The sequence below is a fragment of the Kitasatospora sp. NPDC087315 genome, from assembly GCF_044744345.1.
GTDB lineage: Bacteria > Actinomycetota > Actinomycetes > Streptomycetales > Streptomycetaceae > Kitasatospora.
The window spans coordinates 324,230-378,257 of record NZ_JBIUYD010000003.1 but is presented as its reverse complement, the minus strand read 5'-3'; the positions used below and the strand labels follow the sequence as shown (position 1 = coordinate 378,257).

57 protein-coding genes and 1 pseudogene (1 of these 58 only partly in view) are annotated in these 54,028 nt (G+C 72.4%); 27 read left to right on the top strand and 31 right to left on the bottom strand.

Annotation, left to right across the window (positions count from 1 at the left end; translation table 11 throughout):
- On the top strand, positions 1-229 hold the end of the coding sequence (locus ACIO5D_RS06765; RefSeq protein WP_400794119.1) for a TetR/AcrR family transcriptional regulator. 410 nt of this gene lie to the left of the window's left edge; 229 of the gene's 639 nt are visible here — the last part of the coding sequence; its start codon lies beyond the left edge, outside the window; it ends in the stop codon at positions 227-229.
- Positions 230-338: 109 nt separating this feature from the next.
- Here the strand turns inward: ACIO5D_RS06765 and ACIO5D_RS06760 are convergent, their stop codons facing one another.
- Positions 339-917 (bottom strand): TetR/AcrR family transcriptional regulator, encoded by a 579-nt coding sequence (locus ACIO5D_RS06760; protein WP_400653262.1) that lies wholly within the window; start codon positions 915-917, stop codon positions 339-341.
- Positions 918-1,008: 91 nt separating this feature from the next.
- Here ACIO5D_RS06760 and ACIO5D_RS06755 point away from each other — a divergent pair, with 91 nt between their 5' ends.
- Complete coding sequence (locus ACIO5D_RS06755) at positions 1,009-1,455, top strand: DUF1772 domain-containing protein (protein ID WP_363605777.1); 447 nt, start codon at positions 1,009-1,011, stop codon at positions 1,453-1,455.
- A gap of 388 nt (positions 1,456-1,843) precedes the next feature.
- On the opposite strand, the gene ACIO5D_RS06750 is transcribed toward ACIO5D_RS06755, so the two are convergent.
- From ACIO5D_RS06750 to ACIO5D_RS06730, 5 genes are all read right to left on the bottom strand, one after another.
- A complete protein-coding gene (locus ACIO5D_RS06750; protein ID WP_400794116.1) occupies positions 1,844-2,569 on the bottom strand; it encodes a dienelactone hydrolase family protein in 726 nt (241 codons plus the stop codon).
- A gap of 341 nt (positions 2,570-2,910) precedes the next feature.
- Complete coding sequence (locus ACIO5D_RS06745) at positions 2,911-3,090, bottom strand: hypothetical protein (RefSeq protein WP_400794114.1); 180 nt, start codon at positions 3,088-3,090, stop codon at positions 2,911-2,913.
- Positions 3,087-3,335, bottom strand: a complete 249-nt coding sequence (locus ACIO5D_RS06740) for a hypothetical protein (RefSeq protein WP_400794112.1) — start codon at positions 3,333-3,335, stop codon at positions 3,087-3,089. Before ACIO5D_RS06740 ends, ACIO5D_RS06745 begins: the two co-directional genes overlap by 4 nt.
- Positions 3,323-3,586 (bottom strand): hypothetical protein, encoded by a 264-nt coding sequence (locus ACIO5D_RS06735; protein ID WP_400794110.1) that lies wholly within the window; start codon positions 3,584-3,586, stop codon positions 3,323-3,325. The genes ACIO5D_RS06740 and ACIO5D_RS06735 overlap by 13 nt, the downstream gene beginning before the upstream one ends.
- The gene (locus ACIO5D_RS06730) at positions 3,583-3,960 is read right to left on the bottom strand and encodes an ATP-binding protein (protein WP_363605769.1); all 378 of its coding nucleotides are present in this window, start codon (positions 3,958-3,960) and stop codon (positions 3,583-3,585) included. Before ACIO5D_RS06730 ends, ACIO5D_RS06735 begins: the two co-directional genes overlap by 4 nt.
- 311 nt (positions 3,961-4,271) lie before the next feature.
- Here ACIO5D_RS06730 and ACIO5D_RS06725 point away from each other — a divergent pair, with 311 nt between their 5' ends.
- From ACIO5D_RS06725 to ACIO5D_RS06705, 5 genes are all read left to right on the top strand, one after another.
- Complete coding sequence (locus tag ACIO5D_RS06725) at positions 4,272-5,132, top strand: helix-turn-helix domain-containing protein (RefSeq protein WP_400794107.1); 861 nt, start codon at positions 4,272-4,274, stop codon at positions 5,130-5,132.
- Position 5,133: 1 nt separating this feature from the next.
- Positions 5,134-5,337, top strand: a complete 204-nt coding sequence (locus ACIO5D_RS06720; RefSeq protein WP_400794105.1) for a DUF397 domain-containing protein — start codon at positions 5,134-5,136, stop codon at positions 5,335-5,337.
- 175 nt (positions 5,338-5,512) lie between these two features.
- Positions 5,513-5,716, top strand: coding sequence for a DUF397 domain-containing protein (locus tag ACIO5D_RS06715; RefSeq protein ID WP_400794103.1), 204 nt, complete (start codon positions 5,513-5,515; stop codon positions 5,714-5,716).
- Between the two features lie 174 nt (positions 5,717-5,890).
- The gene (locus ACIO5D_RS06710) at positions 5,891-6,094 is read left to right on the top strand and encodes a DUF397 domain-containing protein (protein ID WP_400794102.1); all 204 of its coding nucleotides are present in this window, start codon (positions 5,891-5,893) and stop codon (positions 6,092-6,094) included.
- A gap of 85 nt (positions 6,095-6,179) precedes the next feature.
- Positions 6,180-6,491, top strand: a complete 312-nt coding sequence (locus tag ACIO5D_RS06705; RefSeq protein WP_363605763.1) for a hypothetical protein — start codon at positions 6,180-6,182, stop codon at positions 6,489-6,491.
- 56 nt (positions 6,492-6,547) lie between these two features.
- On the opposite strand, the gene ACIO5D_RS06700 is transcribed toward ACIO5D_RS06705, so the two are convergent.
- Complete coding sequence (locus ACIO5D_RS06700; protein WP_400794099.1) at positions 6,548-7,669, bottom strand: catalase family protein; 1,122 nt, start codon at positions 7,667-7,669, stop codon at positions 6,548-6,550.
- Between the two features lie 350 nt (positions 7,670-8,019).
- On the opposite strand from ACIO5D_RS06700, the gene ACIO5D_RS06695 reads away from it, so the two are divergent.
- The 4 genes from ACIO5D_RS06695 (at position 8,020) to ACIO5D_RS06680 (ending at position 11,831) form a co-directional block, all read left to right on the top strand.
- Complete coding sequence (locus tag ACIO5D_RS06695) at positions 8,020-8,700, top strand: GAP family protein (RefSeq protein WP_400794097.1); 681 nt, start codon at positions 8,020-8,022, stop codon at positions 8,698-8,700.
- Positions 8,701-8,847: 147 nt separating this feature from the next.
- Positions 8,848-9,420: a hypothetical protein gene (locus tag ACIO5D_RS06690; RefSeq protein WP_400794095.1), complete on the top strand. Its 573-nt coding sequence runs from the start codon at positions 8,848-8,850 to the stop codon at positions 9,418-9,420.
- 83 nt (positions 9,421-9,503) lie between these two features.
- A complete protein-coding gene (locus ACIO5D_RS06685; RefSeq protein ID WP_400794093.1) occupies positions 9,504-10,886 on the top strand; it encodes a Dyp-type peroxidase in 1,383 nt (460 codons plus the stop codon).
- A gap of 222 nt (positions 10,887-11,108) precedes the next feature.
- On the top strand, positions 11,109-11,831 hold the full coding sequence (locus ACIO5D_RS06680; RefSeq protein ID WP_400756079.1) for a DUF4232 domain-containing protein: 723 nt from the start codon (positions 11,109-11,111) through the stop codon (positions 11,829-11,831).
- A 3-nt stretch (positions 11,832-11,834) separates the two neighbouring features.
- On the opposite strand, the gene ACIO5D_RS06675 is transcribed toward ACIO5D_RS06680, so the two are convergent.
- Positions 11,835-13,292, bottom strand: a complete 1,458-nt coding sequence (locus ACIO5D_RS06675) for a sulfatase-like hydrolase/transferase (protein ID WP_400794091.1) — start codon at positions 13,290-13,292, stop codon at positions 11,835-11,837.
- A gap of 189 nt (positions 13,293-13,481) precedes the next feature.
- On the opposite strand from ACIO5D_RS06675, the gene ACIO5D_RS06670 reads away from it, so the two are divergent.
- The gene (locus ACIO5D_RS06670; protein WP_400794089.1) at positions 13,482-14,513 is read left to right on the top strand and encodes a LacI family DNA-binding transcriptional regulator; all 1,032 of its coding nucleotides are present in this window, start codon (positions 13,482-13,484) and stop codon (positions 14,511-14,513) included.
- Between the two features lie 45 nt (positions 14,514-14,558).
- Here the strand turns inward: ACIO5D_RS06670 and ACIO5D_RS06665 are convergent, their stop codons facing one another.
- Positions 14,559-15,038, bottom strand: a complete 480-nt coding sequence (locus tag ACIO5D_RS06665) for a hypothetical protein (protein ID WP_400794087.1) — start codon at positions 15,036-15,038, stop codon at positions 14,559-14,561.
- 403 nt (positions 15,039-15,441) lie between these two features.
- Here ACIO5D_RS06665 and ACIO5D_RS06660 point away from each other — a divergent pair, with 403 nt between their 5' ends.
- Together ACIO5D_RS06660 and ACIO5D_RS06655 are read left to right on the top strand one after the other, a co-directional pair.
- Positions 15,442-15,786: a hypothetical protein gene (locus ACIO5D_RS06660; protein ID WP_400794085.1), complete on the top strand. Its 345-nt coding sequence runs from the start codon at positions 15,442-15,444 to the stop codon at positions 15,784-15,786.
- A 12-nt stretch (positions 15,787-15,798) separates the two neighbouring features.
- A complete protein-coding gene (locus ACIO5D_RS06655) occupies positions 15,799-16,176 on the top strand; it encodes a hypothetical protein (RefSeq protein WP_363605739.1) in 378 nt (125 codons plus the stop codon).
- A 36-nt stretch (positions 16,177-16,212) separates the two neighbouring features.
- On the opposite strand, the gene ACIO5D_RS06650 is transcribed toward ACIO5D_RS06655, so the two are convergent.
- Positions 16,213-16,929 carry a TNT domain-containing protein gene (locus ACIO5D_RS06650; RefSeq protein ID WP_400794083.1) on the bottom strand — a complete coding sequence of 239 codons (717 nt, stop codon included), beginning with the start codon at positions 16,927-16,929 and terminating at the stop codon, positions 16,213-16,215.
- 307 nt (positions 16,930-17,236) lie between these two features.
- Between ACIO5D_RS06650 and ACIO5D_RS06645 the strand changes: the two genes are divergently transcribed.
- On the top strand, positions 17,237-18,277 hold the full coding sequence (locus ACIO5D_RS06645; protein WP_400794081.1) for an SGNH/GDSL hydrolase family protein: 1,041 nt from the start codon (positions 17,237-17,239) through the stop codon (positions 18,275-18,277).
- Between the two features lie 24 nt (positions 18,278-18,301).
- Here ACIO5D_RS06645 and ACIO5D_RS06640 read toward each other — a convergent pair whose 3' ends face one another.
- The 4 genes from ACIO5D_RS06640 to ACIO5D_RS06625 form a co-directional block, all read right to left on the bottom strand.
- The gene (locus ACIO5D_RS06640) at positions 18,302-18,955 is read right to left on the bottom strand and encodes a class I SAM-dependent methyltransferase (RefSeq protein ID WP_363605733.1); all 654 of its coding nucleotides are present in this window, start codon (positions 18,953-18,955) and stop codon (positions 18,302-18,304) included.
- A 161-nt stretch (positions 18,956-19,116) separates the two neighbouring features.
- Positions 19,117-19,611 (bottom strand): peptidylprolyl isomerase, encoded by a 495-nt coding sequence (locus tag ACIO5D_RS06635; RefSeq protein ID WP_400756083.1) that lies wholly within the window; start codon positions 19,609-19,611, stop codon positions 19,117-19,119.
- A gap of 7 nt (positions 19,612-19,618) precedes the next feature.
- Positions 19,619-20,071 carry a hypothetical protein gene (locus ACIO5D_RS06630; RefSeq protein ID WP_400794079.1) on the bottom strand — a complete coding sequence of 151 codons (453 nt, stop codon included), beginning with the start codon at positions 20,069-20,071 and terminating at the stop codon, positions 19,619-19,621.
- A 52-nt stretch (positions 20,072-20,123) separates the two neighbouring features.
- Entirely contained in the window at positions 20,124-20,771 is a 648-nt protein-coding gene (locus tag ACIO5D_RS06625) for a class I SAM-dependent DNA methyltransferase (protein ID WP_400794077.1), read from the bottom strand.
- Between the two features lie 80 nt (positions 20,772-20,851).
- On the opposite strand from ACIO5D_RS06625, the gene ACIO5D_RS06620 reads away from it, so the two are divergent.
- Positions 20,852-21,460: an NAD(P)H-dependent oxidoreductase gene (locus ACIO5D_RS06620; protein WP_363605725.1), complete on the top strand. Its 609-nt coding sequence runs from the start codon at positions 20,852-20,854 to the stop codon at positions 21,458-21,460.
- A 20-nt stretch (positions 21,461-21,480) separates the two neighbouring features.
- Here the strand turns inward: ACIO5D_RS06620 and ACIO5D_RS06615 are convergent, their stop codons facing one another.
- Positions 21,481-22,704, bottom strand: a complete 1,224-nt coding sequence (locus ACIO5D_RS06615) for a beta-ketoacyl-[acyl-carrier-protein] synthase family protein (RefSeq protein WP_400794075.1) — start codon at positions 22,702-22,704, stop codon at positions 21,481-21,483.
- A gap of 608 nt (positions 22,705-23,312) precedes the next feature.
- On the opposite strand from ACIO5D_RS06615, the gene ACIO5D_RS06610 reads away from it, so the two are divergent.
- Positions 23,313-24,650 carry a UDP-glucose dehydrogenase family protein gene (locus ACIO5D_RS06610; protein WP_400794073.1) on the top strand — a complete coding sequence of 446 codons (1,338 nt, stop codon included), beginning with the start codon at positions 23,313-23,315 and terminating at the stop codon, positions 24,648-24,650.
- 52 nt (positions 24,651-24,702) lie between these two features.
- A complete protein-coding gene (locus ACIO5D_RS06605) occupies positions 24,703-25,116 on the top strand; it encodes a CoA-binding protein (RefSeq protein ID WP_363605719.1) in 414 nt (137 codons plus the stop codon).
- Here the strand turns inward: ACIO5D_RS06605 and ACIO5D_RS06600 are convergent.
- Genes ACIO5D_RS06600 through ACIO5D_RS06585 form a run of 4 tightly spaced genes read right to left on the bottom strand, consistent with a single transcriptional unit; the run spans position 25,073 to position 28,933 of the window.
- The gene (locus ACIO5D_RS06600; protein WP_400794071.1) at positions 25,073-25,966 is read right to left on the bottom strand and encodes a MerR family transcriptional regulator; all 894 of its coding nucleotides are present in this window, start codon (positions 25,964-25,966) and stop codon (positions 25,073-25,075) included. The genes ACIO5D_RS06605 and ACIO5D_RS06600 overlap by 44 nt on opposite strands.
- Positions 25,967-26,022: 56 nt before the next feature.
- On the bottom strand, positions 26,023-27,231 hold the full coding sequence (locus tag ACIO5D_RS06595) for a dipeptidase (RefSeq protein ID WP_363605715.1): 1,209 nt from the start codon (positions 27,229-27,231) through the stop codon (positions 26,023-26,025).
- 23 nt (positions 27,232-27,254) lie between these two features.
- Complete coding sequence (purE, locus tag ACIO5D_RS06590; protein WP_400653216.1) at positions 27,255-27,779, bottom strand: 5-(carboxyamino)imidazole ribonucleotide mutase; 525 nt, start codon at positions 27,777-27,779, stop codon at positions 27,255-27,257.
- On the bottom strand, positions 27,776-28,933 hold the full coding sequence (locus ACIO5D_RS06585; protein WP_363605711.1) for a 5-(carboxyamino)imidazole ribonucleotide synthase: 1,158 nt from the start codon (positions 28,931-28,933) through the stop codon (positions 27,776-27,778). Before ACIO5D_RS06585 ends, purE begins: the two co-directional genes overlap by 4 nt.
- 240 nt (positions 28,934-29,173) lie before the next feature.
- On the opposite strand from ACIO5D_RS06585, the gene ACIO5D_RS06580 reads away from it, so the two are divergent.
- Positions 29,174-29,785, top strand: a complete 612-nt coding sequence (locus ACIO5D_RS06580) for a GtrA family protein (protein ID WP_400794069.1) — start codon at positions 29,174-29,176, stop codon at positions 29,783-29,785.
- Between the two features lie 44 nt (positions 29,786-29,829).
- On the opposite strand, the gene ACIO5D_RS06575 is transcribed toward ACIO5D_RS06580, so the two are convergent.
- On the bottom strand, positions 29,830-31,077 hold the full coding sequence (locus tag ACIO5D_RS06575; protein WP_363605707.1) for an ATP-binding protein: 1,248 nt from the start codon (positions 31,075-31,077) through the stop codon (positions 29,830-29,832).
- 63 nt (positions 31,078-31,140) lie between these two features.
- The gene (locus tag ACIO5D_RS06570; protein WP_030290974.1) at positions 31,141-31,815 is read right to left on the bottom strand and encodes a response regulator transcription factor; all 675 of its coding nucleotides are present in this window, start codon (positions 31,813-31,815) and stop codon (positions 31,141-31,143) included.
- A 335-nt stretch (positions 31,816-32,150) separates the two neighbouring features.
- Here ACIO5D_RS06570 and ACIO5D_RS06565 point away from each other — a divergent pair, with 335 nt between their 5' ends.
- Positions 32,151-33,659, top strand: a complete 1,509-nt coding sequence (locus ACIO5D_RS06565; protein WP_400794067.1) for a peptide MFS transporter — start codon at positions 32,151-32,153, stop codon at positions 33,657-33,659.
- 141 nt (positions 33,660-33,800) lie between these two features.
- The gene (locus ACIO5D_RS06560) at positions 33,801-35,885 is read left to right on the top strand and encodes a prolyl oligopeptidase family serine peptidase (protein WP_400794065.1); all 2,085 of its coding nucleotides are present in this window, start codon (positions 33,801-33,803) and stop codon (positions 35,883-35,885) included.
- A 32-nt stretch (positions 35,886-35,917) separates the two neighbouring features.
- Here ACIO5D_RS06560 and hutI read toward each other — a convergent pair whose 3' ends face one another.
- The 4 genes from hutI to hutU all read right to left on the bottom strand — a co-directional run bounded on the left by hutI (position 35,918) and on the right by hutU (position 41,487).
- Complete coding sequence (gene hutI, locus ACIO5D_RS06555) at positions 35,918-37,087, bottom strand: imidazolonepropionase (RefSeq protein ID WP_363605804.1); 1,170 nt, start codon at positions 37,085-37,087, stop codon at positions 35,918-35,920.
- Positions 37,088-37,235: 148 nt separating this feature from the next.
- Positions 37,236-38,585 carry a formimidoylglutamate deiminase gene (locus tag ACIO5D_RS06550; RefSeq protein WP_400653208.1) on the bottom strand — a complete coding sequence of 450 codons (1,350 nt, stop codon included), beginning with the start codon at positions 38,583-38,585 and terminating at the stop codon, positions 37,236-37,238.
- Positions 38,576-39,772, bottom strand: coding sequence for an allantoate amidohydrolase (locus ACIO5D_RS06545; RefSeq protein ID WP_400794161.1), 1,197 nt, complete (start codon positions 39,770-39,772; stop codon positions 38,576-38,578). Before ACIO5D_RS06545 ends, ACIO5D_RS06550 begins: the two co-directional genes overlap by 10 nt.
- Before the next feature lie 26 nt (positions 39,773-39,798).
- Positions 39,799-41,487, bottom strand: a complete 1,689-nt coding sequence (gene hutU, locus ACIO5D_RS06540) for a urocanate hydratase (RefSeq protein ID WP_400794063.1) — start codon at positions 41,485-41,487, stop codon at positions 39,799-39,801.
- A 181-nt stretch (positions 41,488-41,668) separates the two neighbouring features.
- Here hutU and ACIO5D_RS06535 point away from each other — a divergent pair, with 181 nt between their 5' ends.
- Entirely contained in the window at positions 41,669-42,070 is a 402-nt protein-coding gene (locus tag ACIO5D_RS06535; protein ID WP_400653206.1) for a hypothetical protein, read from the top strand.
- Positions 42,071-42,281: 211 nt separating this feature from the next.
- Positions 42,282-42,857: a hypothetical protein gene (locus ACIO5D_RS06530; RefSeq protein WP_400794061.1), complete on the top strand. Its 576-nt coding sequence runs from the start codon at positions 42,282-42,284 to the stop codon at positions 42,855-42,857.
- 40 nt (positions 42,858-42,897) lie between these two features.
- Here the strand turns inward: ACIO5D_RS06530 and ACIO5D_RS06525 are convergent, their stop codons facing one another.
- Both ACIO5D_RS06525 and ACIO5D_RS06520 read right to left on the bottom strand, forming a co-directional pair.
- Entirely contained in the window at positions 42,898-43,230 is a 333-nt protein-coding gene (locus ACIO5D_RS06525; RefSeq protein WP_400653202.1) for a hypothetical protein, read from the bottom strand.
- Between the two features lie 69 nt (positions 43,231-43,299).
- Positions 43,300-44,169: a MurR/RpiR family transcriptional regulator gene (locus ACIO5D_RS06520; protein ID WP_400794059.1), complete on the bottom strand. Its 870-nt coding sequence runs from the start codon at positions 44,167-44,169 to the stop codon at positions 43,300-43,302.
- A 210-nt stretch (positions 44,170-44,379) separates the two neighbouring features.
- On the opposite strand from ACIO5D_RS06520, the gene ACIO5D_RS06515 reads away from it, so the two are divergent.
- On the top strand, positions 44,380-44,796 hold the full coding sequence (locus ACIO5D_RS06515) for a hypothetical protein (RefSeq protein WP_400794057.1): 417 nt from the start codon (positions 44,380-44,382) through the stop codon (positions 44,794-44,796).
- Between the two features lie 53 nt (positions 44,797-44,849).
- Here the strand turns inward: ACIO5D_RS06515 and hutH are convergent, their stop codons facing one another.
- The gene (hutH, locus tag ACIO5D_RS06510; protein ID WP_363605802.1) at positions 44,850-46,433 is read right to left on the bottom strand and encodes a histidine ammonia-lyase; all 1,584 of its coding nucleotides are present in this window, start codon (positions 46,431-46,433) and stop codon (positions 44,850-44,852) included.
- 159 nt (positions 46,434-46,592) lie between these two features.
- On the opposite strand from hutH, the gene fdhD reads away from it, so the two are divergent.
- A complete protein-coding gene (fdhD, locus tag ACIO5D_RS06505) occupies positions 46,593-47,414 on the top strand; it encodes a formate dehydrogenase accessory sulfurtransferase FdhD (RefSeq protein ID WP_400794055.1) in 822 nt (273 codons plus the stop codon).
- A gap of 652 nt (positions 47,415-48,066) precedes the next feature.
- On the opposite strand, the pseudogene ACIO5D_RS06500 reads toward fdhD, so the two are convergent.
- The 3 genes and pseudogenes from ACIO5D_RS06500 to ACIO5D_RS06490 all read right to left on the bottom strand — a co-directional run.
- A pseudogene (locus ACIO5D_RS06500) lies at positions 48,067-49,203 on the bottom strand (diguanylate cyclase domain-containing protein); the annotation flags it as partial.
- Between the two features lie 441 nt (positions 49,204-49,644).
- Entirely contained in the window at positions 49,645-50,910 is a 1,266-nt protein-coding gene (locus ACIO5D_RS06495; RefSeq protein WP_400756097.1) for an adenylate/guanylate cyclase domain-containing protein, read from the bottom strand.
- A gap of 33 nt (positions 50,911-50,943) precedes the next feature.
- Entirely contained in the window at positions 50,944-51,858 is a 915-nt protein-coding gene (locus tag ACIO5D_RS06490; protein ID WP_363605686.1) for a biotin--[acetyl-CoA-carboxylase] ligase, read from the bottom strand.
- Positions 51,859-52,076: 218 nt separating this feature from the next.
- Between ACIO5D_RS06490 and ACIO5D_RS06485 the strand changes: the two genes are divergently transcribed.
- The gene (locus ACIO5D_RS06485) at positions 52,077-53,666 is read left to right on the top strand and encodes an acyl-CoA carboxylase subunit beta (protein ID WP_400794053.1); all 1,590 of its coding nucleotides are present in this window, start codon (positions 52,077-52,079) and stop codon (positions 53,664-53,666) included.
- Positions 53,667-53,690: 24 nt separating this feature from the next.
- The gene (locus tag ACIO5D_RS06480; RefSeq protein ID WP_363605682.1) at positions 53,691-53,912 is read left to right on the top strand and encodes an acyl-CoA carboxylase epsilon subunit; all 222 of its coding nucleotides are present in this window, start codon (positions 53,691-53,693) and stop codon (positions 53,910-53,912) included.
- Positions 53,913-54,028 lie beyond the last annotated feature (116 nt).

Here is a 54,028-nt window from a genome sequence, read left to right as displayed (position 1 = left end):
CTTCCTGGCCGGCCTCCTGACCGACGCCCGACAGGCCGGCGACACCGATCCGCGGCTGGACGCCCGCCAGGAGGCCGTCGTCCTCATGGCGGCCTCGGCCGGCCTCGGCCTCAGCGTCCTGCTCGGGCAGCGGACGGCGGACGACGCGACCGCCGTCCTGCACTACCACCTCGGTCGGCTCTTCCCCGGTTCGCAGGCCTCCGACGACCGTGGCACAACAGCCATGTGAATCGAAGCGATCTGCGGCTGCGCCGCGTGGGCGCGAGTGACCAGAAGCGATGCCGTAGGCCGGCAGCCGGGCCGGAAGACCCCGGCTGCCCGCCCGTTCGGACGGTGGGTCAGACCATGGCGAGCCGGTCCACCAGCAGCTCCACCCTCCGCTCGGCGTCCGCCGGCGGCAGCCGTCCCGCCCGGGTCAGGGTGGCCAGCCCGTGCAGGGCCGCCCAGAACACCTCGGTGAACAGTGCCGGGTGGACGCCGTCCCCGGCAACCTCGCCGAGGCTTTCCAGCAGGGCGGCGAAGGCGTCCTTCAGCGGCTCCGGGGTGTCCTCGTGTGCGAACGCCAGGCCGCCGTCGAGCTGGAACATGGCGTCGTAGACCGCCGGGTTGCGCTCGGCGAAGTCGAGGTAAGTGCGGGCGAGGGCGGTGACCCGGGTGCGAGGGCCGTCCGCGGCGGAGGTCGCGGCCCGCAGCGCCGCGGCCATCTCGGCGGCACCCTCGAGGGCGACGGCGCCGATGATCTCGCGCTTGCCGCGGAAATGGCTGTAGAGGACGGGCTGGCTGTATTCGATGCGCTCGGCGAGCCGGCGGGTGGTGACCGCGTCCCAGCCCTGCTGCTCGGCGAGTTCGCGGGCCGTTGCCACGATGAGGCGTTCGCGCTCCGCCCGTTCGCGCTGCTTGCGTTCCTGTACCGACATGGCTCGATCCTAGCATCGCTAGACAAGCAAGCGGCAGCAGTACTAGCGTTGCCTCATCAGCTAGCAACACTAGATTCCAGGAGGGGTCATCATGCTCAACGCACTCGGGGTGTTCACCATCGTGGTCGTCGGCCTGATGGTGGGGGTGGAGTTCTCCGTCGCCTTCGTCATCAACCCGATCCTCAACGCACTCCCCGGTGACAGTGGCCAACTCGGCCGCGCCCACGGGGCCCGGATGCTCGGCGCCGTGATGCCGGTCTGGTACATCGGCTCGCTCGTCCTCGTCGCGGTCTGGGCCATCGCCGGATGGCACCACCACGGCACCGGCCTCGTCGTCACCGCCGCCGCGCTGCTGATCCTCAGCGTGATCATGTCGCTCCTGCTGCTCGTCCCGATCAACAACCGGGGCAAGACGTGGACCCCCGAGAACCGGCCCGAGGACTGGAAGGAGCAGACGAACCGCTGGAACCGCTTCCACTACGTCCGCGTTGCCGTCATCATCGCCGCCTTCGCCCTGCTGGCCGCCGCCCTCGTCTGAGCCCGCGGGCCAAGACCGCGCAGGTGGTGGCACTCCTCTACTCCGCGGGCGGTGGCCGACGATTCGCACGGATCCACACCGCCCGCGGAACCCAGGACCCCCTCTGCCGGAGGTTCTGCCCCTATCGAGATCGCGACTTCCGCGAAAAGCCAGGTCGTTCGAGAACCCCGGGCGACGCCTACGGAGTTGTCGAGGACGCCGACAGCGCCGACACCTTCATCCCGCCCGGCGATGAACTGGAACCACAGACGCAAGCGTGACCGAGCGCTGTCGCCTTTCGCCTTCACGGCCCGTCACGTGGGTGCCGACTACCGTGATGCAGGGCCTCGGGCTCCATGTCGCTTTCTCCGCTGTCGCGTCATGACGATGGCAGTCCTGACGCCCTGGCTCACTCCGTCACGGGCAGGCACTCGGCGAGCAGGTCGACGACGTCGCGCCAGGCCCGTTGCGCGTGCCGCGGGTGGTGGCCGACGCCGGGGAGCACGGTCTGGTCGACCGGGGGGTGGTGGAAGGCGTGCTGGGCTCCGCCGTAGACCACGAGGCGCCAGTCGACGCCCGCGGCCTGCATCTCGGCGGCGAAGGCGTCCCGTTGCCCGGCGGGCATGATCGGGTCCTCCGATCCGACCCCGGCCCACACGGGGCAACGGATGCGCGCCGCCTCGCCCGGTCGGCCCGTGGTCAGTGCGTTGACCGTCCCGATCGCCCGCAGGTCGACGCCGTCGCGCCCGAGTTCCAGCGCGATGGCGCCCCCGGTGCCGTAGCCGATGGCGGCGATCCGGTCGGGGTCGGTCCGCGGTTCGGCACGCAGCACGTCGAGTGCCGCGTGGCCGATGCCCCGCATCCGGTCGGGGTCGGCGAGCAGCGGGGTCACGTGCGCCAGCATCTCCTGCGGGTCGGTGAACCAGCGCCCGCCGTTGATGTCGAAGGCCAGTGCCACGTAGCCCAGTTCGGCGAGGGCGTCGGCCCGGCGGCGCTGGAAGTCGTTCAGGCCCGGCCCCTCGGGCCCGATCAGGACTGCGGGCCGGCGATCAGCACCGGCGGGGAGCGCGAGGTGCCCGATCATCGTCAGGCCGTCGGCCGGGTATTCGACCGTGCGTGTGGTGACTGTCGTCATGAGACCGGACTGTAGTGATGGTCGGGCCCGGTCGGGCCGGTCTTCGCCGTCGGCGGAACAGCGCGGGTGTGGGCCCGTGGGTGGGCGCGGTGGAAGGCTCTGGTTCCGGCGGAGAGCACACGGGCGAGGTCATCGTCCGCACCTCCCCGGCGAAGCGCGCCAAGTTCCTCCAGGGCGTCGAGGCCGGTGAGTTCGGCCACCACGCCGACCCGGACGCCTGGCCCGCACCACCACGAGCACCGCGTCATGAGCCGATCCACCCGGCTCCACCACGGCCGTCGGGGCCGGGCGGACGACCGGCGGGCCCCTCGTGGGGCGAGGGGCCCGCTCGACCGGGTGGATCAGACGGGTATGCCGCGGGTGGTGGCTCGGGTCGCGGGCTTGGGGTCGTCGGTGGCCGCCTCCTCGACGTCGTGGACCTTGAGGGCGGTGATGACGCCGAGGACGACGGTGAGGATGGCGAGGGCGAGGAGGACCGCGAAGGCGGTGGCGACGAGGAAGCCGGCGGTGCCGGGCCTCATCGGCGGATTCCGAGGACGCGGGTGCCGAGGTGGGCGGCGAGGCCGTGAAGGAGCTCTTCGGCCTGGTCGCGGGTGAGCGGGAAGGCGAGCTGTTCGCCGGGGCCCGCGTGGACGTCGAGGTCAACGGCCAGGCGGAGCTGGACGGTGGCGTCGGGGACGTGTTCGACGGTGAGGTAGGGGACGGTGGTGCGCTCGACGTGCACGGACTGGGTCGAGGAGGTGGCGAGGGGGATCACGACTCCCACGGGTCACCGCCCCGCCCGGCGTCGAGGAGGAGGTTCAGGAGGTTGAGGAGAGTGGTGGACGGCGCGGTGCCGAAGTTGACGAGGACCCGGCCGTCCATGGTCCGGTCCGTACTGGCGGACGGGAAGATGATGCCGAACTTGCGGCCGCGCTCGTGGACTTCGGCGATCAGGCTGGCGATCTGGGCCTCGGTGTAGACGCGGGTGCGCGGGTCGGTGGGCTTGATCGGGTGGCGGCCGCGGTTGTCGTTCACGCGGCGGCGTCCAGCTCGAACCAGACGATTTTGCCGTTCTTGCGGGGCGTGGTGCCGAAGCGGTGGGTGAGCTCGCGGACCAGGTGCAGGCCTCGGCCGGACTGCGCGTACGGGTCGGTCGGCTCGCGCGGCTCGGGCAGCACGGGGTTGTCGTCGCTGACGCAGACACGCAGGCTGCGGCCTTCGAGAAGGAGGATGACGACGGTCGGCGCGGGGCTCCCGCCGTGCTTCCACGCGTTGAAGTACAGCTCGTGGAGGGCGAGTTCGGCGTCGTAGATGGCGTCGTCCGGCCATCCGGCGAGGGACATCGCGTCACTCAGCTCCGCGCGGGCAGCGGACCAGTCGGGCGGTTCGGGCAGGTTGAAGGCACGCATGGGAGACCTCCGTGGGGGTTTGGGATGAGTGCGCGTCGGCGGGCTCGTCGCCGTGAGCCAGGCCAGGGCGTGACTGGTTGAGGCCACGTGTGGCTGCTCTGCGGTGCCTGGGCAGCAGGTACCTACTGCCCTTGAAGCAGGCATTACTGACGGCTCATCGGGTGCCGACGGAGACTGACGCTATAGCAAGAGTCCCGCATGTGAGACCTAGACGGCCAAACATCACTCTCAAGTGGGGATCAGGAGACTCTCAGTGGACCAAGACACATACCGCGCGGCACACTTGCCCCACATCACGTAAGGACGAACCAATGCCGCCACGCCGACACCCAACGCTGAGGCAACGCCGACTCGGCGCCGAGCTGCGCAAGATCCGCGAGGCTGCGGCACTCAGCGGTCCCCAGCTCGCCAGAATCCTTGACATCGATGTGAGTCAGATCAGCCAGATGGAGAACGGCAAGGCTGGCGTCAGCCGCCAACGGATCCGGGCAATCGCCGGAGCCTGCAAGTGCCTCAACGATCCACTCATTAGCACGCTGGGCAACATGACACAGGATCGAACGAAGGGCTGGTGGGAGGATTATCGCGGCCTACTCCCAAGCACCTTCCTGGAATCCGCAGAGCACGAAGACTTCGCCGTCGGGTCGATCAAGGTGTGGGTCACAACATTCCTGCCAGGGCTTCTGCAAACCAGCGATTACTCGAAGGGGATTTTCAGCCGAAGGATCCCAGACCTCACAGTTCACGAGATCGGCCTATACACCGCGTTTCGAACCCAGCGCAGGAACATCCTCATGCGGAACCCCCAGAAGAGACTGGAGGCCTACCTTCACGAGTCGTGCCTCCTTACGCGCTTCGGCGGCACCCCAGTGCTCCAACAGCAGCTGGAGTGCTTGATCGAGGACTCCCATCGGGAGAACATCAGCATTCGCGTGGTTCCGTTCAGGGCTCACACCTACCCGGGAACCATCGAGAGCCTCATCTACAGCTTCGGTGAGGTACCCGAACTGGACACGGCGGAAATGGAGTCCTCGCGAGGCCCTATCTTCTTCGATGCCCCGAACGAGCTCGAAAGTTATCGCGCCGTCTTCAAACGCATCGAGAAGGCAGCCCTCAACGAGGAGGAGTCACGCGAGCTGATCAATGAGACCGCAAAGAACCTGAAGGATTGAAATGTTTCCCAACGAATGGCAGAAGTCTTCCTTTAGTAGCTCAAGCGACAACTGCGTCGAAGTCCGGACCGTGGATGGGATCGTCGAGATCCGCGAGTCCGACACGGGCGAGATCGTCGTTCAGACCACCGCGGTGAAGTTCGCCAAGTTCCTCCAGGGCATCAAGGCCGGCGAGTTCGACCACCACGCCAACCTCAACGCCTAACCCGCGCCCGCCCTGCGGCCCCTCACTCGTCCGAGCGAGGGGCCGCTCCGCTTTGTGTATCACCCTTGATTCACTACGCACGGTGGCTCTAACGTTGCAGCGTGCTCGAGTCATCTGACTCTCCGTGCACTATGGGCGAGTCCTGCCCTACCCCACGAGACGTGAAGGGTAAAAGATGATCAATACCGGCTGGCAGAAGTCCTCGTTCAGCAGCTCGGGTGGCGAATGCATGGAGGTGCGCACCGCCGACGGCGTGGTCGAGATCCGCGAGTCCGACACGGCCGAGGTCATCGTCCGCACCTCCCCGACGAAGTTCGCCAAGTTCCTCCAGGGCGCCAAGGCCGGCGAGTTCGACCACTACGCCGACTTCAACAGCTGACCCGCGCCCGCCCTGCGGCTCCTCACTCGTCCGAGTGAGGAGCCGCTCCATTTGTGTATCACCCTTGATTCACTACGCACGGTGGCTCTAACGTTGCAGCCCGCACAGGGCGCTGGGCTCGTGTGCTCCCTTGGGTGCTTCATGCCCCGCCCCAACAACCTTGAAGGGTTAGGGATGTCCGGCATCGACTGGCAGAAATCCTCGTTCAGCGGCTCGGGCAACGACTGCGTGGAGGTCCGAACCGTCGACGGCATAGTCGAGATCCGCGAGTCCGACACGGCCGAGGTCATCGTCCGCACCTCCCCGACGAAGTTCGCCAAGTTCCTCCAGGGCATCAAGGCCGGCGAGTTCAACCACCACGCCGACCCCAACGCCTGACCCGCACAACGCCCGTGGGCTCCTCACCAGCCGGTGAGGAGCCCACGATCGACCCCATCCCTCCTCGGAAAGGCGCAGCCCCGTCATGTCCGACGCCCCACCCCTCGACATGCTGCTCGCCAACGCCCTGAGCGCCACCCACTACGCCGTCTCCACCGCCTTCACCGCCCACGCCGAACGCCACCACCTCTCCACCCAACTCCCCCCGGCCCCCGACGACTTCGACTGGCCCCAGCTCGAACACTTCATCCACCATCTCGGCTTCGAGGCGGACGAGTCCGACGCCGTCCTCTCCCTCTACCGCCTCCTCACCGCCGTCCAGCGCATCGCCTACCGCGAAGCCGCCGGCCGCAACAGCACCTGGCACCCCACCCGCCTCCACCCCCGCCCCCACTGACACAGGAAGTCGGCCCCTCCGACTTCCCACTTCGTTCAGCTCCGGTAAGGGCCGCTCTACGGCAGCACCTCGTCGGCGCTGCGCGGTTCCGTGCGCTCCTGACGATTGAGCCGGTGACGCACGATGGAGGAGCGGCGGTAGACCTCCTTGCGCGCCCGCATGATGCTGCCGAGGGGCGCGTGTGCGGCTGTCACCCGCCACGGGGTGAAGGAGAGCGCGTCCATCCTCCTGAGGTTGTCCTCGTCCGAGATGTCCTGCTGCGGGAGGCGCAGCCTGGCCACGGTGACGAACGGGGACAGCTGCTCGGGCCACTCGACGGTGACGTCCTCGACCGGCATCCGGTCCAGGCCGGTGCAGAGCTGCACCTGGATGTCGAACGCGTACGGCCGGTCCCGCAGTTCGGAGACGAGAGCCGGCCGGAAGACCTCTGCCGCCGAGGTCAGGTCGAGGGTGCGCTGGACCACGGCGGCGGCGAAGCGGGGGTCGGGGGCGATCCGCACCTTGGCGATGTGGTCACCGTGCCGGACCGCGCCCATCGTCCAGTAGGTCGACAGCAGAATGTTCACCAGGGGCCGCTGTGCCACGGTGAGGAAGGCCAGGAACTCGTCCCACGCCCAATCGTCCTGGTCCAGCGTGCCCATGCCGGTCACGAAGTCGCGGTAGAAGCGATGCCGGCCGGGCGGCCCCGCGGCGAAATAGGTGGGCGCTTCGAGGAAGAGCTCCTGGATGAACAGGTAGTGCTCCACGGTGTTGCAGAAGAAGACCGGCGCGTTGATGAGCGCGTAGTCGAAGGTGCGGGTGTCGGGCTCGTCGTCCAGGAGGGTCGGGCCGTCGACGTCGAAGATCTTGAGCGCCAGTCCGGTCGCGCGGCCGAGTCGCGCGTCGGCTCCGGTATGCGGTGAGCCGTTGGAGAAGCGCAGGAGCGCGTCGTGCCGCCCTGGTGTCGCGTAGATGCCCTGTGCGTACTCGGCGGGGACCCCGTCGAGGATCTCGACTTCTCCCCTGACGAGTCCGTACCCCTTGGCGTGGGCGTCACGCACCGCAAGGCCGGTGCCCTCGGCTGTGACCGACTCGGTGATGTACCGCTCCGTCTTCCCGATCACTGTCCGGAGCTTGTCGTCGAAGTCGGGTTCGGCGACCTCGACGTCCGGGGTGTAGGGGATGAACCGTGATGACATGAGTCGACCACTTCTCATCGGCGGCTCCGCCCGTGAGAGCGGCGCCTGACGTTCGGAGCCGGAGCCGTACGACGCACACGGCCGCCGTCGGCCCGCGGGCTCGGCGATTGCCGGCAACCTCTGGTCACCACCAGCGTAGGCACGGCCGACAGGCTGCCGCGCGGTGAACACGGCCGCCCGGCTCGCCTGTTGTTGATGTCGCGCGGCCTGCCGAGGCGGTCGATGATGTCTGTGGAGGGGTTCTCCGCCCGCCCGGCGCGCGGCCGGGTAGCTCACGGAGGAGTTTGGCGGGGGCGGCTCGGCCGAGCCCGGCCGGTCGGTTCATCCCTGATCGCCGCCCGGAGGACGCCATGGGCAAAGTTCTCGGTGATGTGCTGGGCCTGGCGGCCGGTGTCGCGATCAGCCCGCTCCCGATCATCGCCGTCATCCTGGTGCTGGTCACGCCACGGGGACGGCTCAACGGACCGCTGTTCACCATCGGCTGGATCGTGGGGCTCTCCGCGGTGGGCGCGGTGATGCTGGCGATCGGCGGGTCGGGCGGTGCCTCCACCGGGCACCAGCAGCCGGCGGCCTGGGTGGGCGGCCTCAAGACCGGGCTGGGACTGCTGCTCGTGCTGTTCGGTGTGCGGCAGTGGCGTCGGCGCCCCACCGCCGCCACGGAGGCGCAGCTTCCGAAGTGGATGGCGGCGATCGACCGCTTCACACCGATCAAGATCACCGGTCTCGGGCTGGCCCTGTCGGCGGCCAATGTCAAAAACGCCTCGCTGACCATCGCCGCAGCATCCTCGATCAGCGCGGCCGGGCTGCCCGTCGGGCAGCAGGTCGCATCGCTGGCGGTCTTCGTGGTCATCGGGTCCCTCGGACTTCTGGCCCCACTCGCGGTCCTGCTGTTCGCGGGCGAGCGGGCGGCGAGCGTGCTCAGCAGCTGGAAGGACTGGACCGCCCGGCACAACGCCGCCGTGATGGCGGCCCTGTTCTTCGTCCTCGGGGCGAAACTGCTCGGCGACGGCATCAGCATCCTCGTCTCCTGACCGCGCGGACGGCCGGTGACGGGAATTCCCACTTCCGGCGAATAGACCCCTCACTGGTTGCGGTTGCACGGTCGTTGGGACGGTCATACGTTGGCGAGGCACGAGGATTCGGACTCCAGGAACAGGCGCGAATAAGGAGGGACACCGATGGCTGCGACAGAGACAAGCCAGCCGGAGCGGCCGGGCCTGAAGGATGGGGTGTGCAGCGAATTCACCGTCTATACCAAGATCAAGCCGGGCCACGCGGATGCGCTGCGCGAGACGCTCGCCGGTATCAGGAACGCGTCCAAGGCGAATCGAGCGGCGCTGCAACAGATCGGCACATTGCACGACGCGCGGCATGTGATCTTCGACAACGACACACGGTTCATGTTCGCCAGCGTCTTCGACGGGTCCTGGGACACCTACATCGACGACTTCGCCACGACGGTCGTCGGGAAGAACTTCGACAAGATCTTTTCGCACTCGGAAGGATTCCCCGGCGTTGCCGACCCCAAGGCGAAGGAGTGGTTTGTCGCCCACCAGGCTCCTGCGCTCGCCTTCATCAGTTCCTACCCCGAACTCACCGTCAAGCAGATCTGGAAGAACCAACGCGTGAGCGAGGCGTTCCAGGAAGTGCTCGACACCCCCGAGTTCCGGGCGGCACTCGACAATCCGGCCAACGCGGCACTGCTGGCCACGCCGGCCTTCCAGAAGCTGCTCGACGAAGCCGCGGGCTGAGGCCTGCGAACAGCTCACGCCCTCCGCGGCCCGGCGCCCCGAAACAAATGCCGTGCTGGTGTCTCCCAGCCAGGCTATTACCCATGAAGACCTACCAGGGAGACACCGCAATCATGGACTCGGCGACAAGCAACAGCGTGCCCGGTGTGAGTCTCGATATCGACGACATCCAGAGTGGAGCGCTCCATCCCCGGCCGGCGCCGTACGTGGGCAGGTTCTTCTTCCTGCGCGTCGACGACCGCCATGCCGGGCGTGCCCTGCTGCGGTGGCTGCTCCCGGCGATCGGTCGTGGACTCCCCGGTGCCGGCCCGAATCAAGACGCCTGGGTCGCCGTGGCCTTCACCTACCAGGGACTACGAGCCCTCGGGGTGCCCCAGGACTCCCTCGACAGCTTTCCCCTCGCGTTCCAGCAGGGCATGGCGGCGCGCGCGGACGTGATCGGCGACACCGGCGAAAGTGATCCGGCCCATTGGGAGCCACCGTTCGGAAGCCCCGATGTTCATATCGTGCTGAGTGCGCTCTCACCCGATGGGGCACGTCTGGAGAACGCGCTGAAGCGAGCCCTCGCCGCCCAGAAGGAGCTGCCCGGTGTCGAGGTGATCTGGCAGCACGAGGTCCACCAGCTCCCCACCGGGCGCACCAACTTCGGCTTTCGCGACGGAATCAGCTATCCCAGCATCGAGGGAAGCGGTATCCCCGGCTCCAATCCCCGGGAAACCCCCGTCAAGGCCGGCGAGTTCATCCTCGGCTATCCCGATGAGACCGGAAATCTGCCGCCCATGCCGCGGCCGGAGGTCCTGGGGCGCAACGGAACCTACCTCGCCCTCCGCAAGCTCCACACCAAAGTGGCGGCCTGGCGCCAGTACTTGCGCGCGAACACCTCCAGCCCCGAGGAGGAGACGCTCCTGGGGGCGAAGATGATCGGGCGCTGGCCGAGCGGGGCGCCGCTGACCCTCTCCCCGGAGCACGATGACGCGGCCCTGGGCGCGGATCCGCGCCGCAACAATGATTTCCTCTACCGGAAAGACGACGACCGCGGCTTCAAGTGCCCTGCCAGTGCGCATATCCGGCGGGTGAACCCGCGCGATTCCACCATTGTCGGGGAGGCCCGGCTGCACCGCATCATCCGCCGCGGCACCAGCTACGGCCCGCCGCTGCCGGAGGGCGTGCTCGAAGACGACGGCGCCGACCGGGGCCTCATCGGGGTCTTCATCTGCGCCCACCTGGACCGGCAGTTCGAGTTCATCAAGTCCGAGTGGGTCAACGACGGCAACTTCATCGGGTACCCGGGCGAAAAGGACCCGGTGGCCGGCCATCACGACGGGACGGGCAGCGTCACCATCCCGGAGCGGCCCATCCGGCGCCGCCTGCGGAACCTGCCGAGCTTCGTCGTCACCCGGGGCGGCGAGTACTGCTTCCTGCCGGGTCTGCGCGCCCTGCGCTGGCTCGCCGAGCTCGAGAACTGAGACCGGGAAGAAGGGGTCGGCTACTTCTCCTGGCCGGTGAACATCACGTTCATGGGGCCCCTGCCCCGGCCTGATCGGGAGGTGACCACGGTCGCACGCCGGGCAGGGACGCCCCGCGGACGGGCACACCCCCTTGTGGCACATCGGACGGAGCTCCGGAACAGAGCCGTGACAAATGGCTGACAGCCTTTCAATCGCCACCGTCCGGCCAGACTTCAGGGGATGACCAGCATGTCCTTCCGCCTCCGCGGCGCCCGCTCCGCAGCCCTCACGCTCACCGCCGCCTGCGTCCTGACCCTGGCCGCCTGCGGGCCCGACAACTCCCCCTCGGACACCGGCGTGACAACGGCCGCGGCGGCCGGCGCCGGCAGCGCCCCCGCCGGGGCGGCGCCGGACACCGGCACCCCCGCCCCGAGTGCCGGCGCCGGCAAGCCCGCCACGCCGAGCGGGACGAAGAAGCCGTCCGCCGCCCCCACCACGGCGGCCTCCGGCAAGGCCGGCAACGGGACCGCACCGGCGTGCACCACCGCCATGGTCAAGCTCACCGCGAAGACCATGGCCCGGCCGATCAACCACTTCATGCTCGAAGTCACCAACACCTCAAGCACCAGCTGCGACCTGTACGGCTACCCCGTGATCCGCTTCAGCGAGGACCAGCAGGCCGTCTCCCCGGTGAACGAGGAGAGCAAGCCGCAGTCCCTCGTCCGCCTCCAGCCCGGCGCCACCGGCTACGCGAGCATCCAGACCTCCAGCGCCGCCTCCGCCAACAAGGGGGAGGCCGTCACCTCCTTCGGCGTCCACCTCCAGGGCGCCGACCCCGACGCCGGCACCTCCGGCGCCCCCGCCAAGGTCGCCGCCCCCGGCGGGAAGCTCACCGTCGACTTCGAGAACGTCCGCCTCGGGTACTGGCAGAACGACGCCGCCACGGCCGTCGCGACCAGCTGACCTCTACGGCTGCGCCCGGGTCGCCCCCGGGGCGGGGAGCGCGACGTCGGCCCGGCGCGGGTCGGACTCGTAGGGGATCACGTCGGCCGTTTCGACCGACCAGCGCAGGACGGCCTCGCGCAGGCGGGCCTCGGTACCGGCGTGCTGCGGGCGGCCGGCGAGGTTGGTGCGCTCGTGCGGATCGGTGGCGCGGTGGTAGAGCTCGGGCTGCTCGTACAGGCGCCAGACGTAGGTCCACTCCTGGTCCCGTACCGCGATCGCCTTGCCGACCAGCGCCGGGTCCTCGTGCTGCAGTGCGGCCTTCCGGTCGTAGGGGAACGGCGCCTGCTCCAGCTGCGGTTCCTCCTCGACGGTGAAACCGCCCTCGGTGAAGGCGTACTGGCGGTGCGGCGCCGCCGAATCGTGCAGCAGCGGTACCAGGCTGCGCCCGAAGTGACGGTGCGGGGCCTGCACTCCGGCCAGTTCGAGGACGGTGGGCAGGATGTCCACCAACTCCACCATCCCGTCGCAGACCTGGCCCTCGCCGAGGCCGAGGCCGGGGCCGCTGATGACCAGCGGGTCCCGGGTGATGCAGTCGTGCATCGCGGACGGGAACTTCTCGATCAGGCCGTAGTCGCCCAAGTACTCGCCATGGTCGGCGAAGAAGAGCGTGACGGTGCGGTCGGCGGCGCCGGCCCGCTCGACGGCGGACATCACCCGGCCGAGGTGGTGGTCGAGGCGCGAGACCATGCCGTAGTACGTGGCGGTCACCTCCCGCCACTGCTCCGGTTCGACCCGGTCGAGCCCGTAGCTCTCACGGATCGCCCGCATGTAACGGGGCTCGCCGGCCGGGTCGCCCGGCGGCACCGGGTCGGGGACGGCGTCGCGGTCGTACTGGGAGAACCAGGGATCCTGCGCCTGGAACGGGCAGTGCGGCGCGACCAGCGGGAGGAAGAGCACCCAGGGCCGGGCGGGCGGCTCCCGCAGCCACTCCTCGGCGGTGCACACCGCCGCCTCGTCGAAGTCGGTGCCGTCGTCGTCGGGCAGCCGGCCCTTGTAGAACAGCCGGGACCAGATGCCGTCGGGGTAGGGGCGGCCGTAGTCGGAGGTCGGCGGGGCGGCGAAGCCGTACTCGTGGACGCTCTCCTCGGCCACCCCGGGCGCGAAGGTGTCGCCGCGCGCGCCGGCGAAGGCGAGGTGGTAGCCGGCGTCCTTGAGGATGCGCAGCAGGTTGGGCTCGTGCGGCTTGAGCAGGTGGGTGAGGGTGCGGTGGCCGGCCGTGTGCGGGTACCAGCCGGTGAGCAGGGAGGCCCGGCTCGGGGAGCAGACCGGGTGCTGGACGTAGGCGTTGTCGAAGCGGGTGCCGCGGGCGGCGAGCGCGTCCAGGTGCGGGGTGCGGACGAGGGGGTTGCCGAAGGTGCCGAGGGCGTCGGCGCGCAGCTGGTCCGGCATGAAGATCACGAAGTTCGGGCGCTGGTCCATGGGCCGTTCCTTGGTACTGGGGTGGGCGGCGTTGACACGTGTCACCGCCGGAGTGCACCGCCAAGGTGACACGTGTCAACGACACCGGCAAAGCCCCTCAGCCAGCTTTCACCTGGTGTTTTCCGGCACCCATGCCCGTTCACCAACTGTTCGGGTGACACGTGCCGCAGCGTCGGTTAGGGTGCGCGCATGACCGCGTACGACACCGCCGACCACGAAACCCCCCGGGGCGGACGGCGGCCCACCAGCGCGGACGTGGCCCGGCTCGCCGGCGTCTCCCGGGCCACGGTCTCGTACGTCCTCAACGGCCGCTCCGAGCGCCCGATCGGGGAGCAGGCCCGCCTGCGCGTCCTGGCGGCCGTACGGGAACTCGGCTACACCCCCCACAGCACCGCGCGCACGCTCCGCTCCGGCCGCAGCGATCTGGTGCTGGCCCCGATGCCCCGGCTGCCCATGGGGCCGACCCGGCACCGGTACTTCGAGGCGCTCAGCCAGGAACTCTCCCGGCGCGGCCTGAACCTCCTGCTCCACGGCGACCGGAGGGCCGAAGGCGTGGACGGCGCCAGGGCCTGGGCCCAGCTGCGCCCGGCCGCCGTCGTCGCGGACGCGGACCGCTGCCCGCCCGAGGCCGCCGCGTTCCTGCGCCGCGCCGGAGTGGACGCCGTCCTGCTGACCGGCCCGCGCGCACTGCCGTACGCGCCGACGCTGGTGGTGGCCGGCGCCGCCGTCGCCGAGCTGGCCACCCGTCACCTGATCGACAGCGGCCGCCGCCGCCTCGCCTGCCTCGTGCCCGGGGGCGACATCGCCGCCGTCGGCCGCGCCCGCTTCGAGGCCGTCACCGCGGCCGCCGGAGCCGCGGGCGTGCCGGTCCAGCGGGTCGACTGCGAGCTGGACGACGGAGCCCTCGCCGCCGCGGCGGCCGCCTGGCGCGATCCGGCCCTGCGCCCGGACGCCGTCTACGCGTACAACGACGAGTTCGCCCTGGTGCTGATCCAGGAACTCAGGGACGCCGGGCTCGACGTCCCCGGCGACGTCGCCGTGGTCGGCTCGGGCAACCTGCCGCTCGGCGCGGCGCTCCGGCCCGCACTGACCACGACGTACTACGACCCCGCCGACACCGCCGCCGCCGTCGCCACCGCGATCGAGCACCTGCTGCAGGGCTCGGGCGGCCCGTCGGTCACCGGCCCCCGCCCCCGCCTCCTGGTCCGCGCGTCCGGCTGACCGCCCGACCGGCCGACCGCGCGGCCGGGCCGCGTCGGGCCGGGGTCACAGCGCGGCGGCCCGCCCGCGCACCAGGAGGTTCTGCACCCCCAGGCCGATCGCCAGGTACGCGTACAGCGAGACCGTCCCCAGCACCCCGGCCCCAGCCGCGTGGTCGATCCACAGGCCCAGAGCCGCGTGCACGGTCACCGAGGCCACCCACAGCCCGGTCGTGACCACCGTCCCCCTGCGCAGCACCTCGTCCCCGGAATCGCGCCAGACCCGGACCGTCCGCGCCCTGGCCACGCCGAAGCCCGCCGCGACGGCCAGGCTCGCCACCAGAAGGACGACGGGCGTCGCGGTCAGCGAGCGCTCCTTGGCGACCGAGGCGACACCGGCGGCGATCCCCACGGCGCCCAGGACGCCGAGGAGCGCCGGAGTGATCAACGAGCCGATGCGCCGCACCGGCCGGGTGCGCAGCTGCCGTAACACCACCAGGCCGACGGCCGGCACGGCCAGAACGAGGCCGGCATTCGTACTCTGCATCTCAACTCCCCCTTGTGGCACCGTGCTTCGACGGCAGCCCCGTGCCACCCATTGTGCCCGGAAGCCGATGGGTGGCACGCGACCGGGGCGGCTCCCGCCGCGTTGCCGATCACGGGGGCGCACGGGCGTCACCGCCCACCGGTGCGCCGCACAAGAAACCCGGAATCGCCGTGTCCGCCGCACGCCAACGGGTATGGATCGGCCACCAGAACGGTTCGGACCCGAACCTGCCGATCCGACCCCTCGGGGTGAACGCATCAACACACCGGCACACCCACGGCCAGCGGATTCGCCCACCAGCCCGGTTCCACCACCTACCCTGCACACCACCCGCGGGGGCCGCACCGAACCGGTGAGGGCCCCACGGGAGACCCCGCCCCTCCTCGGAAAGGCGCAGCCCGTCGTGTCAGACACCCCAGCCCCGCCCCTCGACCTGCTGCTCACCAACGCGCTAGCCGCCACCCGCTACGCCGTGGCCACCGCCTTCACCGCGCACACCGACCGCTATCTCCTCCCCGCCCTGCTCCCCCCGGCCCCCGACGACTTCGACTGGCCCCAGCTCGAAGCCTTCATCCACGAACTCGGCTACGAGGCCGACGAGTCCGATGCCGTCCTCTCCCTCTACCGCCTCCTCACCGCCGTCCAGCGCATCGCCTACCGCGAAGCCGCCGGCCGCAACAGCACCTGGCACGCCACCCGCCTCCACCCTGCCCGGCCGTCCGGCCCGGACCCGGCTTCCGTCTCCTGAGAGGCTTGGGCCATGTCCGAGAAGCGTTCACAGACCACGACACTGGCAGAGATGATGGCCGCCCTGCCGCCGGCCCGGGACTCGTACGGCAGGGGCATCCCGTCCCCCGCCGGTCGTGAGGAGTTCGTCGACGACACCGGTCAGCGGTGGCGGAAGGTCCGCGGCCCGCTCCAGCGGAATCTCGCCAAGCGTCTGGCACTTCAGGCCGACGAGATGATCATCGGAGAGGGCGGTGGAGGGCACTTCCGCCATGTGCCTTCCACCGGCCGGGCCACGACCTGGCACGCGATCAAGAACCTGCTCGGTGCCACCTGTACGCCGAGCTACCGCCCGTACGAGTTCGCCTCCGGGGACGGCCGGACGCTCCTCTACGTCGAGGAGAGCTGCTGAGCCCGCCCGCCCCGGCCGGCCGCCCGCGATCCGGCCTCAGCCGGTGGCCGCGCACGTCTCGGGCTTCTCCTCCTGCAGGTAGTGATGCTTGATGAGGTTCTCGGGGCTGAACTTCTCGCCCGCGTCCTTCAGCTCCTTCGGCGTCAAGGCCGGGTCCAGCCACTGCTGGACGCCGTTGCCCGGCTGGGCGTACGCCGCCGCGATGTGCCCCTCCTGGACGCTGAACGGATTCAGCACCGAGAAGCAGTGGTACCCGCTCGTCGGCTTCTGGTCGACCTCGTAGTCGAGGCTCTGCGGTGTCAGCGACCGCTGCGCGAAGGAGGTCCCCGCGTCGGCCAGGAACCCGCCGGAGTTCTCACCGAAGCGATCGAGCAGCTTGCCCATGGGGAGCGAGACCACGGTCTCGTCGAACTTGTCTCCGTCGTCCCTGAAGCCGTTGTTGGCCGGGTACTTCCAGTTCAGGCCCTCCCGGTACCACTTCAGGAAGTCGTCGGGCGTCAACCCCCCGAAACGCCGGTAGTCCTTGAGCAGCGCCGCGACCGGCTGCCCGGCGGGCAGGGTCGCGGGGCCCAACTCCTTGAAACCGCAGTAGTACTTCTTGAGATCGTCCGGCGTCGGCCGGTCGGCCTCCCTCGGGCAGTCCTGGGGTGCCGGGTCGACCACGGCCGTCGCGGCCGCGCTCTCGGTGGCGGCCGCCCCGGTGACCAGCAGGGCGGCCGCCAGGGAACAGGCGGCCAGGGCGTTGCGTCGCATCTACTGCGTCCTCTCGACGGGGAGTTGACGACGCGACAGGACGGTTGTGCGGCAGCCGCGTCGGCACGGAAGCTACACGCCGCCGACGCGGTGATTCGCAGACGAAACGCTGAAAGGGTGAACCCCTTCACCCCTTTGGTCCTGAGCAGAACGGCGAGGCCTCGCCGGGGCCGCCTTCCGGCGCGCGGCGGAGGCACCTGCCGTCACGTACCGTGCACCCGTGGTGACGGTTCCGCGTCGCCACGCGACCGCCGGGCACAACGGCGTGACCGCACTCCCGTGCGCCGCCTCGGCAGGAAGGGACAGCATGCGAGGCAAGAGGTTCTGGCCGGCCGCCGCGGCGCTGGCGCTGGCCGCGCCCACGGCCGTACCCGCCACCGCGGCGGTGCGTGGCGGGGACCACTACACCTGGGTGGCGCTGGGCGACTCCTACACCGCCGGCCTCTTCACCGGGCGGCGCGACGACCACCCCGACGGATGCGAGCGGACCCCGGGCTCCTACCCGGACGTGGTCAACCGGCGGCTCCACGCGTACCCCCCTGAAGGGCTGTTCGTGGAGCTCCGCGACGTCAGCTGCGGCAACGCGGCGATCCCGCACCTCACCAGGGAACCGCAGACCCCGATCGGCCGGGGCGCCGGCGTGGACGACCCGGCGGAGCCGGCCGGCGGCTGGCCGCAGGTGCCACCGCAGATCGAGCGGGCCGGGATCGACGACCGGACCGACGTCGTCACCGTCGGGGTCGGCGGGAACAGCCTGCCGTTCGGCGAGCTGATCACCCGATGTCTCGCGCTCGGCGCCGCCGACGGCCGGGGGCAGCCCTGCCGGGACTACTACGAGAACCCGCCCGCGGGCGTGAAGAGCATCGCGGACCGCCTCGACCGGATCGAGGACGACTACGTCACCATGCTCGGCGACGTCCACCGCAAGGCCCCGAACGCCAAGGTGATCACGATCGGCTACCCGTCCCTGCTGCCCGCCGACCCCGGTGAGTGCGGCTACGGGGACCCCACCGGGACGTCCACCCTCGCGCGGGCGGACATCCCCTGGCTGCGGGAGCTGGAGCAGCGCCTCAACAGCACCATCCGGGCCGTCTCCGGCTACTTCGGCGACCGCTTCGTCGACACCGACACCGCGAGCCGGGGCCACGACGCCTGCCGGCCCGCCGAGGTGAAGTGGCTGGAGGGGTTCTGCGGCACCGCGGCCCCCGGGAGCGACTGGCCGGCCGCGTCCTGCGCCGGCCTCGCCCCGGGCCGGCGGCAGACCTTCTTCCACCCCAACGAGCAGGGCCAGCGCGCGATCGCCGAACTCGTCGAGCCCGCCGTCCGCCAGGCGCTCCTCGAAGGCTGACCTTCGACGCCGCTCAGTCGCCGCTCAACCGTGGCGCGCCGCAGCGGACTTCTGCCCCAGCAGCACCGCCTGCGGCCACTTCCGCCCCTCGCACACCAGCCGCGCGGTGACGGCGATCCCGGCCTCGCCCAGCAGTTCGGCAAGGCGATCGGGCTGCGACAGGTAGACGTCGTAGGACACCGCCCGGCCGAACGAGCGCTCCGGGCGCAGGTGCTCGTCACCGACGTGGAACCCCACCAGCAGGTGGCCGCCCACCGCCAGGACCCGGCGGAACTCCGCGAACACCACCGGCAGGACCTCCGGCGGCGTGTGGACGATCGACCACCAGGCCACGATCCCGCCGAGTCCGCCGTCGGGGAGGTCCAGGGCCGTCATCGAGCCCACCTCGAACCGCAGGTCCGGATACGTCCGGCGGGCTATCTCCACCATCCTCGGCGAGAGGTCCACCCCGAACACGGCCGCACCGAGCGCGGCCAGGTGCGCGGTGACATGGCCGGGACCGCACCCGAGGTCGGCCACCGGCTGCCCGCCGTAGGCCTCCACCAGCTCGGCGAACCCCGCCAGCATCGGGCGGCCCACCCGGTCCTCCGCGAACAGCGTCGTCACGCGCGCGGCATAGTCATCGGCGATGCCGTCGTAGGACGAGCGGGTGGCAGCCAGTTGCTGTAAGTCCGTCACGCTGGAGGAGCATAGTGTCCGCACGCGGGTCGGGCCCGGCCGGTCCGGCGACCCCGGAAGCGGGCCGACCGCCGTGGAAACACCGCCGCCCCGGAGGGGAAGGTCGGCCCAGCCGACTTCCTACTCCGGGGCGGTGCGGAAAGCAGCGCGCGAGGCGGTACTCAGGCGACGATGCCGGACTCGGCGATGGTGATCTTCGCCTTGGTCCTGCCGCTCTGCGAGCCCAGCGACTCGATCTTCGTGACCAGGTCCAGGCCCTCGACGACCTCGCCGAAGACGACGTGCTTGCCGTCCAGCCAGTCGGTCACGATGGTGGTGATGAAGAACTGCGAGCCGTTGGTGTTGCGGCCGGCGTTGGCCATGGACAGCAGGCCCGGCTTGGTGTGCTTCAGCTTGAAGTTCTCGTCCGCGAACTTCTCGCCGTAGATGCTCTTGCCGCCGGTGCCGTCACCGCGGGTGAAGTCGCCGCCCTGGAGCATGAAGCCCGGGATGACGCGGTGGAACGAGGAACCCGCGTAGCCGAAGCCGTGCGCGCCGGTGGCCAGCTCGCGGAAGTTCTTGGCGGTGGTGGGCACGACGTCGTCGTACAGCTTGAAGACGATGCGGCCCGCGGGCTCGTCGTTGATGGTGATGTCGAAGAAAACGTTGGAAGCCATGCAGGGATCATGGCACGGCCGGATCCCCGACGCGCGACAGCCCCGGGGAACACCCCCACGGCGTCGTGGCGTGTACGCCACCGGCGAACACCGGGTGCAGACGGGCCGCGCGCACGGCCGGCGCGACCGCGGCAGGACCGGGCGGCCGGGAGTCGGCCGCCAGCCACGCCAGGCAACCGTACGCCAGCGCGGCCAGCGCCACCGCCGCCAGCAGCACCGGGGTGACGGCCCGCCCCCGGAGCGCGGCCGACGCCAGAGCCCACACCGCGAGCGCGACGGCCGGTACGCCGAGCACCATCGCCGGGAGCTCCACGGACAGCAGGCTCAGGTCCCGCTCGCCCTCGAAGCCGCCCCGCAACCCCGGCCGGGCGCCGTACAACCACACCCCGAACCCGGTCACCGCCCCGGCCGCCGCCACCAGGCAGCCGGCCCCGGCCGACCGCTCCGCACGCTTCCCCATGCCCTGGTGGACGCACACCCCTGCGGGCGGGTTCCGGGCCGGGGCTTCCGGGTCAGGGCTTCCGGGCCAGCAGGTACGCCTGCGGGGTCTTCTCCACCCCCGCGACCGGCTCGCGGACCAGGCGGGCGGTGATCTCCAGGCCGGCCGTCCGGGCCAACGCGGTGATGTGGTCGGGCTGCTGGCGGCGGAAGTCCAGCGCGACCGGGTGGCCGAAGGGCCGCTCGACCCGGAGGGGCTCGTCGCCGACCTGGAAGGCGAGCAGCAGATGGCCGCCGGGGGCGAGCGCCCGGTGGAACTCGGCGAACACCTCCGGCAGGCGGTCCTGCGGGGTGTGGATGATCGAGAACCAGGCGACGGCCCCGGCCAGGGCGCCGTCCGCGAGGTCCAGGCCGAGCAGCGACCCCACCTCGAACCGCAGCCCCGGGTGGGTGCGGCGGGCCAGCGCGACCATCCCCGGCGAGAGGTCGATGCCGGAGATCTCCAGGCCGAGCCCGTCCAGGTGCGCCGTCACCCGGCCAGGTCCGCAGCCCAGTTCGGCCACCGGGCCGCCGCCGGACGCCTGCACCAGCTCGGCGAAGGACGCCAGCATCGCGCGGTCCAGCGGCTTGACGGCCAGCTCGTCGCGGTAGCGGTCCGCGTAGTCGGCGGCGATGGCGTCGTAGAACGCCCGGGCGGTGGTCAGGAACTCCGGCTCGGTCACGATCCGGCACCCTACCCCCGCCGGACAAGCCTTAACATCACCTCGCATCGATCATCCATCTCGCCCAGGGGGAACGGGACATGAGCGCAACGATCGGCCGGGTCGGGGTCTACCTGGCCCACCCGCGGCCGGGCAGCTTCAACCACGCACTGTACGAGGCCGTGGTGGACGAGCTGCGCGGGCGCGGGTGCGAGGTGCTGGCGCACGACCTGTGCGCGGAGGGGTTCGAGCCCGTGCTGACCGCCGAGGAGACCGGGACGGTCGCCGACGCCGCCGACCCCCGTGATCCCCAACTCGCCCTGCACCGGGCCGAGGTGGCCACGCTCGACGCGCTGGTGCTCGTCCACCCCAACTGGTGGGGCATGCCGCCCGCCGTCCTCACCGGCTGGGTCCAGCGGGTGCTCGCCCCCGGCGTCGCGTACAAGCTGGGCACGGCGGACGGCGAACCGGCCGGTCTGCTCAAGGCCGGGCGGGCGCTGGTGCTGAACACCTCCGACACCCCGGAGGCGCGCGAGCTGGGCGAGTTCGGCGACCCGCTGCACCGCATCTGGGCCGCCTGCGTGCTCCCCTACGTCGGCGTCGACGACATCCGCCGCGTCGTCTTCCGCACGGTGACGGACTCGACCGGGACCGCCCGCGCGGCCTGGCTCCGCCAGGCCCGGCAGGAGGCGGCCGCCCTGATCGGCTGAGGCGGTCCCGGCCCCCGGTCTCAGGGCGCCGGTGTGAAGACCAGCGAGGCGTTGTGCCCGCCGAAACCGAAGGAGTTGGTCAGGGCCGCGGTCAGGGCACCCTTCCGCGGTGCGCCCGCGACCACGTCCAACTTGACGGCCGGGTCGAGGGTTTCGAGGTTGAGCGTGGCCGGGACGACGCCGTCGCGCAGGGCCAGTACGGCGGCCAGCGCGCCGATCGCACCGGCCGCGCCGAAGAGGTGGCCGGTCATCGACTTGGTGGCGGTGACGGCCGGGTGGAGGCCGATCGCCTCGGTCACCGACTCCGCCTCGACCAGGTCGCCCAGCTGGGTGGAGGTGGCATGGGCGTGGACGAGGGCGATGTCCTGCGGGGCGAGACCGGCCCCGGCCACCGCCCGCCGCATCGCGCGGACCTGGCCCTCGGCCGCGGCCGCCGTGATGTGGTACGCGTCCGAGGTGACCGCCGCACCCGCGAGGGCGGCATGGGCCCGGGCCCGGCGGGCGGCGGCGAACCCGGCCCGCTCCAGCACGACGACCGCCGCGCCCTCGCCGATCACGAAGCCGTCCCGGTCCACGTCGAACGGCCGGGACGCCCGCGCGGGCTCGTCGTTGCGCGTGGAGTGCGCCTTGGCCTGGGCGAACCCGGCGAGCGGCAGCGGACAGATACACGCCTCGGCGCCCCCCGCGACCACCACGTCCGCCCGTCCGAGGCGGATCAGGTCCAGGCCCATCGCGATCGCCTCCGCGCCGGACGCGCAGGCGCTCACCGGGGTGTGCGCGCCGGCCCGGGCGCCCAGTTCGATGCTGACCCAGGCCGCCGGACCGTTCGCCATCAGCATCGGCACGGTGTGCGGCGACACCTTCCGCACCCCGGACGCCTCCAGTACGTCGTCCTGCGCGAGCATGGTGGTCGCCCCGCCCGTCCCGGTGCCGATCACCACGGCCAGCCGTTCCGGGTCCACCTCGGGCGCGCCCGCGTCGGCCCACGCCTGCCGGGCGGCGACCAGCGCCACCTGTTCGCAGCGGTCCATCCGCCGGGCCCGCACCCGGTCCAGCACCTCGGACGGCTCCACCTTCAGCCGCCCGGCGATCCGCACCGGCAGCCCGGCCGCCCACTCCTCCTCGATCGCGCGGATGCCCGACTCCCCGGCCAGCATCGCGGCCCAGGTCGAGGCGACGTCCCCGCCGAGCGGCGTCGTCGCCCCGAGCCCGGTGACCACCACGCGATTGGTGTCAGCAGTCATCGAACGAACCTCCTGTGGTTGTGGAGATTGTGGTGGAGATACAACCCCCCGCCCGGATCGGTGCGGGGAGCGATCGACTCACCGGCCACTCTGCCAGGGAGTTGGTGACCACTCGGGGGTGTAAGCCAACCGATTCGACCGGGACAGCCTTGTAGGTTTCTTCTAATTCCCGAAGCGAGTGCCCCGGCCGGCCGGGTCAGTTGACGTCCTTCCCAGGGTGTCGCCGGTGCGGTGCTCCTGGAAGTACCGCGCCATCCGGTCGTTGCGCATCGCCTCCCAGAGCTGGGCGGCCGCGCGCTCGCCGAGCGCCGTCCTCCCCCGGCGGCCCGAAGATGCCGAGCCCCTCCCGCCGGGGCCCGGCGGCCCCGGCGGGCTCGGCGGATTCGTCCGTGCGCTCGGGCTTCGGATCCATGCGCGCACTGTGCCGTCCGTCACAGCCCACGCGCGGGGGTAGTGCCGGGATCGCGCCGCCGCCCGCCCCGCCCCGCCCGAAAACCGCGCCGTCGGCGGCCGAAACATCGGTGCTGGCAGGACGGCCCGTAGGGGCGGATAGCATCGATGCTCGCAGGTCATGTCAGTCCAGGTCGAGATTCCGCAAAGGGGAACCAGTGACCCTCCGCATCTCCGTGATCGGTACCGGCTATCTCGGCGCCACCCACGCCGCCGCCATGGCGGAGTTCGGCTTCGAGGTCCTGGGCCTGGACATCGACCCGGAGAAGATCGCCACGCTGACCGCGGGCCAGGTCCCGATGTACGAGCCGGGCCTGTCCGAGCTGCTGCTCAAACACGTGGCCGGACACGAGGGTTCGACCGGCCGGCTGCGCTTCACCACCTCCGCCCAGGAGGCCGCCGAGTTCGGCGACGTGCACTTCGTCTGCGTCAACACCCCGCAGCGCAAGGGCGAGTTCGCCGCCGACATGAGCTACGTCGACGCCGCGATCGATGCGCTCGCCCCGCATCTGACCCGCCCGGTGCTGGTGGTCGGCAAGTCCACCGTGCCGGTCGGCTCGGCGGGCCGGCTGGCCGAGCGGCTGGCCGCGCTCGCGCCGGTCGGCGAGGGCGCCGAACTCGCCTGGAACCCGGAGTTCCTGCGCGAGGGCTTCGCCGTCCAGGACACCCTGCGCCCGGACCGCATCGTCGTCGGCGCCCGCAGCGAGCGCGCCGAGCAGTTGCTGCGCGAGGTGTACGCGGACCCGATCGCGGCCGGGGTGCCGTTCATGGTCACCGACTACGCCACCGCGGAGCTGGTCAAGGCCGCCGCCAACTCCTTCCTCGCCACCAAGATCTCGTTCATCAACGCGATGGCCGAGGTCTGCGAGGCGGCCGGCGCCGATGTCACCCAGCTGAGCACCGCCCTCGCCCACGACGAGCGGATCGGCGGCAAGTTCCTCAACTCCGGCCTCGGCTTCGGCGGCGGCTGCCTGCCCAAGGACATCCGCGCGTTCATGGCCCGGGCCGGCGAGCTGGGCGCCGACCAGGCGCTGACCTTCCTGCGCGAGGTCGACTCGATCAACATGCGGCGCCGCTCCCGGATGGTCGAGCTGGCCCGCGAGCAGTGCGGGGGCGGCTTCCTCGGCCGCCGGGTCGCCGTTCTCGGCGCGGCCTTCAAGCCCAACTCGGACGACATCCGGGACTCCCCCGCGCTCAACGTCGCCGCCCAGATACAGCTCCAGGGCGCGCAGGTCACCGTGTACGACCCGAAGGCGATGGACAACGCCCGCAAGATGTTCCCCGGCCTGGCTTACGCCGGGTCTCCGCTGGAGGCCGCCGAGGGCGCGCACGTGGTGCTGCACCTCACCGAGTGGAAGGAGTTCCGCGACCTCGACCCGGCCGAGCTGGGCGCCGTGGTCGAGGAGCGCCGGCTGCTCGACGGACGCAACGTCCTGGACGCCGCCGCCTGGCGCGCGGCCGGCTGGACGTACCGGGCGCTGGGCCGTCCGAGCTAGGGCGACGGGTCCGGGCGGGAATCCCCCGCCCGGACCCGTCGTTGGCAGCGGCATGACGAGCTACGGCGACGAAGCGACGGTCCGCGACATCCTCACCGCCAAGGGCGACACCTGGGCGGTGGTGGGCCTCTCCAGCAACACCGCCCGCGCGGCGTACGGCGTCGCCCAGGTGCTCCAGCGCTACGGCAAGCGCATCGTGCCCGTCCACCCCAAGGCCGAGACGGTCCTCGGCGAGCCCGGCTACCCCTCGCTCGCCGAGATCCCGTTCCCGGTGGACGTGGTGGACGTGTTCGTGAACTCCGCCCTGGCCGGCGAGGTCGCCGACCAGGCGGCCGCCGTCGGGGCCGGGGCCGTCTGGTTCCAGCTCGGCGTGGTCGACGAGGCCGCCTACGAGCGGACGACGGCGGCGGGCCTGGCGATGGTCATGGACAAGTGCCCGGCCATCGAGATCCCGCGGCTGGGCTGAGCCCCCCGGGCCTTACCGCACCGGCACCGCCACGTCGCAAGACCGGCTCGGCCGGCGGTGCGGTGGCGACATGGCCGAAGTAGACCTCGCGGGCCGGGCCCGCGGCCTCCAGGCCCCGCTCCGCCACGGCCTGGTAGACCGCGTCGTAGGCGCCGAGGATCTGCGGGTACTCGATCTGGGCCCGGGTGAGCCGGGCGTACAGCTCGCGGTGGGCCGGCTCGACCCGGACGGCGGCGGACCGCCCGGCGAGCGCGGCGAGCGAGGGGTCGATCGGGACGCAGACCTCCACCGGGCCGTCACTGTCCTCGCTCACCTCGCCGTGGAGGACCACGAAGGGCGCGGCGTGGACGCCCCCGTGCGCGTCGGCGACGGCCTGCAGCCGGCCCGACGCGGCCGGGATCCACTCGGGCAACTCACCCACCCTGATGTGCCGTTGCTCGCTCAGTACGGTCTGCTCGGGTACCTCGCGCTGTTCGATCCGGTGCATGCCCCGGCTCCCCTCTCCTCCTGACAGACGGATGCGGAGGTACACCGCCAGCTCCCGCTGCACGGCGATCCGGCGCTCGACGGACGCCCAGTAGTCGGCCAGCCGGTCGGCACCGGCCGGGCCGTCTCCGGCCGCCAGCACTCCGGCGACCTCGGCCAGCGGCATGTCGAGCCGTCGCAGCAGCACGATCAGCCGGGCCCGGGCGACCTGGTCGTTCCGGTAGAACCGGTAGCCGGTCCCGGCGTCGACCCGGTCGGGCGGCAGCAGTCCGAGGCGGTCGTAGAGCCGCAGGGCCTTGAGCGAGAGCCGTGACCGGCGGGCGAACTCGCCGATGCCGAGCAGGGGTTCCGGGGTGTCCTCCACGCCGGTCACGCTCCCGTCTGCCCCAGGGGCAGGGTCAAGCCGCTGGGGAAAAGGGCCTAGCCGTCCAGCTGGGCGATGGTGGCGATGGACGGCCGCCGGGTCTCCCGCAGCCCGGCCGCGACGGCCTCGGCGTCGCGGAGCACGCGCACGGCGTTGTGCCAGGTGAGCTTGGCGAGATCGCCCTCCGACCACTTGCGGCGCAGGAGTTCGGCGATCAGGTTGGGGTAGCCGGCCACGTCGTCCAGGCCCTCGGGGAGGAAGGCGGTGCCGTCGAAGTCCCCGCCGATGCCGATGTGGTCGATGCCCGCGACCTCGCGCATGTGGTCGAGGTGGTCGGCGACGGTCGCCGGGGTGGCGACCGGGCGCGGGCTGGTCTCCTCGAAGGCGCGCTGGCAGGCCATCCCGGCCGGGGTGGTGTCCAGGTGGTCGAAGCCGTGGGCGCGCATGTTCTCGTCGGCGGCGACGGTCCACGCTATGGCGGCGGGCAGGATGAACTTGGGGACGAACGTGGCCATCGCCACGCCGCCGTTGGCGGGCAGCTGGGCGAGCACGTCGTCGGGGATGTTGCGCGGGTGGTCGCAGACGGCGCGCGCGGAGGAGTGCGAGAAGATCACCGGCGCCTCGGTGACCCGCAGCGCGTCCCGCATGGTGTCGGCGGAGACGTGCGAGAGGTCGACCAGCATGCCGAGCCGGTTCATCTCCCGGACGACCTCCTCGCCGAACCGGGTCAGGCCGCCGGCCACCGGCTTGTCGGTGGCGGAGTCGGCCCACGGCAGGTTGTCGTTGTGGGTGAGCGTCATGTACCGGACGCCGAGCGCGTGCAGGGCCCGCAGGGTGGCGAGCGAGCAGTCGATGGAGTGGCCGCCCTCGGCGCCCATCAGGGAGGCGATCCGGCCCTCGGCGCGGGCGGCCTCCATGTCGTCGGCGGTGAGGGCGAGCCGGAGCCGGTCGGGGTAGCGCCCGACCAGGGCCCGGACGAAGTCCATCTGCTCCAGGGTGGCACTCACCGCGTGGTCGCCGGCCAGGCCGGCGCTCACGTACACGGACCAGAACTGCGCGCCGACCCCGCCCGCGGCGAGGCGGGCGAGGTCGGTGTGCAGCCGGGCGCTCTGGTCGGCGGCCAGGTCGAGCGCGTCGAGGTCGTAGCCGGCCTGCTCGCGCATCGCCCAGGGGAGGTCGTTGTGGCCGTCCACCACGGGGGTGGTGCGGAGGACGGACCGGGCCCGGTCCAGCAGGACGGCGGAGTCCAACAGCTCAGATGTCATACGAGCTGTTCTATCCGATTTGACTACTTTCCAAAGCCGAAGGACGAGGACCCGGCCACCTTGGCCCGAAGCTTCTTGCCCTTCTCGGTGGCCTGGCTGTTCAGTTCGGTCTGGAAGTCGGTCATCCGCTCGGCCAGCTCCGGGTCGAACGCGGCCAGCATCCGCACCGCCAGCAGCCCCGCGTTGCGCGCACCCGCCACCGAGACGGTGGCCACCGGCACACCGGCAGGCATCTGGACGATCGACAGCAGGCTGTCCATCCCGTCCAGGTAGCGCAGCGGCACCGGGACGCCGATCACCGGCAGCGGGGTCACGGAGGCGAGCATGCCCGGCAGATGGGCCGCACCGCCGGCGCCCGCGATGATCGCCTTCAGCCCGCGCTTGTGGGCGTTCTCCCCGTACGCGATCATCTCGTGCGGCATCCGGTGCGCGGAGACGACGTCCACCTCGTACGGGATCTCGAACTCGTCCAGGGCCTTGGCCGCGGCCTCCATGACGGGCCAGTCGGAGTCCGAGCCCATGACGATGCCGACAACAGGGTTGGTCATTCGGTGATCGTTCCTCGCAGGTAGGCGGCCGCGTGGCGGGCGCGCTCGCGGACGTCGTCGAGGTCGTCCCCGAAGACGTTGACGTGGCCGACCTTGCGGCCGGGCTTCACGTCCTTCCCGTACATGTGGATCCGCAGACCGGGGTCGCGGGCCATGCAGTGCAGGAAGGCGTGGTACATGTCCGGGTAGTCGCCGCCGAGGACGTTGACCATGACGGTCCACCGGGCGCGCGGGCGCGGGTCGCCGAGCGGCAGGTCGAGCACGGCCCGCAGGTGGTTCTCGAACTGCGAGGTGACCGCGCCGTCCTGGGTCCAGTGGCCGGAGTTGTGCGGCCGCATGGCCAGCTCGTTGACCAGGATGCGGCCGTCCCCGGTCTGGAACAGCTCGACCGCGAGGTGGCCGGTGATGTCCAGCTCGCCCGCGATCCGCAGGGCCAGCTGCTGCGCCTCGTCGGAGAGCGCCGGGTCGAGGTCCGGCGCCGGGGCGGTGACCTCGGCGCAGACGCCGTTCTCCTGGACGCTCTCCACCACCGGGTAGGCGACGGCCTGGCCGCTGGGCGAGCGGACCACGTTGGCGGCCAGCTCGCGGACGAAGTCCACCTTCTCCTCGGCCAGCACCGGGACGCCCGCCAGGAACGGCGCCTGCGCCTGCCGCTCGTCGTCGACGACCCAGACGCCCTTGCCGTCGTAGCCGCCGCGCACGGTCTTCAGGACGACGGGGTAGCCCGTGCCCTCGTTCGCGAACGCGGTCACGTCGGCCGGGTCGGCGACCAGGCGGTGGCGCGGGCAGGGCACGCCGATGGAATCGAGCGTGGCCCGCATCACGCCCTTGTCCTGGGCGTTGACCAGCGCGTGCGGGCCGGGCCGGACGGCCACGCCGTCGGCCTGCAGGGCGCGCAGGTGCTCGGTCGGCACGTGCTCGTGGTCGAAGGTGACCACGTCACAGCCGGCCGCGAAGCGGCGCAGGGTGTCGAGGTCGCGGTAGTCGCCGAGGACGACCTCGGAGACCACCTGCGCGGCGGAGTCCTGGGGCGTGTCGGCGAGGAGTTTGAACCTGACCCCGAGCGGGATGCCCGCCTGGTGTGCCATGCGGGCCAGCTGCCCACCGCCGATCATGCCCACCACTGGAAAATTCGCATTGCCCGGGGAAGTCACCCCGCCAGGATATCCGGGCCGGTGGGAGCCTGTGGAACCGCTGTCCCGGGCGGACCGCCGCCCCGGGAGCCCGGACGATACCCGGGCCCTGGGGGCTGAGCCGATCGGTGGAAGCGGGTAGCCTGGAGCGCTAGGTCCTGGTACGCGTGGTCTGATCATGTGCGTGCACGCAGGGCTCAGGGGCAGCCGCGCAGCCGCGCCGGACCCCCTTCGTCCGCAGGCACATGGAGGCAGCCCGGTATGGCGACGACCGCAGCGTCGAACCCCTCGCTGGCGCAGAGACTGCGCGGCCTGTCGGGCGAAGTGGTGAAGTTCGGCATCGTCGGCCTGAGCGGAGTGGTGGTCAACTTCGCCGTCTTCTGGGTCTGCATCAACGGCCTGCACCTGGCCTCGCTGCGGTCCAACATCGCGGCCACGCTGATCGCCATCGCCACCAACTACCTCGGCTACCGCTACTGGCTGTACCGCGACCGCGACGCCGCCTCCCGCAAGCGGGAGATCACGCTGTTCCTGCTCTACAGCGGCATCGGGATGCTGATCGAGACCGGTGTGCTCGGGTTCTCGGTGTACGTGCTCGGCCTGGACTCGCACTTCGAGCAGCTGGCCGCCAAGGTGGCCGGGCTCGCGGTCGCCACCGTGTTCCGCTTCGTCTCCTACCGGACCTGGGTCTTCAAGGCGCTCCCCGAGCCGGCCGCCGAGGCCCCGGCGGACCAGGTCCAGGGCCAGGGCCAGGGCGCGGGCACGAGCCAGAGCGCGGGCACGGGCAAGGGCAAGGGCCGGGCCACCGAGGTCGTCGCGCAGGCCGAACTGATGCTGGCCGCCGAGCAGATCCGGTACGCCAAGGCCGAGTAGCCGAGCAGGCCCGGCACCCACCTCGTCTCGTTCGGCCGCCGCGTTCAGTCCTCGCGCTGGCTGCGGCCGAGGAAGATCGCGAACACCGGCGGCCGCAGCGAGAGCAGTTCCAGCCGCCCGCCGTCCGCCTCCGCGAGGTCCCGGGCGACGGCCAGCCCGATCCCGGTCGAGTTGCGGCCGCTGACCGCCCGCTCGAAGACCCGGTTGCCCAGCTCCGGCGGCACCCCGGCGCCCTGGTCCTGGACCTCGACCACCACCGACGTCCCGGAGGTCCGCACCCGCAGGGTGATCGTCCCGGCGCCGTGCATCAGCGAGTTCTCGATCAGCGTGGCCAGCACCTGGGCGACCGTCCCCGGGGTGCCCACGGCGGTGACCCCGCGCAGCCCCTCCACCTGGAGCACCCGGCCGGTGCCGCGCAGCGACGGCCCCCACTCCTCCACCTGCTGCTTGACCACCTCGTCCAGGTCGAAGGCGACGGCGGTGGGGCTGCGCGGGTCGCGCTGGGTGGTGAGCAGCCGCTGGACGACGTCGGTGAGCCGCTCGACCTGCTGGAGGGCGATGGTGGCCTCCTCCTTGACGGTCTCCGGATCCTCGGCGAGCGCGGTGATCTCCTCCAGCCGCATGGAGAGCGCGGTGAGCGGGGTGCGCAGCTGGTGGGAGGCGTCGGCGGCGAGCCGGCGCTCGGCGGTGAGCATGCGGGCGATCCGCTCGGCGCTGACGTCCAGCACCTCGGCGACCCGGTCGAGTTCGGGCACCCCGTAGCGGCGGTCGCGCGGCCGGGGGTCGCCGGAGCCGAGGCGTTCGGCGGTCTCGGCGAGGTCGGTGAGCGGGCGGGCGAGCCGCTTGGCCTGCCAGACGGCGAGGGCCACGGCGGCCTGGACGGCGAGCAGGGCGACCACGCCGAGCAGCAGCAGCATGTTGGCGATCTCGTGGTCGACGGCCTCGCGGGACTGCTCGACGATGACGGTCTCGCCGCTGTTGCCCTTCTCGACGGCCTTCAGCAGGTGGGTCCCGGCCGGCCGCACACCGCTGGAGACGGGGGGCTGGCCGGGGATGTCCACCTCGACGTAACTGCCGTCGGTGACCTGGTTGGCGAACTTGTCGCCGGTGACCGGCTCGCCCGCGGCGAGCCGGTTCTCCACCAGGGCGAGCACCCGGACGGCGGCCGCGTCCACCCGGTCCTGGGCCGAGTTGACGATGGTGCGCTTCTCGACCAGGGCGAGCGGAACGCAGAACACCACGACCACCACCAGGACCACGCCCAGCAGCGAGTTGATCATCCGGCGTTTCACGCTGCCGCTCCCGTGGTGTTCCGCTCCGTCGGCCGTCGCCCCGGCCGCTGTGCCCGTACGGGGCTAATTCTTCTCGAACCGGAAGCCCACGCCGCGCACGGTGGCGATGTAGCGGGGGTTCGCCGCGTCGTCGCCGAGCTTCTTGCGCAGCCAGGAGATGTGCATGTCCAGGGTCTTGGTGGAGGTCCACCAGGTGGTGTCCCAGACCTGCCGCATGATCTCCTCGCGGGTGACCACCCGGCCGGCGTCCCGGACCAGCACCCGCAGGAGCTCGAACTCCTTGGCGGAGAGGGTGAGCTCCTCCTCGCCGAGCCAGGCGCGGTGCGACTCGATGTCGATCTTCACCCCGTGCGCGCCGGTGGTGAGCTGGTCGACGTTGCCGCGCCGGAGCAGGGCCCGGACGCGGGCGAGCAGTTCGGCCAGGCGGAAGGGCTTGGTGACGTAGTCGTCGGCGCCGGCGTCCAGGCCGACCACGGTGTCCACCTCGTCGGCGCGGGCGGTGAGCACCAGGACGGGGCAGCTCTTGCCGTCGGCGCGCAGGCGGCGGCAGACCTCCAGGCCGTCCATCTCGGGCAGGCCGAGGTCGAGGACGACGAGGTCGACCTCCTCGGTGAGTCCGGCGGCCAGTGCGGTCGGACCGTCCTCGCGGACGAGCACCTCATAGCCCTCACGTCGCAGGGCCCGGGCGAGCGGTTCGGAGATCGCCGGATCGTCCTCGGCGAGCAGCACACAGGTCATAAGGGTGATGGTAGTCCGCCGGGGTATCCGCGACGGCGCTGTGAAGTAGTTCACAGACAGTGATCATCAAGTGGAAGGAGATCATCCGACACGCCCGCCCGCAGAACCGCTTCTTCGTCGAAGAATCCACCCTCCAGACTTGAATCCTAAGGAATCTGTGCGGTCAAACCATGGATAGCTCAAGGGAATCTGTCGCAAGCTTTACCATCGCCATACCTTATTCATGGCTTTTGTCATCTGATGGCGCCAAATATCGCCACGTACAGTGGTTAGGTCCCCGTCCAGCCTCTCACCCATTGGCGGACGGGCCGCACAAGAGCAAGGAACCACGACCCATGGCGTCATCGACTCTGGAGGCCGGCGTACAGCGGCCGTCCTCCCCCGGCGGCAAGACCTTCCTGGGACACCCCCGCGGCCTCGCCACCCTCTTCATGACCGAGATGTGGGAGCGCTTCAGCTTCTACGGCATGCGTGCCCTGCTGGTGCTCTACCTGGTCGCCGAGCACGGCGACGGCGGGCTCGGCTACGAGGCGGCCGTCGGCGCCGCGATCTACAGCGTCTACAACGCCATGGTCTACCTGCTCGCCCTGCCGGGCGGCTGGATCGCCGACCGCTTCTGGGGCGCCCGCAAGACGGTGGCCGTCGGCGGGTCGATCATCATGGTCGGCCACTTCCTGCTCGCGGTGCCCGCCACCGCCTCGTTCTTCGCCGGCCTCGGCCTGATCGCCGTCGGCTCCGGCCTGCTCAAGGCCAACATCTCCACCATGGTCGGCCACCTCTACGACGGGCCGACCGACCCCCGTCGCGACGGCGGCTTCACGATCTTCTACATGGGCATCAACGCCGGTGCCTTCTTCGCGCCGCTGGTGATCGGCACCGTCGGCCAGAAGGTCGACTGGCACCTCGGCTTCGCCCTGGCCGGCGCCGGCATGGCCCTCGGACTGATCCAGTACCTGCTCGGCAGCCGGCACCTGAGCCCGCGCAGCAGCACGGTGGCCTCGCCGATCTCCGCCGCCGAGAAGTCCTCCGTGCTCCGCAAGGGCATGTTCTGGCTGGCCCTGACCGGTGTCTTCTTCGGCGTCGTCGCGCTGACCGGCAACTTCAGCGTCGGCTGGGTGATCTGGCCGCTGTCCGTCGCCGGCATCGGGATCCCGGCCTTCTACTTCGCCCGGATCAAGCGGGACAAGGACCTGGCCCCGGACGAGCAGTCCAAGATGAGCGGCTACATCTGGTTCTTCGTGGCCGCCGCCGTGTTCTGGATGATCTACGACCAGTCCGGCTCGACGCTCAACATCTTCGCCAGGGAGTCGACCTCCTCGACGCTGTTCGGCATCGGCTTCCCGTCGAGCTGGTTCCAGTCGTTCAACCCGCTCTACATCATGGCGCTGGCCCCGGTCTTCGCCTGGCTCTGGGTCTGGCTGGCCCGGCGCGGCAAGAACCCCAGCACCACCATGAAGTTCGCCATCGGCCTGCTGCTGATCGGCACCTCCTTCCTGGTGATGATGCTGGCGATGGCGGCCGCCTCCGGCGGTGCCAAGGTCACCCCGCTCTGGCTGGCCTCGGTCTACCTGATCCAGACCGTCGGCGAGCTGACCCTCTCCCCGGTCGGCCTCTCCGTCACCACCAAGCTGGCGCCGCCCAAGTACGGCAGCCAGATGATGGGCATCTGGTTCCTGGGCGTCACCGCCGGTGACTGCGTGGCCGCGATCATGCAGCTGATGGTCGGCAAGGGGACGGGATCCACCTGGTACTTCGCCAGCCAGGGCCTGCTGGCGGTGCTCGCCGGTGTGGCGCTGGCGATGTACCGCAAGAAGGTCGTCCGGCTGATGGGCGACATCCACTGACGGCCCCGGCCGGCCACTGACAGCCCGCTCGGGCCCCACGAACACCCGCCCCCGGGGCCGGTGCGCGGTCCCCGGACCCGCGCACCGGCTCCGTCCGAATACCGGGGACAGGCCGCGCCCGGGCGTGCCATGGTGTCAGGCATGCCGACCGACACCCTCCCCCGCCAACTCGCCCGCACCAGGCGCTTCTCCCTCGGCGCACCCACCCACCCCACGGTCTCCGCCGACGGCCGGACGGTCCTCTTCCTGCGCAGCCGGGCCGGCGACGACCCGCTCACCCGGCTCTGGGCGCTGGACACCGACAGCGGCGGGGAGCGGCTGATCGCCGACCCGGCCGCACTCGGCGACGCCGGGCAGGACGTGCCGGAGGCCGAGCTGATCCGCCGCGAACGGGCCCGGGTCTCGTCGAGCGGCATCACCGACTACGCCACCGACGCCACCGCCCGGCTCGCCGCCTTCGCCCTCGGCGGCGCGCTCTGGCTCGCCGACACCGCCGACGGCACGGTGCGGCGGATACCCACCGCCACCGAGGTGTACGACCCGCGCCCCGACCCGGCCGGGCGGCTGGTCGCCTACGTCGGTGGCGGCGCCCTGCGGGTGGTCGGCGCCGACGGCACCGGCGACCGCGCGCTCGCCGAACCGGAGGGCCCCGAGGTCACCTACGGCGTCGCCGACCATGTCGCCGCCGAGTCGATGTACCGCACCCGGGCACACTGGTGGTCGCCGGACGGCACCCGGCTGCTGGTCGCCCGGGTCGACAACAGCCCGGTGTGCCGCCTCCACCTGGCCGACCCCGCCCACCCGGCGCGCCCGCCGCGCGTCCTGCGCTACCCGCTGGCCGGCACCGCCAACGCCGATGTCGGCCTCTGGCTGCTCGGCCTGGACGGCACCCGCACCGAGGTCCGCTGGGACCGGACGGCCTTCGAGTACCTGACCGCCGCGGGCTGGGACGGCCACGGCCCGTACGCCGCCGTGCAGAGCCGCGACCAGCGCACCGTCCGCACCCTGGCCGTCGACCCGGCCGACGGCGCCACCCGGACGCTCGCCGAGCGCCACGACGAGCACTGGGTCGAGCTCGTCCCCGGGCTGCCGGTCCGGACCGGCTCCGGTGCCCTGGTCGACTCCGCCGACCTCGGCGACACCCGTCATCTGACCCTCGACGGCGAGCCCGTCACCCCGCCCGGCCTCCAGCTGCGCACGGTGCTCGGCACCGAGGGCGAGCAGGTGCTCTTCACCGCCTCCGCCGAACCCACCGAAACCCACCTCTGGACGTACGACCCCGCCACGGGCGCCCGGCAGCTGAGCAGCGCGCCCGGCGCACACACCGGCACCCGGCGGGCCGGCACGCTCGTACACACCGCCCGCACGCCCGACACCCCGGGCCCTCGCAGCACCGTCCACCGCGCCGGGCGCCCCACCGCCGAGCTGCGCTCGCACGCCCAGCCGCCCGTCCTCACCCCCCGGCCCGAGCTGCTCCGCCTCGGCCCCCGCGAGCTGCGCGCCACGCTCTTCCTGCCGACCGGCCACCGGCCGCAGGACGGCCCGCTGCCGGTCCTGCTCGACCCGTACGGCGGGCCCGCCGGGCAGAAGGCCGTCCGGGCCGGCGGCTGGTCCGACCTGATCTCCCAGTGGTTCGCCGAGCAGGGCTTCGCGGTGCTGGTCGCGGACGGGCGCGGCACCCCGGGCCGGGGCCCGCGCTGGGACAAGACCGTCTTCGCCGACATCGCAGGACCCGCCCTGGACGACCAGGTGGAGGCGGTGCACGAGGCCGCCCGCAGCCGCCCCGGCCTGCTCGACCTGGACCGGGTCGCGATCCGGGGCTGGTCCTTCGGCGGCTTCCTGGCCGCGCTCGCCGTGCTGCGCCGCCCGGACGTCTTCCACGCCGCCGTCGCCGGCGCCGCCCCCACCGACCAGCGGCTGTACGACACCCACTGGAAGGAGCGCTTCCTCGGCCGCCCCGACGAGCACCCCGAGCGCTACGAAGCCTCCTCGCTGATCGGCGACGCGCCGCGCCTGGAGCGCCCGCTGCTGCTGGTGCACGGCCTCGCCGACGACAACGTGCTGCCCGTCCACACGCTGCGGCTCTCCTCCGCCCTGCTCGCGGCCGGCCGCCCGCACGAGCTGCTCCCGCTGAGCGGGACGACCCATCTGCCGACCGACGAGACGGTGGCGGAGAACCTGCTGCTGCACCAGCTGGACTTCCTCCGGCGCAGCCTCCGGCGCTGAGCCCGGTCCGCCCGGCCCGGACCTCCCCCGGCTCAGACCTCCCGGACCCCGGCGCGCCAGACGGCGGCGGTCAGCGGGACACCCGGGCGGTAGGCGAGGTGGACGTGCGAGGGCGCGTCCAGCAGCTGGAGGTCCGCCCGCGCGCCCACGGTGACCGTGCCGACATCGGTGCGGCGCAGCGCGTGGGCGCCCCCGGCGGTGGCCGCGTACACGGCCTCGTCGGGGGTCATGCCCATCTCGCGGACGGCGACCGCGACGCAGAACGCCATCGAGCTGGTGAAGCTGGAGCCCGGGTTGCAGTCGGTGGAGAGCGCGACGACGGCGCCCGCGTCGAGCAGACGGCGCGCGTCCGGGTAGGCGGCGCGGGTGGAGAACTCCGCGCCGGGCAGCAGGGTGGCCACCGTCGCCGAGCCGGCCAGCGCGGCCACGTCCTCGTCGGTGAGGTGGGTGCAGTGGTCGGCGGAGGCCGCGCCCAGCTCCACGGCGAGCCGCACGCCAGGGCCGTAGGAGAGCTGGTTGGCGTGCACCCGGGGGGTGAGGCCGCGCTGGATGCCGGCGGTCAGGACCGCCCTGGCCTGGTCGCCGTCGAAGGCGCCGTTCTCGCAGAACACGTCCACCCAGCGGGCGTACGGCGCGCAGGCGTCCAGCATGTCGCCGGTGACCAGGTCGACGTACCCGGCCGGGTCGTCGGCGTACTCGGGGGCCACCACATGGGCGCCGAGGTAGGTGGTCTCGGCGGTGTAGGAGGCGGCGATCCGCAGTGCCCTGGCCTCGTCCACGACGGTCAGGCCGTAGCCGGACTTGCACTCGATGGTGGTGGTGCCCTGGCGCAGCGCCTCGCGGACGAACCGGGCCAGGTTGGCGTCCAGTTCGGCGTCGGTCGCGGCGCGGGTGGCGGCCACCGTGGTGCGGATGCCGCCCGCGCTGTAGGCCTGGCCGGACATCCGGGCGTTGAACTCGGCGGTGCGGTCGCCCGCGAACACCAGGTGGGCGTGCGAGTCGACGAAGCCGGGCAGCAGGGCCCGCCCGGCCGCGTCGTACCGCTCGTCGGCGGCGGGCGCCCCGGCGGCGGGCCCGACCCAGGCGATCGTCCCGCCGTCCACCACCACGGCCGCGTCGGTGAGCAGGCCGAGCGGCCCGGTCCCGTAGCCGGGATCGTTGGTGACCAGGCTGCCGATGCCGGTGATCAGGGTGCTCGGGATGCCCGGGGTGCCCGGGGTGCCCGGGGTGATCGAAGCGGCCGGGGTGCTCGAAGCGGGAGGGGTGCTCGGGGTGCTCAAGGCGGAACCTCTCGGAGGGGGTCACGGTCCCGGGGGCGGGCCCCCGCCCGCCCCCGGGAGGTTCAGGGGGTCAGCAGCTCAGCGCGGCGATCGAGGTGCGCAGAGCACCCGGGACGTCCGGCACCAGCTGGTGCACACCGTCCCTGACCACGTGTCGGCCGCCGACCACCAGGTGCCGCACATCGGCGGCCGAGGCGGCGAAGACCGCGATCTCGGCGCCGAGCCGGGGCGGCGGCCCTGCGGTGCGCACCGAGTCCAGCCCGATCACGGTGAAGTCGGCGAGCGCGCCGGCCTCGATCCGCCCGGCCTCCGGCCAGCCGAGCGAGGCGTGCCCGTCCTCGGTACCGGCCCGCAGCAGCGCGTTGGCCGTCCAGTGGCCCCGGGTGCGGGTGCGCAGCCGCTCGTTCAGCTCCAGCGCGCGGGCCTCCTCGAACGGGTCGACCACCGCGTGGCTGTCGCTGCCGAGGGTGACCGGGCAGCCGGCCGCGGCCAGTTGGCGGGCCGGCCCGACACCGTCCGCGAGGTCCCGCTCGGTGGTGGGGCACATGCAGATGGTGGTGGAGGAGTCGGTGAGGAGCTTGATGTCCTCGTCGGTCAGATGGGTGGCGTGCACGGCCGAGGTGCGCGGGCCGAGCACCCCGTGGTCCGCGAGCAGCCGGGTCGGGGTGACGCCGTGCGCGGTGAGACAGGCGTCGTTCTCCGCGGTCTGCTCGGAGAGGTGGACGTGCAGCGGGGCCCGCCGCATCGACGCCCAGCGCGCGACCGTGCCCAACTGCTCGGCGGGCACCGCCCGGACGGAGTGGATGGCGGCGCCGATCCGGGCGTGCTCGCGCGGCTTGAGGGCGTCCGCCCGCTCGGCCCAGGCGTCGGCGTCACCGTCGCTGAACCGGCGCTGGGGCTTGGTCGGTTCGGCGCCGAAGCCCGACGACAGGTAGCAGGTGTCCAGCAGGGTGATCCGGATGCCGGCCCGGGCGGCGGCCTCGATCAGTGCCTCGCCCATCGCGTTGGGATCGTCGTAGCGGGCGCCGCCGGGCGCGTGGTGCAGGTAGTGGAACTCCCCCACCGCGGTGATCCCGGCCAGCGCCATCTCCGCGTAGGCGGCCGTGGCGAGCGCCAGGTAGCGGTCCGGGTCGAGCGCCCCGGCGAACCGGTACATGGTGTCCCGCCACGTCCAGAAGGTGCCGGAGCCGACCTGGACGTTGCCGCGCAGCGCCCGGTGGAAGGCGTGCGAGTGGGCGTTGGCCTGGCCGGGCAGCAGCAGCCCGTCGAGCCGGACGGCGCCGGGCGGGCAGGGCCCGCTCTCCGGCGTCACCCCGGTGATCCGGCCGCCGGGCCCGGTGGCGATCAGCACGTCGGGTTCGACCACCGGCCCGTTGACGTGCGGCAGCCAGGCGTACGGGGCCCAGTAGGTTACTGACACGCCAGGTCCTCCAGGACGTCGGCCAGGGCGGCGACCCCGGCCAGGCAGTCCGCCTCCTCGGCGTGTTCGGCCGGGGAGTGCGAGACACCGCTCGGGTTTCGTACGAACAGCATGGCGGTCGGAACGGCCGATGCCAGGATTCCGGCGTCGTGTCCCGCGCCGGTCGGCAGGACGGGGGCGGCGGCGCCGTCCCCGCCGATGACCCGCGCGAGCCGGTCGCGCAGCGGCCCGTCGAAGTCCACCACCGGCGTGTACGACTCGCGGGTCAGCTCGACCCGGACGCCGTCGCGGTCGCCCCGCTCGGCGGCGGCCCGCTCGATCTCCGCCACCAGCGCGGTGAGGGTCGGCTCGTCGGCGGCGCGGGAGTCCAGCCAGCCGCGCACCAGCGAGGCGATCGCGTTGGTGCCGTTGGGCTCGACGGCGACCTTGCCGAAGGTGGCCAGCGCGCCCGCCAGCCGGGCCTTCTTCCGGGCGGTGAGCACGGTGTTGGCGTAGGTCAGCATCGGGTCGCGGCGGTCCTCGATCCGGGTGGTGCCGGCGTGGTTGGCCTCGCCGTGGAAGTCGAAGCGCCAGCGGCCGTGCGGCCAGATCGCGCTGGCCACCCCGACCGGCCGGTCCTCGGCGAGGTGGCGGCCCTGCTCGACGTGCAGCTCGACGAAGGCGCCGATCCTGGCCAGCCGGTCGCCGTCCGCGCCGATCGCCGCCGGGTCGTGGCCGGCCCGTTCCATCGCGTCGGGCAGCCGGACGCCGTCGGCGTCGCGCAGCTCGAACGCGGCCCCGGGCGACAGCACACCGGCGGTGAGCCGGGAGCCGATGCAGGCCACGCCGAACCGGGCGCCCTCCTCGTCGCCGAAGTTGACGATCGCCAGCGGCCGGGCCAACTCGGTGCCCCGGGCGCGGAGTTCGTCGAGTGCGGCGAAGGAGGAGACCACCCCGAGCGGGCCGTCGTAGGCGCCGCCGTCGGGGACGGAGTCCAGGTGCGAGCCGGTGACGACCGCGCCCGGGCCCTGCGGATCACCCAGCCAGGCCCACTGGTTGCCGTTGCGGTCCAGCTCGTAGGTGAGGCCGCGGGCGCGGGCCTGCCCCTCGAACCAGTCCCGGCACTCGGCGTCGGCGGAGCTCCAGGCGAAACGGCGGTAGCCGCCGGAGACGGCGGAGCGGCCCACCGGGAGCAGCTCCGCCCACATCTCCTCGAAGCTCGGGGGCTTGACGGTCACAGCGCACCCGTCGGGCCGTGCTCGCGCATGGGGACGCGCACCCCGCGCTCGTCGGCGACCTCGGCGGCCCGGTCGTACCCGGCGTCCACGTGCCGGATCACGCCCATGCCCGGGTCGTTGGTGAGCACCCGGCGGATCTTCTCGCCGGCCAGCGGCGTGCCGTCGGCGACGGTGACCTGGCCGGCGTGGATCGAGCGGCCGATGCCGACGCCACCGCCGTGGTGGATGGAGACCCAGGACGCGCCGGAGGCGACGTTGACCATGGCGTTGAGCAGCGGCCAGTCGGCGATCGCGTCGGAGCCGTCCAGCATCGCCTCGGTCTCCCGGTACGGGGAGGCGACCGAGCCGCAGTCCAGGTGGTCGCGGCCGATCACGATCGGCGCGGACAGTTCGCCGGACGCCACCATGTCGTTGAACCGCTCGCCGGCCTTGTCGCGCTCGCCGTAGCCGAGCCAGCAGATCCGCGCGGGCAGGCCCTGGAAGTGCACCTTCTCCTGGGCCATCCTGATCCAGCGGTGCAGCGACTCGTTCTCCGGGAAGAGGTCGAGGACGGCCTTGTCGGTCTTGTGGATGTCCTGCGGGTCGCCGGAGAGCGCCGCCCAGCGGAACGGGCCCCTGCCCTCGCAGAACAGCGGCCGGATGTACGCCGGGACGAAGCCGGGGAAGGCGAACGCCCGGTCGTAGCCGGCCAGCCGGGCCTCGCCGCGGATCGAGTTGCCGTAGTCGAACACCTCGGCGCCGCGGTCCAGGAAGCCGACCATCGCCTCCACGTGCCGGGCCATCGACTCGCGCGAGCGCTGGATGAACTCGGCGGGCTTCTCGGCCGCGTAGGTCGCCATGTCGTCGAAGGCCACGCCCAGCGGCAGGTAGCTCAGCGGGTCGTGGGCGCTGGTCTGGTCGGTGACGATGTCGATCGGCGCGTCCATCGCGAGCAGCTGCGGGAACAGCTCGGCGGCGTTGCCCAGCACGCCGATGGAGAGCGGCTGCCGCTTGTCGCGGGCGGCGGTGGCCAGTTCCAGCGCGTGCGAGAGGTCCTTGGCCTCGACGTCCAGGTAGCGGTGCTCGATCCGGCGGGCGATCCGGGACGGGTCGCAGTCGACGCAGATCGCCACGCCGCCGTTCATGGTGACGGCCAGCGGCTGGGCGCCGCCCATGCCGCCGAGCCCGGCGGTGAGGGTGATGGTGCCCGCCAGGGTGCCCCCGTAGCGCTTGTTGGCGACGGCGGCGAAGGTCTCGTAGGTGCCCTGGAGGATGCCCTGGGTGCCGATGTAGATCCACGACCCGGCGGTCATCTGCCCGTACATGGTGAGCCCGAGGGACTCCAGCCGCCGGAACTCCTCCCAGTTCGCCCAGTCCCCGACCAGGTTGGAGTTGGCGATCAGCACCCGGGGCGCCCACTCGTGGGTCTGCATCACACCGACCGGGCGGCCGGACTGGACCAGCATGGTCTCGTCCCGCTTCAGCCCCTCCAGCGTGCGCACCATGGCGTCGAACGACCGCCAGTCCCGCGCCGCCTTGCCGGTGCCGCCGTACACCACCAGCTTCGACGGGTGCTCGGCCACCTCCGGGTCGAGGTTGTTCATCAGCATCCGCAGGGCGGCCTCCTGCTGCCACCCCTGCGCCGTCAGCGTCGTACCCCGCGCCGCGCGCACCTCACGCGGCCCGCCCGTCTGCTGCTGCACCATGCTCCCGGCCTCCCTGCGGATGAATTCATTCAGTTTCTACCTGGCTGAATATATCCAATCACTCAGCCTCTGGCCAGGGTTGAGACCGAGGGCATCGGGAGAATTCAGAGCACTCCAGATCACTCCGCGCACCACCGTGATAGGGTACGCAGCATCGCCGCACAGAGAGGGGAGACACGCCATGCCGCAGGTCGAGATCGACATCCAGACCGCCCGAGCCCTGGAGTTCGCCGCCCGGATGGCCGGCGTCACGCCCGGCCAGGTGGTCGCCCGACTGGTGGCCGACGCCAGCCTGGCCGCCCCGGCGGCGCGGCAGAACGCGCCGGTACCGCCCGGCGACAAGCGCGTGGCCGTCCACGCGACGTACGAGGGATTCCTCACCAAGGCCCTGTTCGACCCCGAAACCAGCCGCGTGGACATCACTTCAGGCCCACTGGACGGCACCTCGCACAAGACGCCCAGCTCGGCCGCCCGGGCAATCGTCCAGCACTACAACCCGGACGTCTCGGGTTCGAGGAACGGCTGGTCCTTCTTCACCCTCAGCGACGGCAGCAAGCGTCCACTGCAGAGCATCCGGCGCTGACGCAGCACAACCGCAGGCCACGCGCCGGAGGTGTCCCGCACGAGCACCCGTCGCGATGGTGCTTGATCCGCAGGATCGCCCGGCGCGGCCCGGGGCGGAAAACAGCAGTGCCCCGGGCGGCATGCGCGCAGAGGCGACCCGGGGCTTACCCGCTCGACGGCAGCACCGTCCTCCGGGACCTGAAGGGTCCCGCCGTCCATCGGGGGGCCTTGTGAACACCGGCGAACGGCCGACCTGGATGCTTCGAAGCCTTTCGGAGCCACGGCTGGAGCCCCATGCGCCGGCCACCGGTGCAGGGGAGGACGCCGCCCGGCTGCACCGGTGGAACATCGAGGTCTCCGCAGCCTTCTACGGCGCTGCACTGCCTGGAGGTCACGCTCCGCAACGCCCTGCACGGCGCAAGTGCGAGCGCCGGATCCGCCACAGGCAGGTGACGGCCGACGACGTTGTCGCGGAGCTCTCGTTCGGGTTCTGGGTGAAGCTGCTCTCCGGACGGCATGCCCGGACGTTCTGGGTTCCCGCGCTCCACCGGGCCTTCCCGAGCGACATCGGGCGCCGTGACGACCTGCACCGGAGGTTCGTCACCATGATGCGGTTGCGCAACCGGATCAGCCACCACGAACCGATCCACCACCGCCACCTCGAAGCCGGCCACGCGACGCTCCACCATCCGCTCGCGTGCCTCGATGCCGAGCCGGCTGCCCAGGCCTTGCGGCTGGACAGGGTCCCGGCCGTCTTGAAGCAGCGCCAGGACACGTGCCCGGGCCTGCGTCCACCGCGGTTCTGACCGAAACGCGATCGCCCGCACGCCCGCCTCCGGGCAGGTCTCAGGCCGCCTCGTCGCCGTCCCAGTCGATGCCGATCTCGGCGAGCCAGCGGCGGTCGGCGGCGTCGGGGGTGGTGGCGGTGGCCGGCGGGCGGGGCGGCCGGGGGATCTCCTGGACGGGACCGAGGCCGTACCTCTCGGCGGCCTCGGCGGCGCGGGCGTCGGGTTCGATGACGCCGACGTGGACGGCGCTCTCGTCCCCCGGGTCGAGGACGGTCAGTTCGGGGTCGGGCAGCCGGCGCAGGGTGACGCGCCGTCCGCAGGTCGGGCAGGACCACTCGTCGGCGCCCGAGGCGAGCCGGCCGACGAACTTCATCTCGTGGATCACGCGCATCACAGGTTCCCCCTGCCGATCGGCCCTGGGTACGGGCCTGTTGACAGGATTCCCGCCGCGCCCCGGGGGCTACTCCAGAAAGAGCCCACGAGCCGTCGCCGACTGCTCGATGGCCTCCAACCGGGCCTCGGCGCCGGGGAGTTCGTCGCACATGCGCTGGAGCAGCACCCGGCCGAGCATCATCGGCGCGCAGGCGGTGTCGAAGACCAGGCCGGTGCCGACGGCGGCCGGCAGCATCAGGTCGGAGAGCTTGGCGACCGGAGCGAAGGCGCTGTCGGCGACGGTCAGGACGGTCAGCCCGCACTCCCGGGCCACCGCCAGAGCGTCCATCAGCTCGCGCGGGTAGCGCGGCAGGGCGAAGCAGAGCAGCGCGCTCGCCCCGCCGGCGGCGGCCTGTTCGATGCGGTCGGCGAGCATGCTGCCGCCCTCGTCGAGCAGCCGGACGTCCGGGTGCACCTTGGCCGCGAAGTAGGCGAAGCCGCGCGCCTGGGCGGAGGCGGCCCGCAGGCCGAGCACCGGCAGCGGCCGGGAGGCGGCGAGCAGCCGGGCGGCCCGGGTGACCGGCTCGGGGTCGGCGAGGAGTTCGGCGAGGTGGCGCAGGTGCTCGATCTCGGCCAGGACGGCCTGCTGGTGCTCGTTGCGCACCGCGTCGTCCGGGCTCTCCGGCGCGGCCGGCTCGCCGACGCCGAGTTCGCGCAGCTGCTTGCGCAGCGCCGGGTAGCCGTCGTAGCCGAGCGCCACCGCGAAGCGGGTGACGGACGGCTGGCTGACGCCGGCCAGTTCGGCGACCTCGACGCTGGAGAGGAACGGCGCCTCGGTGGCGTGCCGGACCAGCGAGTGGGCGATCCGCCGCTGGGTGGGGGTCAGCCGGTGACCCTCGAACAGCTGGAGCAGCCGCGCGGAGGGGCCGACCGTGCCGGTGTCGTCGGTGGCGGTCATCAGCGGTACCTCCGGATGCGAGCTGTTCGGACGACGACTGTGCAGCAGTGCGCCGCCACTGGCAAAGACGTCTCGTACGCCGGGACGGCCGGTGAGACGCCCCGGAGGGCGGACGAACCCTCGGGGTAACCCTGATTTCTCCCTGAACCCGCCCGGATTACCTGGCGAACCGGTGGACCGGCCCGGCCGCGCGGGCGCACGCTGGTGGCCATGGACACTCGCCAGGACGAACTGAGGCGCGACCTCGACGCCACCCTGCAGGCGCGCAAGGAACTCGGCAAGGAGTACGAGGCGGAGCTGGTCGACTCGTTCCTGTCCCGGCTGGAGTCCCGGCTGGACGCCCGCCTCGACACCCGGCTGGAGCGCCGGCTGGCCGAGCGGCTCGACGGGTCCGGGATCGCGGAGCGCCCGCGCCGCCGCCCGTCCGGCCGCTCGAACTCGAAGCTGCCGCTGGCCTCCCTGGTGCTGGGCATCCCGCTCACCGCCATCGCGACCGGCGGCCCGGGGAACGGCGTCATGGGCCTGATCGTCTGCTGGGCGGGCATCGTCGGCGTCAACGTGGCCGCCGCCATGGGCGACCGCCGCGAGGAGGCCAGGGCCAAGCGGTCGCGGGACGACTGGGACTGAGGCGGGGCCACCGGCCCCGCCTCCGCTCCCGTCCGCCCCGCGACCGCCACGGCTCAGGCCAGCGGCCCGGTGACCTGCTCGACCGCCCGCACCAGCCCGCCGGAGGCGACCAGCGCGGCGGCGGCCTCCAGGTCCGGCGAGAGGAAGCGGTCGCGGCCCGCGCCGCCGACCCCGGCCGCCCGGGCGGCGGCCAGCGCGGCGGCGGTGGCCGGGGCCACCGTGCCACTGGCGTCGGCCTGCTGACGGATCTCCAGCGCGCGGGCGGCGGCGGTGAGTTCGACGGCGAGGATCCGGCCGAGGTTCTCCACCGACTGGCGCAGCTTGCGGGCGGCGGACCAGCCCATCGAGACGTGGTCCTCCTGCATCGCGGAGGACGGGATCGAGTCGACCGAGGCCGGCACCGCGAGCCGCTTGTTCTCGCTGACCAGCGCCGCCTGGGTGTACTGGGCGATCATCAGGCCGGAGTCCACGCCCGGGTCGTCGGCCAGGAAGGCCGGCAGCCCGTGCGAGCGGGCCTTGTCCAGCAGCCGGTCGGTGCGGCGCTCGGAGATCGAGCCCAGGTCGGCGGCGGCGATGGCGAGGAAGTCCAGCACGTACGCCACCGGGGCGCCGTGGAAGTTGCCGTTGGACTCCACCCGGCCGTCCGGCAGCACCACCGGGTTGTCCACCGAGGCGGCCAGCTCGCGGGAGGCGACCAGCCGGGCGTGGGTGAGCGTGTCGCGGCCCGCGCCGGCCACCTGCGGGGCGCAGCGGATCGAGTAGGCGTCCTGGACGCGCGGCGCGTCGTCCTGGTGGTGGCCGGTGAGGCCGGAGTCCTTGAGGACGGCCAGCATGTTGGCGGCGCTCAGCGCCTGGCCGGGGTGCGGGCGGATCGGGGCGTGCAGCTCGGGGGCGAGCACCTTCTCGGTGCCGAGCAGCGCCTCCAGGGTCATCGCGGCGGTGATGTCGGCGGTGGTGAACAGGCGCGACAGGTCGGCGATGGCCATCACCAGCATGCCGAGCATGCCGTCGGTGCCGTTGATGAGGGCCAGGCCCTCCTTCTCCAGCAGCTCGACCGGCTCGATGCCGGCCGCGGCGAGCAGTTCGGCGGCGGGGCGCTCCACGCCGTCCGGGCCGGTGGCCACGCCCTCGCCCATCAGGACGAGCGCGCAGTGCGACAGCGGCGCGAGGTCGCCGGAGCAGCCGAGCGAGCCGAACTCGCGGACCACCGGCGTGATGCCGGCGTTGAGGATCGCGGCCATGGTCCGCGCGACCAGCGGGCGGACCCCGGTCCGGCCCGAGGCCAGCGTCTTCATCCGCAGGAAGACCAGTGCCCGGACCACCTCGCGCTCCACCGCGGGCCCCATCCCGGCGGCGTGCGAGCGCACCAGCGACCGCTGCAACTGGGCCCGCAGCTCGGGGCTGATGTGCCGCACGGCGAGCGCACCGAACCCGGTGGAGACGCCGTAGACGGGGCGCGGCTCGGCCGCGAGGGCGTCGATCCGGGCGCGGGCGGCCGCCATCTCGGCGATCGCGTCGGGACCGATCTCGACCCGGGCGTTCCCCCGGGCGACCGCCAGCACGTCCTCGGCGCTGACGTCGGCCTTGCCGACCTGGACGAGCGGCGCGTCGGGGGCCACAGCACTGTGCATATCCATATACACCATCACATCAGGTGAATGAAGATATGACAACCGTCCTGGCTCATCATGGAACCCCCGGCCGGCGGCCGGTCAGGAACCCCAGGCAGGATTCTCGGACACCGGGGCCGTTGACGCACGCTGGTGGCCACGGGACCGTACGGAGGTGGAGGTGCCATGACGCGAGCGACGGCGCGGCGGCGGGTGGTGCGGCTGCGCGGGGACGGGCGCAGTACGCGGCCGGACGCCCTGGCGGCGGAGGAGCCGCTGGAGATCCGGCTCGGCGGCGAGCCGCTGACGGTGACCATGCGGACCCCGGGGCAGGACTTCGACCTGGTGGCCGGGTTCCTGGTGGGCGAGGGCCTGGTCCACACCGCCGACGAGCTGGCGGCGCTGCGCTACTGCGCCGGGACGGACGAGGCGGGCGCCAACACCTACAACGTGGTGGACGCGACCCTGCGCACCCCCGGGGCGCTCCCGCTCTCCGCGCACCGCAACCTGCTCACCACCAGCGCCTGCGGCCTCTGCGGCCGCGACACCGTGGACGCCGTCCGCACCCACGTCCGCCACAAGGTCGCGGACGACCCGCTCACCGTCCCCCCGGCACTGCTGTACGGGCTGCCGGACCGGCTGCGGGAGGCGCAGCGGACCTTCGAGTCGACCGGCGGCCTGCACGCCGCCGGGCTGTTCGACCCGGCGACCGGCGAGCTGCTCTGCGCGCGCGAGGACGTCGGCCGGCACAACGCGGTGGACAAGGTCGTCGGCTGGGCGCTGCGCGCGGGCCGGCTGCCGCTGACCGGGCACGTCCTGCTGGTCAGCGGCCGGGCCTCGTTCGAGCTGACCCAGAAGGCCGCGCTGGCGGGCGTCCCGCTGCTGGCGGCCGTCTCGGCGCCGTCCTCCCTCGCGGTGGACCTGGCCGAGGAGCTGGGTCTGACCCTGGTCGGCTTCCTGCGCGGCGAGGGCGCCAACGTCTACACCCGCCCCGACCGGATCAGCTGACCCCTCCCGCGCCGCCGCCCGGCAGCCGCGCCTCGACCAGGTCGGCCGCGCGGGCCGCGCCGCCCTACCCCGGGGGCGGCGAGGCCGGGCCGGAGAGCGCCACCGCGACGAGCGCCCGCATCGCGGCGGTGACCTGCCCCAGCGGCAGCGTGGCGTCGTCCGCGAACAGCTCGACCAGCCAGCCGCCGGCCGCGTTCTGCCCGCCCGCCGCGACCATCCCCCGGTAGCCGGAGACCACCAGCACGGCCTCCTCGGCCGGATCGTTCCCCGCCGCCCCGGAGCGCAGCGCGAACGCGCCACCGCGCACCGCCCGCCGGGTCATCGGGTAGTGCCGCAGGTCGAAGACGGCGTCCGGGGCCTCGATCTGGGCCCGCTGGGTCTCCGCCCGGCTGCTGCTCGGCCCGCTGGTCATCCGGTAGACGGCGTGCTGCACGGTCCGCATCAGCTGCGAGCCCGGCGGCACGTACGAGACCCACCAGCCGACCGTGTCCAGCAGCCGGGCCGAGGTCTCGGCGACGACGACCAGCTTGCCGATGGTGTCCGCGGGGTGGATCGCGCGGACCGAGCCGTGCTGGTCCAGCGCGGACAGCACGGCGGTGAGCAGCTGGCCCGGGTCCGCACTGTGCGCGGCGCCCCGGAACCGCCGCCGGTCGCCCGCCCCCGCCCGGCCGGCGTGCCGGCCCCGCCCGTCGGCCCGGTGGTGCGGGTCGGCGGCGTCGGCGAGCAGCACGGTCGGGTCGGGCGAGAAGCCGGGGCCGTGGCTGCGCCCGGCCACCACCGGGTGGGCGGCGCGGGCGGCCTTGGCGCGGTACTGGGCGGCGTCGGCGAGCCGGAACAGCCGGTCGGGGGTGGTGACCGGGCCGATCGAGTCCCCGGTGGAGGCGACCCCGCAGGCGACGCCCTCGCCCTCGGCCAGCGCCAGCGCCCGCGCGCACAGCTCCTCGGCGACGGCGACCACCTCGTCGGCCTTCTGGCCCTCGACGAGCAGGCAGAACTCGTCGCCGCCGAGCCGGGCGGCCAGGCTGCCGGGGAGCTTGGCGGCGGCCAGCGACAGCTGGTGGGCGAACCGTTCCAGCAGCCGGTCGCCCATCTCGTGGCCGAGCTGGTCGTTGACCCGCTTCAGGCCGTTGACGTCGCAGACCACCAGCGAGACCACCGTGTTGTCCCGGTTGTGCGCCTCCAGCGCGCTCTCCAGCCGGGCGTCCACGGCCCGGCGGTTGGCCAGGCCGGTCAGCGGGTCGGAGAAGGCCAGCTTGCGCAGGTCGGCCAGGCGCTCGGTCTGCGCGAGACCGGCCGAGACCTGGGCGGCCAGCAGGGTGGCGTAGTCGGCGTCCGCCTCGGTGAACTCCGGCTGCCCGAGCGTCCGCGCCAGGTACAGCTCGCCCCAGGCCTGCCCGTGCAGCACGATCGGGGCGACCACGCAGCAGGCCCGCCCGCGCCGGCGCAGCGCGGCCGCGCGCTCCTGGCAGTACGCGCCCGCGGTCGGGTGCGAGTGCCCGGGGTGCGGGATCGAGTTCTCGGCGGTCTGCACCCAGGCTCGGGGCAGTCGGCCGGTGGTCCAGCGCTCCTCCAGATAGGTGACGATCTCGGGAAAGTCGGCCACCGGGTAGGACTCGTCCTCCGGCAGCTCCTCCTCCCCCGGCGCCAGCTCGCCGTGGTTGACCAGCACCCGCAGCCGGCCGGACTCGCGGTCCCAGACCGAGACCGCCGCCATGGTGGCGCCGAGGGCCTCGGTGGCGCGGACGGCCGCCGCTCTGACGGCCTCCAGCGGGGTGAGCGCCCCCGCCATGTCCTGGGCGAGTTCGACCACGGACGTCAGCCGCAGATCGGGAACGACGGGCGGCTGCGGCGCCCGGTCGACGTCGCGGTCCGTCACGATCGCCTCACTGCTCACCGGCTCGCCTCGCTCCCTGTGCTCGGTCCTGCTCGGCCCCCGGGGCGCCCCCTGCCGAGCCCCGCACCCATCCGGCCGCTTGCACCAAGACTATGGCGGTTTCGCTCGGTTATGCCCCGTTTGCCCGGATCGGTCCGCCAGGCCGTACGGGTTTCAGCCGTACGGATACCCACCGGCCGACCGCCGTCCGGCCATCACCGGGCCGGCGTCCGACCGTCACCCGGGCGCCGTCCGAGCAACATCCGCCCCCTTCCTACCCCGGTCCGGCCGCGAGCCCACCTGCGTCCGCGCGGCAACCGTCACCCGTCGGCCACCGGCCGTCCCCGGGGCGGGCCGCTACGGCTGGGTGCGCGGGCGCCGCGACAGCAGCCAGGGCTCGACCAGCCCGAGCCCGCGCACCGGCCGGCGCCACATCGGCTGGAGGTTGAAGCGGTGCCCGGCGTCCGGCCCGGGCACCGGCAGACCAGGGGCGGGCATCCCGGCGGCGGCCGACAGGGCCTCGGCGAGCCCGGGCCCGTCCGCGTCGGCCGGGGCGACGCTGCCGTGCTGCTCCAGCGCGGTGGCGAACTCGCCGTCGATCAGCACCGCGTCCTTGGGCGCGATCGAGGTCAGCCGGCTGGCCAGGTTGACGGTGGTGCCGAAGACGTCGCCCATCCGCGAGGTGACGGTGCCGAAGGCCATGCCGACCCGCAGCGCGGGGATGGTGTCGTTCTCCGCCAGCGCCTCGATCAGGCTGAGCGCGATCTCGGCGGCGGTCACCGGATCCTCGGAGACGTAGAGGATCTCGTCGCCGAGCGTCTTGATCACCCGGCCGCCCTGGCCGGCGATCAGGTCGGAGCAGGTGTTCTCGAAGGTCTCGACCAGCTCGCCGAGCTCCTCCTCCTCCAGCCGGCGCGACAGCCGGGTGAAGCCGACCAGGTCCGCGAAGCCCACCGCCAGCCGGCCGCTGGTGATCTCGGTGTCCTCGGCGGCCTGCACCACCCGGCCGGTGACGGCGGCCAGCTGCCGGCGCCAGACGTACACCAGGAACTGCTCCAGCTCCGGCAGCAGCAGCTCGACCAGCGGGTACGCCACCTCGGCCCGGGTCAGGCCGGGCTCGACGGACTGGGTGAGGTTGTCCAGAAAGGTGTCCATCTGCCAGCCGGCCAGCCGGGCGGTGGTCTGTCCGGTGGAGCGTGCCACCTGGATCGCCATCGTCTCGCTGAGCAGGCCCGACTCCACCAGACCGGCGAGCCGGCGCAGCGCGATCACATCACCGTCGGTCAGCGCCCGGGACTGCCCGATGTCCGGGAAGCCCATCGCGCGCCAGAACCGGGTGGCCAGCTCCATCGGGACGTCGGCGGCCCGCGCGGCCTGGTACGGGGTGTAGCGGCGTGGCGCGTCCAGGATCAGGCGTTCCAGGTCGAGCGCGACCGTCTGGTCGTGGGTGCCCGCCGTACCGCCGTTGCCGCCGTCCTCTGCCACCGGTCCGTCCCCGTGCGGTTGCCGCACTTGCCTCGTGTCCTGCCTGTCCGGGGGCGCGCCCGCCACCCGGCGGGCAGTGGCGCGCCTCACACTGCTGCCAGGTGGAATGTTCGCACGGAATCGCTCGATCCGGGGCATCAGCCCGGGTCAAGGAGAGGTGAAGACTGCCGCTCAGCGCGGCTCGGGGCGCACATGGACGACGTCCCCCGCGCCCACTGCGCGGCGCGCGCCGTCGGGCGTCCGGACCACCAGCCGGCCGTCGCCGTCGATCGCCACCGCCTCGCCGAGCAGCTCCCGGTCGCCCGGCAGCAGGACCTTCACCGGCCGGCCGAGCGTGGTGCAGCGGTCCGTGTACGCGGGCAGCAGGCCGCTGGCGTGCGGGTCCCCGGCGGCGGCCGTCCACTCCGCGTACAGGTCGGCGAACTCGCGCAGCAGCGCGCGCAGCAGCGTGGCCCGGTCGGTCACCGCGGCCCCGGCCAGCGCCAGCGAGGCGGCGGTGGGGACGGGCAGCTCGGCCTCGCGCAGCGAGACGTTCAGGCCCAGGCCGGCCACCACCGCGCCGCCGCTCAGCTCGGTCAGGATGCCGCCGAGCTTGCGCTCCGTGCCGTCCACGACCACCTGGAGGTCGTTGGGCCACTTGAGGCCGACCTCGACCTCGGCGACCCGGCTCAGCGTGCTGGCCGCCGCCACCCCGACCAGGATCGGCAACCAGCCGTACCGTTCGACCGGTACCCCGTCCGGGCGAAGCAGGACGGAGAGGAACAGCCCCGACCGGGTCGGCGCCGTCCACTGCCGCTCCAGCCGCCCGCGCCCGGCGTTCTGTACCTCGGCGACCAGCACCGCGCCCTGCGGCGCGCCCGCCCGGGCCAGGGCGGCCAGGTCATTGTTGGTGGAGCCGGTCTCGGCGACGACGTCCAGCGAGGTCCAGAACCCGCCCTCCCTGACCAGGTCACGGCGGAGCGCCCCGGCGTCCAGCGGCGGCCGGTCCAGATCGGTCCAGGGCGAAGGACCGCCGTGTCCGAGGCCGCGCAGACCACTGCGGCGGCGGACGACGGGCTCACGCGGTGCATCGTTGGCGTCGGTCATGCGGGAAACCCTAGGTCCCCTGGAGGCCGTAGGCCGCCTTATCGTCCCGCAGAACGCGCGTTAACACACTGTGTCGATGGCCATAACGGGAAACGCCACGCGCTGGCTACGCTACCCAACGGTAGTTCGTTGTGCCGCCCTGCCCTCAAGCGCGAGTCCCGTGCGGACCTGCCCGCCACTGAACAGGACGCGGCCCATGGATCAGGGAGAGCCACCCGATGACCGAGGCGCCGTACGACCCCCACTCCACCGCCGGCAAACTCGCCGACCTGCGGCGCAGGATCGACGAGGCGGTGCACTCCGGCTCCGCGAAGGCCGTGGAGAAGCAGCACGCCAAGGGCAAGCTGACGGCCCGTGAGCGGGTCGCCGAGCTGCTGGACGAGGGCTCCTTCGTGGAGTTCGACGAGTTCGCCCGGCACCGCTCGGTCAACTTCGGCCAGGAGAAGAACCGGCCGTACGGCGACGGCGTGGTCACCGGCTACGGCACCGTGGACGGCCGCCAGGTCGCCGTCTTCGCCCAGGACTTCACCGTCTTCGGCGGCTCGCTCGGCGAGGTCTTCGGCGAGAAGATCGTCAAGGTGATGGACTTCGCGCTGAAGACCGGCTGCCCGGTCGTCGGCATCAACGACTCCGGCGGCGCCCGGATCCAGGAGGGCGTGGTCTCGCTCGGCCTGTACGGCGAGATCTTCCGCCGCAACGTCCACGCCTCCGGGGTGATCCCGCAGATCTCGCTGATCATGGGCCCCTGCGCGGGCGGCGCGGTCTACTCCCCCGCGATCACCGACTTCGTGGTGATGGCCGACCAGACCTCGCACATGTTCATCACCGGGCCCGACGTGATCAAGACCGTCACCGGCGAGGACGTCGGCATGGAGGAGCTGGGCGGCGCGCGCACCCACAACACCAAGTCCGGCAACGCGCACTACCTCGCCTCGGACGAGAAGGAGGCGGTCGAGTACGTCAAGAGCCTGCTCTCGTACCTGCCCTCCAACAACCTCTCCGACCCGCCGTCGTTCCCCGAGGAGGCGGACCTCACCGTCACCGACGAGGACCTCGAACTCGACACCCTGGTGCCGGACTCGGCGAACCAGCCGTACGACATGCACACGGTGATCGAGCACATCCTCGACGACGGCGAGTTCCTGGAGACCCAGCCGCTGTACGCGGGCAACATCATCACCGGCTTCGGCCGGGTCGAGGGCCACCCGGTCGGCATCGTCGGCAACCAGCCGATGAACCTGGCCGGCTGCCTGGACATCGCCGCCAGCGAGAAGGCCGCCCGCTTCGTGCGGACCTGCGACAGCTTCAACATCCCGGTGCTGACCTTCGTCGACGTGCCCGGCTTCCTGCCCGGCACCGGCCAGGAGTGGGACGGCATCATCCGCCGCGGCGCCAAGCTGATCTACGCCTACGCCGAGGCCACCGTCCCGCTGATCACCGTGATCACCCGGAAGGCCTTCGGCGGCGCGTACGACGTCATGGGGTCCAAGCACCTGGGCGCCGACCTCAACCTGGCCTGGCCGACCGCGCAGATCGCCGTCATGGGCGCGCAGGGCGCGGTCAACATCGTGCACCGGCGCGAGATCGCCGAGGCCGAGGCCGCCGGGACCGTCGAGACCAGGCGGGCCGAGCTGCTCGCCTCGTACGAGGACACCCTGCTCAACCCGTACCTGGCCGCCGAACGCGGCTATGTGGACGCCGTCATCGCGCCGAGCGACACCCGTCGGCACATCGTGCGCGGCCTGCGGGCGCTGCGCGGCAAGCGCGAGGTGCTGCCGCCCAAGAAGCACGGAAACATTCCGCTGTAGCCCGAGTCGCGAGAGGATTGAGCCATGGCCCCGATCCACGTGCTGCACGGGCAGCCGACCCCCGAGGAGCTCGCCACCGTCCTGGCGGTGGTCCAGGCCCGGGCCGCCGCCGCGCAGGCCGCCGCCGAGGCGGCCCGCCGCGCCGGTGTCGGCCCGGAAGCCCCCTGGAACGACCACGCCCGCTGGATGCGCCCCGTCCTGCGCCCCGGCGCCAACGCCTGGCGCACCTCCGGCTGGGCCGCTTAGGGCGCCCCGCCCGGGGGGGGGGGGGGGGGGGGCCGCCCCCCCCCCCCCCCGGGCGGGGGGGGGGCGGGGGGGGCGCGGGGCGGGGGGGGCGGGGGGGGCCGAACCCGGGTGCGCGG

Coding starts and splice junctions, on each gene's coding strand:
- ACIO5D_RS06760 (WP_400653262.1), bottom strand. CDS start 917: ATGTCGGTACAGGAACGCAAGCAGCGCGAACGGGCGGAGCGCGAACGC.
- ACIO5D_RS06755 (WP_363605777.1), top strand. CDS start 1,009: ATGCTCAACGCACTCGGGGTGTTCACCATCGTGGTCGTCGGCCTGATG.
- ACIO5D_RS06750 (WP_400794116.1), bottom strand. CDS start 2,569: ATGACGACAGTCACCACACGCACGGTCGAATACCCGGCCGACGGCCTG.
- ACIO5D_RS06745 (WP_400794114.1), bottom strand. CDS start 3,090: ATGAGGCCCGGCACCGCCGGCTTCCTCGTCGCCACCGCCTTCGCGGTC.
- ACIO5D_RS06730 (WP_363605769.1), bottom strand. CDS start 3,960: ATGCGTGCCTTCAACCTGCCCGAACCGCCCGACTGGTCCGCTGCCCGC.
- ACIO5D_RS06725 (WP_400794107.1), top strand. CDS start 4,272: ATGCCGCCACGCCGACACCCAACGCTGAGGCAACGCCGACTCGGCGCC.
- ACIO5D_RS06720 (WP_400794105.1), top strand. CDS start 5,134: ATGTTTCCCAACGAATGGCAGAAGTCTTCCTTTAGTAGCTCAAGCGAC.
- ACIO5D_RS06715 (WP_400794103.1), top strand. CDS start 5,513: ATGATCAATACCGGCTGGCAGAAGTCCTCGTTCAGCAGCTCGGGTGGC.
- ACIO5D_RS06710 (WP_400794102.1), top strand. CDS start 5,891: ATGTCCGGCATCGACTGGCAGAAATCCTCGTTCAGCGGCTCGGGCAAC.
- ACIO5D_RS06705 (WP_363605763.1), top strand. CDS start 6,180: ATGTCCGACGCCCCACCCCTCGACATGCTGCTCGCCAACGCCCTGAGC.
- ACIO5D_RS06700 (WP_400794099.1), bottom strand. CDS start 7,669: ATGTCATCACGGTTCATCCCCTACACCCCGGACGTCGAGGTCGCCGAA.
- ACIO5D_RS06695 (WP_400794097.1), top strand. CDS start 8,020: ATGGGCAAAGTTCTCGGTGATGTGCTGGGCCTGGCGGCCGGTGTCGCG.
- ACIO5D_RS06690 (WP_400794095.1), top strand. CDS start 8,848: ATGGCTGCGACAGAGACAAGCCAGCCGGAGCGGCCGGGCCTGAAGGAT.
- ACIO5D_RS06685 (WP_400794093.1), top strand. CDS start 9,504: ATGAAGACCTACCAGGGAGACACCGCAATCATGGACTCGGCGACAAGC.
- ACIO5D_RS06680 (WP_400756079.1), top strand. CDS start 11,109: ATGACCAGCATGTCCTTCCGCCTCCGCGGCGCCCGCTCCGCAGCCCTC.
- ACIO5D_RS06675 (WP_400794091.1), bottom strand. CDS start 13,292: ATGGACCAGCGCCCGAACTTCGTGATCTTCATGCCGGACCAGCTGCGC.
- ACIO5D_RS06670 (WP_400794089.1), top strand. CDS start 13,482: ATGACCGCGTACGACACCGCCGACCACGAAACCCCCCGGGGCGGACGG.
- ACIO5D_RS06665 (WP_400794087.1), bottom strand. CDS start 15,038: ATGCAGAGTACGAATGCCGGCCTCGTTCTGGCCGTGCCGGCCGTCGGC.
- ACIO5D_RS06655 (WP_363605739.1), top strand. CDS start 15,799: ATGTCCGAGAAGCGTTCACAGACCACGACACTGGCAGAGATGATGGCC.
- ACIO5D_RS06650 (WP_400794083.1), bottom strand. CDS start 16,929: ATGCGACGCAACGCCCTGGCCGCCTGTTCCCTGGCGGCCGCCCTGCTG.
- ACIO5D_RS06645 (WP_400794081.1), top strand. CDS start 17,237: ATGCGAGGCAAGAGGTTCTGGCCGGCCGCCGCGGCGCTGGCGCTGGCC.
- ACIO5D_RS06635 (WP_400756083.1), bottom strand. CDS start 19,611: ATGGCTTCCAACGTTTTCTTCGACATCACCATCAACGACGAGCCCGCG.
- ACIO5D_RS06630 (WP_400794079.1), bottom strand. CDS start 20,071: ATGGGGAAGCGTGCGGAGCGGTCGGCCGGGGCCGGCTGCCTGGTGGCG.
- ACIO5D_RS06620 (WP_363605725.1), top strand. CDS start 20,852: ATGAGCGCAACGATCGGCCGGGTCGGGGTCTACCTGGCCCACCCGCGG.
- ACIO5D_RS06615 (WP_400794075.1), bottom strand. CDS start 22,704: ATGACTGCTGACACCAATCGCGTGGTGGTCACCGGGCTCGGGGCGACG.
- ACIO5D_RS06605 (WP_363605719.1), top strand. CDS start 24,703: ATGACGAGCTACGGCGACGAAGCGACGGTCCGCGACATCCTCACCGCC.
- ACIO5D_RS06595 (WP_363605715.1), bottom strand. CDS start 27,231: ATGACATCTGAGCTGTTGGACTCCGCCGTCCTGCTGGACCGGGCCCGG.
- purE (WP_400653216.1), bottom strand. CDS start 27,779: ATGACCAACCCTGTTGTCGGCATCGTCATGGGCTCGGACTCCGACTGG.
- ACIO5D_RS06580 (WP_400794069.1), top strand. CDS start 29,174: ATGGCGACGACCGCAGCGTCGAACCCCTCGCTGGCGCAGAGACTGCGC.
- ACIO5D_RS06570 (WP_030290974.1), bottom strand. CDS start 31,815: ATGACCTGTGTGCTGCTCGCCGAGGACGATCCGGCGATCTCCGAACCG.
- ACIO5D_RS06565 (WP_400794067.1), top strand. CDS start 32,151: ATGGCGTCATCGACTCTGGAGGCCGGCGTACAGCGGCCGTCCTCCCCC.
- ACIO5D_RS06560 (WP_400794065.1), top strand. CDS start 33,801: ATGCCGACCGACACCCTCCCCCGCCAACTCGCCCGCACCAGGCGCTTC.
- ACIO5D_RS06545 (WP_400794161.1), bottom strand. CDS start 39,772: ATGTGGGCGGAGCTGCTCCCGGTGGGCCGCTCCGCCGTCTCCGGCGGC.
- hutU (WP_400794063.1), bottom strand. CDS start 41,487: ATGGTGCAGCAGCAGACGGGCGGGCCGCGTGAGGTGCGCGCGGCGCGG.
- ACIO5D_RS06535 (WP_400653206.1), top strand. CDS start 41,669: ATGCCGCAGGTCGAGATCGACATCCAGACCGCCCGAGCCCTGGAGTTC.
- ACIO5D_RS06525 (WP_400653202.1), bottom strand. CDS start 43,230: ATGCGCGTGATCCACGAGATGAAGTTCGTCGGCCGGCTCGCCTCGGGC.
- ACIO5D_RS06520 (WP_400794059.1), bottom strand. CDS start 44,169: ATGACCGCCACCGACGACACCGGCACGGTCGGCCCCTCCGCGCGGCTG.
- ACIO5D_RS06515 (WP_400794057.1), top strand. CDS start 44,380: ATGGACACTCGCCAGGACGAACTGAGGCGCGACCTCGACGCCACCCTG.
- hutH (WP_363605802.1), bottom strand. CDS start 46,433: ATGGATATGCACAGTGCTGTGGCCCCCGACGCGCCGCTCGTCCAGGTC.
- fdhD (WP_400794055.1), top strand. CDS start 46,593: ATGACGCGAGCGACGGCGCGGCGGCGGGTGGTGCGGCTGCGCGGGGAC.
- ACIO5D_RS06495 (WP_400756097.1), bottom strand. CDS start 50,910: ATGCCCCGGATCGAGCGATTCCGTGCGAACATTCCACCTGGCAGCAGT.
- ACIO5D_RS06490 (WP_363605686.1), bottom strand. CDS start 51,858: ATGACCGACGCCAACGATGCACCGCGTGAGCCCGTCGTCCGCCGCCGC.
- ACIO5D_RS06485 (WP_400794053.1), top strand. CDS start 52,077: ATGACCGAGGCGCCGTACGACCCCCACTCCACCGCCGGCAAACTCGCC.
- ACIO5D_RS06480 (WP_363605682.1), top strand. CDS start 53,691: ATGGCCCCGATCCACGTGCTGCACGGGCAGCCGACCCCCGAGGAGCTC.